Origin of the sequence: Bacteroides sp. AM32-11AC (assembly GCF_003603515.1) — a bacterium.
Taxonomy (GTDB): domain Bacteria; phylum Bacteroidota; class Bacteroidia; order Bacteroidales; family Bacteroidaceae; genus Bacteroides; species Bacteroides uniformis.
This window is the reverse complement of the sequence record NZ_QTNH01000012.1, coordinates 1-57,671: the sequence shown is the minus strand read 5'-3', so window position 1 is coordinate 57,671 and position 57,671 is coordinate 1. Positions and strand designations below refer to the sequence as shown.

General features: G+C 47.0%; 45 protein-coding genes (1 of these 45 running past the window's edge). 9 read left to right on the top strand and 36 right to left on the bottom strand.

All coding sequences use genetic code 11. From position 1 onward, the window contains the following. The 10 genes from DW800_RS13985 to DW800_RS13935 form a co-directional block, all read right to left on the bottom strand. On the bottom strand, window positions 1-608 hold the 5' portion of the coding sequence (locus tag DW800_RS13985) for a carbohydrate kinase family protein (RefSeq protein ID WP_005826288.1). It extends 280 nt beyond the left edge of the window; 608 of the gene's 888 nt are visible here — the first part of the coding sequence; the start codon lies at window positions 606-608; its stop codon lies off the left edge, out of view. 234 nt (window positions 609-842) lie between these two features. After that, window positions 843-2,009 carry an MFS transporter gene (locus DW800_RS13975; RefSeq protein WP_005826285.1) on the bottom strand — a complete coding sequence of 389 codons (1,167 nt, stop codon included), beginning with the start codon at window positions 2,007-2,009 and terminating at the stop codon, window positions 843-845. Window positions 2,010-2,027: 18 nt separating this feature from the next. Then, window positions 2,028-3,842 (bottom strand): GH32 C-terminal domain-containing protein, encoded by a 1,815-nt coding sequence (locus DW800_RS13970; RefSeq protein ID WP_005826284.1) that lies wholly within the window; start codon window positions 3,840-3,842, stop codon window positions 2,028-2,030. 133 nt (window positions 3,843-3,975) lie between these two features. Then, a complete protein-coding gene (locus DW800_RS13965) occupies window positions 3,976-6,156 on the bottom strand; it encodes a glycoside hydrolase family 32 protein (protein ID WP_005826283.1) in 2,181 nt (726 codons plus the stop codon). Between the two features lie 4 nt (window positions 6,157-6,160). After that, window positions 6,161-8,194 (bottom strand): glycoside hydrolase family 172 protein, encoded by a 2,034-nt coding sequence (locus DW800_RS13960; RefSeq protein WP_227212870.1) that lies wholly within the window; start codon window positions 8,192-8,194, stop codon window positions 6,161-6,163. 35 nt (window positions 8,195-8,229) lie between these two features. After that, a complete protein-coding gene (locus DW800_RS13955; protein ID WP_005826280.1) occupies window positions 8,230-9,714 on the bottom strand; it encodes a glycoside hydrolase family 32 protein in 1,485 nt (494 codons plus the stop codon). Further along, entirely contained in the window at window positions 9,714-11,849 is a 2,136-nt protein-coding gene (locus DW800_RS13950; RefSeq protein WP_005826278.1) for a glycoside hydrolase family 32 protein, read from the bottom strand. The genes DW800_RS13955 and DW800_RS13950 overlap by 1 nt, the downstream gene beginning before the upstream one ends. A 73-nt stretch (window positions 11,850-11,922) precedes the next feature. Continuing rightward, complete coding sequence (locus DW800_RS13945) at window positions 11,923-13,707, bottom strand: RagB/SusD family nutrient uptake outer membrane protein (protein WP_008663960.1); 1,785 nt, start codon at window positions 13,705-13,707, stop codon at window positions 11,923-11,925. 19 nt (window positions 13,708-13,726) lie between these two features. Continuing rightward, window positions 13,727-16,798 (bottom strand): SusC/RagA family TonB-linked outer membrane protein, encoded by a 3,072-nt coding sequence (locus tag DW800_RS13940; protein WP_008663961.1) that lies wholly within the window; start codon window positions 16,796-16,798, stop codon window positions 13,727-13,729. A 258-nt stretch (window positions 16,799-17,056) separates the two neighbouring features. After that, window positions 17,057-17,908, bottom strand: coding sequence for a patatin family protein (locus DW800_RS13935; RefSeq protein ID WP_008663962.1), 852 nt, complete (start codon window positions 17,906-17,908; stop codon window positions 17,057-17,059). A gap of 95 nt (window positions 17,909-18,003) precedes the next feature. Here DW800_RS13935 and DW800_RS13930 point away from each other — a divergent pair, with 95 nt between their 5' ends. Further along, on the top strand, window positions 18,004-19,203 hold the full coding sequence (locus tag DW800_RS13930; RefSeq protein WP_034525503.1) for an aminopeptidase C: 1,200 nt from the start codon (window positions 18,004-18,006) through the stop codon (window positions 19,201-19,203). A 44-nt stretch (window positions 19,204-19,247) separates the two neighbouring features. Here the strand turns inward: DW800_RS13930 and DW800_RS13925 are convergent, their stop codons facing one another. Next, a complete protein-coding gene (locus DW800_RS13925; RefSeq protein WP_005826266.1) occupies window positions 19,248-21,008 on the bottom strand; it encodes a 1-deoxy-D-xylulose-5-phosphate synthase in 1,761 nt (586 codons plus the stop codon). 336 nt (window positions 21,009-21,344) lie between these two features. Here DW800_RS13925 and DW800_RS13920 point away from each other — a divergent pair, with 336 nt between their 5' ends. From DW800_RS13920 to DW800_RS13905, 4 genes are read left to right on the top strand one after another with little or no spacing between them, the layout of a single operon-like run. Next, complete coding sequence (locus tag DW800_RS13920) at window positions 21,345-22,238, top strand: electron transfer flavoprotein subunit beta/FixA family protein (RefSeq protein WP_005826262.1); 894 nt, start codon at window positions 21,345-21,347, stop codon at window positions 22,236-22,238. A gap of 4 nt (window positions 22,239-22,242) precedes the next feature. After that, complete coding sequence (locus DW800_RS13915; protein ID WP_005826260.1) at window positions 22,243-23,262, top strand: electron transfer flavoprotein subunit alpha/FixB family protein; 1,020 nt, start codon at window positions 22,243-22,245, stop codon at window positions 23,260-23,262. A 14-nt stretch (window positions 23,263-23,276) separates the two neighbouring features. Continuing rightward, window positions 23,277-24,098, top strand: a complete 822-nt coding sequence (locus DW800_RS13910) for an energy transducer TonB (RefSeq protein WP_005826257.1) — start codon at window positions 23,277-23,279, stop codon at window positions 24,096-24,098. Window positions 24,099-24,108: 10 nt separating this feature from the next. After that, window positions 24,109-25,815: an acyl-CoA dehydrogenase family protein gene (locus tag DW800_RS13905; RefSeq protein WP_117703670.1), complete on the top strand. Its 1,707-nt coding sequence runs from the start codon at window positions 24,109-24,111 to the stop codon at window positions 25,813-25,815. Between the two features lie 137 nt (window positions 25,816-25,952). On the opposite strand, the gene DW800_RS13900 is transcribed toward DW800_RS13905, so the two are convergent. Then, window positions 25,953-26,246, bottom strand: coding sequence for a chaperone modulator CbpM (locus tag DW800_RS13900; protein ID WP_009036538.1), 294 nt, complete (start codon window positions 26,244-26,246; stop codon window positions 25,953-25,955). Window positions 26,247-26,263: 17 nt separating this feature from the next. Further along, window positions 26,264-27,232, bottom strand: a complete 969-nt coding sequence (locus tag DW800_RS13895) for a DnaJ C-terminal domain-containing protein (RefSeq protein ID WP_005826253.1) — start codon at window positions 27,230-27,232, stop codon at window positions 26,264-26,266. 308 nt (window positions 27,233-27,540) lie between these two features. Here DW800_RS13895 and DW800_RS13890 point away from each other — a divergent pair, with 308 nt between their 5' ends. Further along, window positions 27,541-30,051 (top strand): glycoside hydrolase family 9 protein, encoded by a 2,511-nt coding sequence (locus tag DW800_RS13890; RefSeq protein ID WP_119958146.1) that lies wholly within the window; start codon window positions 27,541-27,543, stop codon window positions 30,049-30,051. Between the two features lie 171 nt (window positions 30,052-30,222). Here the strand turns inward: DW800_RS13890 and DW800_RS13885 are convergent, their stop codons facing one another. From DW800_RS13885 to DW800_RS13870, 4 genes are all read right to left on the bottom strand, one after another. Next, entirely contained in the window at window positions 30,223-31,242 is a 1,020-nt protein-coding gene (locus tag DW800_RS13885; protein ID WP_034525502.1) for a threonine aldolase family protein, read from the bottom strand. A 155-nt stretch (window positions 31,243-31,397) separates the two neighbouring features. Next, window positions 31,398-31,616: a winged helix-turn-helix domain-containing protein gene (locus DW800_RS13880; RefSeq protein WP_005826242.1), complete on the bottom strand. Its 219-nt coding sequence runs from the start codon at window positions 31,614-31,616 to the stop codon at window positions 31,398-31,400. 254 nt (window positions 31,617-31,870) lie between these two features. Beyond that, the gene (groL, locus tag DW800_RS13875; protein WP_005826239.1) at window positions 31,871-33,508 is read right to left on the bottom strand and encodes a chaperonin GroEL; all 1,638 of its coding nucleotides are present in this window, start codon (window positions 33,506-33,508) and stop codon (window positions 31,871-31,873) included. A gap of 37 nt (window positions 33,509-33,545) precedes the next feature. Further along, the gene (locus DW800_RS13870) at window positions 33,546-33,818 is read right to left on the bottom strand and encodes a co-chaperone GroES (protein WP_004290132.1); all 273 of its coding nucleotides are present in this window, start codon (window positions 33,816-33,818) and stop codon (window positions 33,546-33,548) included. A 183-nt stretch (window positions 33,819-34,001) separates the two neighbouring features. Between DW800_RS13870 and DW800_RS13865 the strand changes: the two genes are divergently transcribed. Next, window positions 34,002-34,856 (top strand): bile acid:sodium symporter family protein, encoded by an 855-nt coding sequence (locus DW800_RS13865; RefSeq protein ID WP_005826236.1) that lies wholly within the window; start codon window positions 34,002-34,004, stop codon window positions 34,854-34,856. Here the strand turns inward: DW800_RS13865 and DW800_RS13860 are convergent. The 3 genes from DW800_RS13860 to hisS all read right to left on the bottom strand — a co-directional run bounded on the left by DW800_RS13860 (window position 34,826) and on the right by hisS (window position 37,302). Next, window positions 34,826-35,587 (bottom strand): EFR1 family ferrodoxin, encoded by a 762-nt coding sequence (locus tag DW800_RS13860; protein WP_005826233.1) that lies wholly within the window; start codon window positions 35,585-35,587, stop codon window positions 34,826-34,828. The genes DW800_RS13865 and DW800_RS13860 overlap by 31 nt on opposite strands. Before the next feature lie 48 nt (window positions 35,588-35,635). Further along, window positions 35,636-35,794, bottom strand: coding sequence for a hypothetical protein (locus tag DW800_RS19670; protein WP_008663974.1), 159 nt, complete (start codon window positions 35,792-35,794; stop codon window positions 35,636-35,638). A gap of 146 nt (window positions 35,795-35,940) precedes the next feature. Further along, a complete protein-coding gene (gene hisS, locus DW800_RS13850) occupies window positions 35,941-37,302 on the bottom strand; it encodes a histidine--tRNA ligase (protein WP_005826229.1) in 1,362 nt (453 codons plus the stop codon). Window positions 37,303-37,434: 132 nt separating this feature from the next. Here hisS and DW800_RS13845 point away from each other — a divergent pair, with 132 nt between their 5' ends. After that, window positions 37,435-38,598 (top strand): TPR end-of-group domain-containing protein, encoded by a 1,164-nt coding sequence (locus DW800_RS13845; protein WP_034525490.1) that lies wholly within the window; start codon window positions 37,435-37,437, stop codon window positions 38,596-38,598. A 105-nt stretch (window positions 38,599-38,703) separates the two neighbouring features. Here DW800_RS13845 and DW800_RS13840 read toward each other — a convergent pair whose 3' ends face one another. From DW800_RS13840 to DW800_RS13810, 7 genes are all read right to left on the bottom strand, one after another. Next, on the bottom strand, window positions 38,704-39,399 hold the full coding sequence (locus DW800_RS13840) for a zinc metallopeptidase (RefSeq protein ID WP_005826222.1): 696 nt from the start codon (window positions 39,397-39,399) through the stop codon (window positions 38,704-38,706). 141 nt (window positions 39,400-39,540) lie between these two features. Next, a complete protein-coding gene (locus DW800_RS13835) occupies window positions 39,541-40,845 on the bottom strand; it encodes an alpha-L-fucosidase (RefSeq protein WP_005826218.1) in 1,305 nt (434 codons plus the stop codon). A 102-nt stretch (window positions 40,846-40,947) separates the two neighbouring features. Beyond that, the gene (locus DW800_RS13830; RefSeq protein WP_005826216.1) at window positions 40,948-42,219 is read right to left on the bottom strand and encodes an adenylosuccinate synthase; all 1,272 of its coding nucleotides are present in this window, start codon (window positions 42,217-42,219) and stop codon (window positions 40,948-40,950) included. Continuing rightward, complete coding sequence (locus tag DW800_RS13825) at window positions 42,216-42,704, bottom strand: Fur family transcriptional regulator (protein ID WP_005826214.1); 489 nt, start codon at window positions 42,702-42,704, stop codon at window positions 42,216-42,218. Before DW800_RS13825 ends, DW800_RS13830 begins: the two co-directional genes overlap by 4 nt. A 127-nt stretch (window positions 42,705-42,831) precedes the next feature. Beyond that, entirely contained in the window at window positions 42,832-43,506 is a 675-nt protein-coding gene (locus tag DW800_RS13820; protein WP_005826212.1) for a DNA alkylation repair protein, read from the bottom strand. Between the two features lie 6 nt (window positions 43,507-43,512). Continuing rightward, window positions 43,513-45,561, bottom strand: coding sequence for a dipeptidyl-peptidase 3 family protein (locus DW800_RS13815; protein ID WP_005826209.1), 2,049 nt, complete (start codon window positions 45,559-45,561; stop codon window positions 43,513-43,515). Between the two features lie 101 nt (window positions 45,562-45,662). Then, entirely contained in the window at window positions 45,663-46,136 is a 474-nt protein-coding gene (locus DW800_RS13810) for a helix-turn-helix domain-containing protein (protein WP_005826207.1), read from the bottom strand. A 281-nt stretch (window positions 46,137-46,417) separates the two neighbouring features. On the opposite strand from DW800_RS13810, the gene recQ reads away from it, so the two are divergent. Further along, window positions 46,418-48,229, top strand: coding sequence for a DNA helicase RecQ (gene recQ / locus DW800_RS13805; protein ID WP_119958145.1), 1,812 nt, complete (start codon window positions 46,418-46,420; stop codon window positions 48,227-48,229). A 3-nt stretch (window positions 48,230-48,232) separates the two neighbouring features. Here the strand turns inward: recQ and DW800_RS13800 are convergent, their stop codons facing one another. From DW800_RS13800 to DW800_RS13760, 9 genes are all read right to left on the bottom strand, one after another. After that, window positions 48,233-49,084 (bottom strand): tetratricopeptide repeat protein, encoded by an 852-nt coding sequence (locus tag DW800_RS13800; protein ID WP_005826199.1) that lies wholly within the window; start codon window positions 49,082-49,084, stop codon window positions 48,233-48,235. A gap of 15 nt (window positions 49,085-49,099) precedes the next feature. Then, entirely contained in the window at window positions 49,100-50,050 is a 951-nt protein-coding gene (gene cysK / locus DW800_RS13795) for a cysteine synthase A (protein ID WP_008663985.1), read from the bottom strand. A gap of 409 nt (window positions 50,051-50,459) precedes the next feature. Next, window positions 50,460-51,521 (bottom strand): 3-isopropylmalate dehydrogenase, encoded by a 1,062-nt coding sequence (gene leuB, locus DW800_RS13790; RefSeq protein WP_005835570.1) that lies wholly within the window; start codon window positions 51,519-51,521, stop codon window positions 50,460-50,462. Further along, a complete protein-coding gene (locus DW800_RS13785; RefSeq protein WP_005835569.1) occupies window positions 51,511-51,768 on the bottom strand; it encodes a hypothetical protein in 258 nt (85 codons plus the stop codon). The genes leuB and DW800_RS13785 overlap by 11 nt, the downstream gene beginning before the upstream one ends. A 12-nt stretch (window positions 51,769-51,780) precedes the next feature. Beyond that, on the bottom strand, window positions 51,781-53,322 hold the full coding sequence (locus DW800_RS13780) for an alpha-isopropylmalate synthase regulatory domain-containing protein (RefSeq protein WP_119958144.1): 1,542 nt from the start codon (window positions 53,320-53,322) through the stop codon (window positions 51,781-51,783). Further along, window positions 53,312-53,911: a 3-isopropylmalate dehydratase small subunit gene (gene leuD / locus DW800_RS13775; protein WP_119958143.1), complete on the bottom strand. Its 600-nt coding sequence runs from the start codon at window positions 53,909-53,911 to the stop codon at window positions 53,312-53,314. Before leuD ends, DW800_RS13780 begins: the two co-directional genes overlap by 11 nt. Before the next feature lie 109 nt (window positions 53,912-54,020). After that, window positions 54,021-55,415 (bottom strand): 3-isopropylmalate dehydratase large subunit, encoded by a 1,395-nt coding sequence (gene leuC, locus DW800_RS13770; RefSeq protein ID WP_044468490.1) that lies wholly within the window; start codon window positions 55,413-55,415, stop codon window positions 54,021-54,023. Between the two features lie 42 nt (window positions 55,416-55,457). Continuing rightward, a complete protein-coding gene (locus DW800_RS13765) occupies window positions 55,458-56,954 on the bottom strand; it encodes a 2-isopropylmalate synthase (RefSeq protein WP_005835565.1) in 1,497 nt (498 codons plus the stop codon). Between the two features lie 366 nt (window positions 56,955-57,320). Continuing rightward, the gene (locus DW800_RS13760; protein ID WP_034523359.1) at window positions 57,321-57,557 is read right to left on the bottom strand and encodes a hypothetical protein; all 237 of its coding nucleotides are present in this window, start codon (window positions 57,555-57,557) and stop codon (window positions 57,321-57,323) included. Between the last annotated feature and the right edge of the window lie 114 nt (window positions 57,558-57,671).

The following is a 57,671-nucleotide window of genomic DNA, read 5'->3' as shown; positions in this document are numbered from 1 at the left end:
AGCAGAATCCAGCATTTGTCCTGCAAGTCGATGCCCGGGTAGCCGAAAATACGGCTGATGGTCACCAGCTCCTCATCGTTTATCTTGAGGATGTTGCAGCGGCGCATGGATTCGCAGAGTATCTCTTTGGTATAGAACCCTTGGCGGAGATTGATGTCGAATATCTTCAGTTGCCCCTCCGCATCGGGCATCGTGTCGAGAAAACGGTTGATGGTGATGCGGCTTGTTTCACTGCGTTGCGCCAAAGAGCCGAAACATACGGCACGCGTGTTCAGTGCCAGACGCTTCAGTTCGTCGGTAAAGGGAATGTTGTCCCAGGCCACGCCTTCTTTTATCTCATAGCACGGCACGCCCACGGCATCGAGCGTCACCTGCACCGTTCCCGTGGGGTAAGGCACGCGCTCAATCTGCGTGCGCAGCCCCTTCCGGGCGAACACATCCAGAATCTCGTCCCCATCCGCATCGGCACCTACGGCACTGACCACACGGCTGTCGAAACCAAACTGCGATGCATGGTAAGCAAAGTTTGCCGGAGCACCGCCTATCTTCTTTCCTTCGGGGAGGCAGTCCCACAGAGCCTCGCCCATACCTACTATTATCTTATTCATAATATTATATTGTTTAATGAATGATATATTTTATTCACGGCAAACTCAATGTCCTACCCACTGCAAACCTAATAAAAAAGTTCCTAACTATAGAATGAAAAGTTGCCAATTATCTATTAAAAAGTCTCTAAGAACTAAGGATTATCTCTATCCCAAGGCTTGGGATAGACATCCGCAACCTTGGGACAGATATCCGCAGCCTTGGGATATGTGTCCGCAGCCTGCGAACAAAGATTACCGCTTCATACGCAGCATATAGAAGAACAAGTACACTACCCCTACCGTCATCACAGCCACGGCACCGCTTTGTCCTACAGCATCACTTGCCAAGCCCATTGCTATCGGAAATACCGTACCGCCGAAGAGCCCCATAATCATCAAACCGGAAACCTCGTTCTTCTTTTGTGGCATAGCAAGCAACGCCTGAGAGAAGATAACCGGAAAGATGTTCGAATTGCCGAAACCGATAAGGGCAATGCAAATGTATATCATTGTCTTTTCATGGAAAACGAACAACCCTACCATCGCAGCCAACATACATAACACGCTGATGCCGAAGAAGGTTCGGGGAGCCATCTTCTGAAGAATGAAGGCGCCGAGAAAGCAACCCGCCGTGCGGAAAATGAAGTAAAGGCTGGTGGCAAAGCCGGCATCGGCCAGCGTCATGCCCAGACGCTCCATCAGGATTTTGGGCGCTGTGGTATTCGTACCTACATCAATGCCCACATGGCACATGATGCCCAGGAAGCAGAGAAAGATAAACGGCTTGCCCAGCAGGGCGAGGCACTCCCCGAAGGTGGAAGGGCGTCCCTCTTCCTTTTCCTCGCGGATGGAAGTACCGCTCAGCCAGAGAATGGCAATCACCGCAATAACCATATAGACCGGGAACAGCACCCTCCAGCCCATGCCCAGAGACGGAATGGCCTGCGTAGCTCCCCACATGGCGATGTATGGAGCCAGAAACGAAGCAATGGCTTTTACAAACTGTCCGAAGGTGAGCGTACTTGCCAGCCGCTCGCCGCTTACGATATTGGAAAGCAGCGGGTTGAGCGACGTTTGCATCAGCGCATTGCCGATGCCCAGCAATGAGAACGAGAGCAGCATCAGCACGTAGCCGTCTCCGAAAACCGGGAGAAGCAAAGAGGCAAACGTGATGACAAGGCTGAGAAGCACCGTCTTCTTGCGTCCGATGCGGTTCATCAGCATACCCGTAGGTACGGAGAAGATGAGGAACCAGAAGAACACCAGAGACGGGAATATGTTGGCTTGCGAGTCGGTCAGGTTCAAGTCGGCCTTCACGTAGTTGGAGGCGATGCCCACCAAATCCACAAAGCCCATGGCGAAGAAGCAAAGCATGACCGGAAAGAGCTTTGCCAAGGAAGAATTCTTAGTATTTTCCATGCTGAAGATTATTATCTGTTATTTTAATCCGAGTTTGTACACAGTAAACGAGGTGACATTGCAGCTTCCACCTTTAGCATAGAAACTGATGCGGTTGTAAGGTTCCGACGGGAATACAAGATTTGTCATGGCAAAACGTCCGTCGTTGCCAAACGCTTCAATGCTCGACTTGTCTACGAACAAGCGGAGTTTCATTTCATTGCCACCCTCGACAGGAGCCACGGTCACTGCAGGGAAGTCCTTGCTGAACGACACCTCACCACTCTCGGTACGGTCCATGGTGAACGTCTTTTCCGCCAGGTTATAGTACATCTCCACCTCCTCGCCTTTCGAGTTAAAGAGCTGGAATCCTATCACATCCGCATCCTTGTTCTTGATGGTCATTTCGATTTCATACGTTCCGGAATTGTCATTCAGCAGTTTGTCCAGATTATACGTGCGGTCTACCTTGAAAGCACGCTTCTTGCTGCCTTTATCCCTCAGTTTCAGCAATTCGGGAGACGGGGTTACCTTTACATAGGTTTCACCCTCCGAGGTATAGAGCGAAAGGTCGCGCGGCACGGAGTTGGCACTACGGTATTGGCGGGTGGGCACATCGTTGGCATATTGCCAGTTGCTCATCCATGCCAATGCAATGGCACGTCCTGCAGGAGCATTGCTCCAAGTGACAGTTGCATAATGGTCTTTTCCCCAGTCCATCCATTTCGTCACTGCGGGAGACTCGTTCACGAATCTCTTTCCGTCAAATGTCCCCACGAAATATTGTGTGGCAGAGCCACCGAACGGTCCACCCGGATTGAGGTTACAGACGAGTACCCACTTCTTCAGTTCCGTACCTTCAACCGGCAGTTCAAGCAGGTCGGGACACTCCCAGACTCCGCCGTGAGCACCTTGTCCTTCACCGAATTTGCTCTCCAGCGTCCAGCTCTTCAGGTCGGCAGAAGAGTATATCTCCATTTCCTGCCCTACGGCAAGAACCATGATCCATTTCTTGGTATCTTCGTGCCAGATGACTTTAGGGTCACGGAAGTCGCGCTGCGTGGAAGTCAGGATGGGATTTCGCGCATACTTCTTGAAGGTCTTTCCGTTGTCAAGGCTATAGGCCATGCTCTGCACTTGGCGGTCGCTTGCCGATGTATAGAAAGCAATGACGGCACCGGCACCGAACCCGGCCGTATTATCCTTGTCGACAACACAAGAGCCACTGAAAATTGTTCCCAGCGCATCGGGCGAAATAGCATCTCCGTGATGTTCCCAAGTGACGAGGTCCGTACTGGTGGCATGTCCCCAATGCATGTTCCCCCACATGGAGCCGTAGGGATTATGCTGGTAGAACAAATGGTAGACCCCGTCTTTGTAGAACATTCCGTTAGGATCATTCATCCAACCGTAAGCCGGGCTGAAATGATACACCGGACGGTACTTCTCCCGGTTCGAAACATCGAATTCATCCGACAGTTTCATTTCTTCCCAGCATAAGGCCGAATCCGGAATAAGCTGGAAGTTGAAAGAGAGATGTTTATTATCGAAGCCGGTCAAATCGACCGGAACAAAATAGTCAACCTTATTGACTGCCAATCGCACGTTCATACTGCGTACAACATCATTGTCCGCTATCATATACAATTTTGCCTCCGGAGAAGCCTCTTCCACCGGCAGCAGCAAAAACTTCTTCTGCTCGTCAATTTGGACGATACTCTGTCCGTCACCCAGATGTTTAATCACGAAAGGAGGATTTATGGCCTGGCATGTGAAGACAGCCACGGTAGTTCCTAATATAAATACGGTAAGCGTCCTTCTGATTGTCCGCCAAAAGTCTTTTAAATGAATCATGTTTCTGTTGGTATTAAATTAATTATGTTTTTCTAGCATGCAAAGATACGCCACCAAGCAGCAGGAGACTATCTTTTTTGTTTCAAAGCATACTACAAATGTTACATTCCATCCTTAAAAAGGTATCTGTATGTCACTGGGGAACATACATAGAATTCAATTCATGAATTGTCAACTGTTTCAACTTTGTTTGTCCGCCTTCAACTGATATGGTGACAGAAGGAGTGTTTTTTTCAATCAGATGATAGAAAGCAGCAGACAGTGCTCCTTGATTGACGAAGATTTCTACAGAAGCAATATCCGACAATATATCCAATTCAATTCTTCCTTCATTGGGCTTTAGCACCATCTGCTTCAAGGTTTCCCCATTCTCTTTCTCAACAGTGAGTATCTGTTTGACAGAATCGTAAATCAAATTCAAACCATTAATATCAAAAGCCAATATCTGCGCATCAACACTATCTACAGCAAAACCCGTTTTCAGATAGAAGGCAGGAGTATTCAACTTTGTCGTGAAACAATTCTTTTCTTCAACTACCAGACTCTTCCAGATGTACTTTCTCCCATATAATAAAGCGAGTTCATTTACCGGCATACTTTTTAAGACATATCCTTTATCAACCCGATGTAATGTTAATTCACGCGGAAAGGACATTTGTTGATTGAAAGGCATATCCGGGAAATTACTTCCGTTCATCCATGCTATTTGTATTCTTCGGTCATCTGGTGCATTACTATATGTTTGAACCGCATAATAGTTTGTACCACTATCCATTTTTACAGGTTTCGTCTCAGTCCGAAAACGATATCCATCAAAACTCCCAACCAAATAGGTACTGTTCGCCCCGGTAAAGACCCATTTCCGGACAGTAGGTTCATTGGTTACGGACATTTCAAAAAAGTCGGGACACTCATCCGCCCCCTCTAATTTAAAACGGTCCGTTTCAGTCCAATCCATCAAATTGGGAGATGAAAAGATAGCATACTCCTGCTTATCCAAGTACAATACCATAATCCATCTGCCAGTCGGCGTATGCCACGTCACCTTAGGATCACGATTGTACCTGACCAACGTGGGAAGTACCGGATTACCGGAAAAAGTAACCCAATTACGCCCCTTATCCAAACTATATCCTATACTTTGTGAATGTTGCAAATGCCGGGTGTGATACCCGAATCCACCTGCCGAAGTATAAACAGCAACCAATACTGTATCTCCATTTTGTTGACACCCCAGCGTATTCTTTTTATCAACAACTACCGAACCGGAAAAAATAGGTCCCAACGAGTCCGGATGTAATACATCCCCCAACTCAGTCCAATGTGCCAAATCCCGGCTCACAGCATGCCCCCATGTCATATTACCCCAAATACAGCCATAGGGATTATGCTGATAAAACAGATGCCACTCCCCTTCATGCCAAACCAGACCATTCGGATCATTCAGCCATCCCCGGCGAGAAGTAAAATGTACTTTAGGACGTAACGGTTCTTTATAAAACAAGTTCTCTTCCTTAGGAGTTTCAGAACAAAAGCATTGATTCAAAGCTTGCTCTACATTAGGACTCTTACTCGCCTCTATCCGTAATTCTTGCCCAATCCAATCCTTGACCTCCAATGTAACCCAATAATCAGGTTCATCGCCGCCAAGCTCCACTTCCATATTACGTACCATTTTATCACCAATCCATATATCCATCTGTTCTATAACCGCTCCCATCTTTACCGGAATATTCAAATAACGGTGAGTTACCAACATTCTTTTCGCAAAAATTTCTTTTTCCAATTTGGTATCAGACTGGTAGAAACAGTCGGCATTGATAAATCCCCAGCCCTCTTTTGATTGGTCCACTAAAACAATCCGGGCATTTTTTCCCATATATTCAGCAACATCCCAAGACTCATATTCCATGACACGTCTATTATACCCCGTACTTCTTTTCACCTCCTTTCCATCAATCCAAAGGGCTACATACTCCCGCTGATAATCAACACCCCCACCTATCAGAAAATTAACATATCTGCGTTCTATCCTGAAAAGAGGTGACTTCAATACACCGGTACCGGCATCTCCATTGACAAAGCTAGAAGCCATCCGATTTCCTTCAAACCTATTATCCCCCCATATTGACAAACGTTCCATAGAAACTGGTGAATTGCCAAAAGCATTTCCTTCCAATATCCAGTTTCCAAAAGTATCTCCTTCAAAATTATCTATCAGTAAATCATCCGGACGTAGTGCCATGTGAATATTTTGTGCCTGCATACTACAAACAGTAGCCAGTAGTAAAAGTATCAGTATCCTCTCTTTCATAATATCATTGTTTTTTCATAAGTTGTATAGCATCTAATCCAAACAAATTCTTCTCCTCAACAGCTTTTGGGTTAGCTCCTGACAAAGATATTTTCAAAGTCAATGCTCCACGCACCGGACTATAGCATCCTAAAGAAATAGGGTCAGAAAGAGTAACTTTTGTATCATATCCATCCCACTTTATATGTGTATCTTGTCCATTTACGGAAAAAGAAACTATGCCATAATCAGGAGCTTTCGTGGCATACACCACCAGTTGATAAGGACAGTCTTCCAATTGATTGAACTCAAACTCTACAGAATCACCCGGTTTTCCACCAATACACAAGAGTTGGGTTCCTCCACTCCATTGCCCGTCAACGAAACCAAGCATACTCTGCTTGTCAAAATGAATGGATGGAGAAGAGGCTATTGGAGTTGTTTCCTCAAATTCTATGCTATTTTCTCTTCGATATTTAGATAAATCGCCGGGAACGGGTAGCAAGTCTTGGGCTGCTTCCTCAAGTCCTGAAGTATCAACAGCTTTCGCTCCCATATCTCCATACCAGTAAACGGTAGTTGCATAATCTACAGTTCCCCTTACCCAACTCAACAATTCAATGTCGAAACGCAATAATGAAGAAAACGGTATACCGTCCAAATTCCTTGTACGGAAGAATGTATTATAACCGTGAGAACTCGCCTGGTCGGCACGGGGTGCGCCACCAAAAGGCGTTTGGAATATTACGACCGGAGCCCACGAACTATTGTAGTAATCTTCTGTTCCGGTACCGAAATGCGATGGAAAAACATCATCATCTACCCATATCTTTTCATCCCCTTCTCCGTACCAGGCACGCGAATGGTTATACAGAGTCAGGACATCCCCTTTGTATATGCCTCGTCCGGTCAATGTGGCAAAGTTCCACTCCCGGCAATTTGCATCATCATCCGGACGCTCATAAACCGGAAGTCCGGTCTGCTGGCGCCAGGAAGCATGGAAATAGAGGGAACGCCCTCCCCATGGCAAAGGTGCCGTTCCCACTTCCATACTCACGTCTGCAGTGTGTGCGGAGATATTTTGTAACAATAGTCTGCCTTCTGTCTTGTAGGGCATCAGCCAGCGGCTCACCACCTTGCCTTGTCCGTCTGCAGACAAGAACCAGCTATCAACAGCCGGAGCACCCATACCCCCTCCCGAATAATCCGAAAGAGGAACCCAAACCGTAGACCGGCCGTCAAAATCAGCCTTAAATATAAGATTGCGCATCAGTTGGGCATAAGCCGTAGAATCTGCATTCGCGAGCTGGAAACTGATTTCATAAACCGCATTTTCCCCTTGCGGCAGGTCAATCCACAAAGAATCGCCCGGCTGGAGCACCTGCCGCTTCTTGTCCACCTGCAAACCGGAACGGGATGCAGGATGCAGCAAGGCATCATCTACCTCTGAAATCTTTTTACCGACGCGGGCTACGGATGCCGCAGAGAAGGTTTCCACAGAAGTTCCTTCGGGATACTTGCGATAATTGATGTGATAGTATTTGGGAGTAGGCGCAATGCCCGGTTCGTCTTCAAATGTAATTTTACAACTCCGGGCAAAAGGGATGGGCAGGAAAAGAGTATTGCCGCCTTTCCCGTCCGGAGTATAGCTGGTGTGGGGTTGAAGCAGTCCCCTACCCAACCTGGGTATTCCGAAACGCATCAAATCATAGGCAGGAACTATCCATCCGGGAGTACTTTCGCCATCAAAATAAAATCTCCAAGTCCCACGCTTGTCAACTGTGGTTATCCAGATACGGGTAATAGCTCCAGGGCCCTTTTCATCGAACATCACACGTTCCACTCTCCCATCAACCGTATCCGTACAGACAATGCCATAGCCATCATTGTTGGCAAACCATCCCGGCGAATCGGGAGACACGGAGGAGCGGTCATAACTGCTGACTTGCAGGCAACGATATGGCACCAGCGGATAACGTGCGGATTCTTCTACAGATATCATTTCATCCAGCAAAGAGTCCAAAGTCACTTGTGCCGTATCCTTCACACAAGAGGCCATCAAAGGCAAAAGCAGCAATGCAAACAATAAATTCCTCATCTCCATATTGATTTAAGCATCCAGGCATCCAACTCCATCTTCGTCCCCTTCTTCTGCGCAAAAAGTTCGATACCGGTTTGAGCCTCGCCCGGATAGGTTAATAATGTGAATACATCCTTCCCGTCATTGGCAAAGATTTCAATACTCGATTTGTCTACAAATATATGCAAACGTATCTTATTATCTACCGGTTCCACCCTGGCATATGCCATACGGCTGAATTTAGGAATCTGCACATCGGAGCAATGGGTGCGGTCAATCACCAGATTATGTGAATCCGTATCATAGCTGACCACCACTTTGCGCCCTTCACCCACACACAAATTCAAGCCAAAGGTGTTGGATACGTCAGTAGAAAACGAAGCATCGAGTTCGTAGACATTCTCATCGGGAACAAAGCCGGGTAACCTCTGTGTTCCCACCGATAAAGCACGTTTCACCGATGCAGGCTTATGGCGAAGTGTTTGCAACTGTTCCACCGGTTTCTGCACCAGCCTCACGCCTTCCTTGTATGTCTTCAGTTCCAGATTACGGGGAATGGACCAGAAGCCCTTCCCATACTTCGATGGAGCTACCGGTGCATAGTCCCAGGTTGCAACCCAGCCCATCGAAATTTTGGAATCCAACGTTCCGTCAAAATCCTGAAATGTGCGGGATGCATAAAAGTCCAGCCCTTTGTCCACATATAGAGGCTCTGCAGGATGGTTCTCCATCAGCTTAAAAGAAGTGCCGTCGAAGTCTCCTATAAAATATTGTTCTTGCGCCCAGTTTACAGATACGACCATCACCCACCTTTTCTTGTCAGAATCCCCGTCAACCGGCAACTGGAATAAATCCGGGCACTCCCAAGACTTTTCACTGTCACCGGCAGGGCCAAAATCACTGGTCCAAGTCCAGCTCTTCAAATCAGGAGAGGTATAAAACTTTATTTTCTTCTCCAGGGCCTTGGCTACAACCATCACCCATTTTTGGGTCGGCTCGTGCCAGAAGACGGTAGGGTCCCTGAATTCCGTACTCCAAAGGTCCAGAACCGGGTTACCTTCATAATAATGAAATGTCTTTCCGTCATGACTGAAAGAGATGCCCTGCGCCTGTTTCTTGGAGTCCTTCTCAAAAACGGTGTAAGCCGCCACATAAGCCCCCTTGCCGAAGCCGGCCGTGTTGTTCTTGTCTATGACCGCAGAACCGGTGAAGTAACTGATATTGTCATCCGTTCCGGTCATGGCATAAGGGGTTATCTGTTGGTAATGTACCAAATCTGTAGATTCGACTTTGCCCCACCAGTACATATGATATTTACCCTGATAGTACATGAATCCCGAGGGATCACCAATCCATCCCTTCTCCGGACTGAAATGATACTGAGGACGATACGGCTCTTTGTATAAACTGTCTGAATTCATTTGTGCACCGGCAGACAATGTTCCTGCCAATAAAAGTGCACCCAATATAGCTGGTATCTTCATTTTCTGTATTTTCATTAAAAGTTCATCTTTACCTTTACATCTTTCAGTTTCCAAACTTCGGCAGCAACTTCCGTTGTTTTTCCATCAGAGAATAGCTCCAATAGCGTACTATTTTCTTTCAAAGGGAAGATTCTTGTAGTGAACGCATCTTCGTTATTAATAAATCCTTCCACTACAGAACCGTCAATAAACAAACGAATCTCCACCGGTTTAGCAGTATCCAACCGATAATGATCCTTACGAATCTTCAAAGGAATGTGTGCACGCAAGGAAGAATGCGTCTGGTCCACAATAAGTTCCTCCTTCTCCACATCATAATAAATCAGGCTATATTCGCTATTATCCGGATTCTTACACAATGTAAATCCAAACCGTTTTGCGTCACCGGGATAAAAAGTCGCCTTGACTTCAAGCTGATGTTCCCTTCTGCTCACAATGCACGGTTTCGCAGCAGTCAATGCCTGTCTGGAATAAACCGTCGGTTGTTCACGCAATTGTTTCATCACGGGATGGGGTGTTTGGCATAGTTTCCCATCTTTCAGCTGCCATCTTCTGGGCATACTGTAGAGATGTGCCCATCCTTGTTCATAAGTGGCCTCCCCTCCTATTTCATCGGGTATAATGGCAATGGCAGCAACATCCCCTTCCGGAGTCTCAACAACAGAGGGGGACAGCAAGCGATTGATGACCTCCAGATTTTGAGGGACTGGGTTGTCCGGTATAAACTTTTCATTCTTGAAATCTCCTATCCAATACTGGCAACGCGCAGGTATGCCTTTATGAGGAACCCTATTCACCAAAAGAACATATTTGCCGCCCATCTTCTTAAAGACCGGCATTTCCCAGAAAATACCGGAGTCATCCACTTCCGGATTGCCCTCAAACAGCAAATGTACAAAATCCCATCTCTTCAAGTCCGCCGATTTATAAAGCAGCAAAGCCCCGTGGGGTGTATCGGTCTGCTCAATGCCGAAACCGATAATCATATACCAGACATCACCCTCTTTCCAAACATACTGGTCACGCATGTCCGTACGGGTATATCCGGCAGGCTTCTCGGCAATAACCGGATTACCCGCATATTTCTCCCATTCTATCAACGCAGTATCTTTTGGAAAAGCAATACCCACTCCCATCTTGTCTCCACCGGCTGTGTATATCAGCTGGGGGATACCGTCATCATTGATAACAGCATGCCCGGACCATATTCCATTCTTGTCATAAGCAGCATCAGGAGTCAAAGCCGGCTTTTCCTCCGTCCAATGAAGCATATCGGGACTGCTGAAATGTCCCCAATTTATCTGTCCCAGGAAGATTGCAGAAGCATTCTTCTGATTGAATATATGATATTTACCTTTATAAAGAAGTAAACCATGCGTCTCATTCGTCCAGTTGGCAGCCGGCAACAGATGATAGCGAGGACGGTTGAAGTCCTTCGCAAAACGGGTTTCCGGAATAGCCAAAACCGGAGTCTTCTTCAATCCTAAGGCAATCTCGTCTCTCCATGCAGACGAATCATCGGAAAAGGGAGTGAGGCTTATCCCGTCAATCAACCCGTTTATAGCCGTAACATCGTACATCCAAACCTTCTTTTCCCTGAAATCCTTACCTACCCGAAACATCATTTCACCATCCTGCAAGTTCCGGGGCCATACCTCTGCACTCATCCTCTGTCCATTCAAGCAAACCGATTCATTACTCAAATCAAGGACCACATGCAGCCACTTGAAACGGTCGACTTTTGTCTTTAATGAACAGTAAGAGTATGAGCCATTCTGCCCCATTCCCAACAGCAGCTCACCATAACGGTCTACACATACCGCTACAGATGTTCCTGCCATGTCTCTGATTCCCATAAAGGCAGCAGTATCCGTCGGATAAGATTCCAGAGCAAACCATCCGGACAACGACGAAACATCTCCTTCCGTGGTTGTATCCATCCAAGTGGAATACCCGTCTGTACGAAGGGCTTTACCTTCGACTCCGGTAACAAATTCTGGTATTTCCTTTATAGTGTACAAATTCAACAATGACTTACCGTCACAGGAAAGTAAGGGGTCCTGCCCGTCAAACGACCATGTTTTTTGAGCAAAAGCTGCATTCAAAGAAAGCAATAGACAGCCTAATATAGAATAGGCAAAGTTTTTCATAATAAAAGATTGTTTAAAGGAAAAGAGGGAAACAAACGTTTCCCCTCCCTTACGTTTTTATTTCAAAATATAATTAGTTGAACGGAGCATAACCGGGATTCTGTACATACTTGCCTCCAGAAAATCCGTATTGATTGTTCGGAACCGGATAATACTCATCCTTTCCACCCGTAAAGTGCGCATTGGCATAATAAATGCGATTGTCCGACTCCGCGGTAATGTACTTGTTCATGGTTGTTTCCACTATGCCCCAACGGACTAGGTCGAAGAAACGTTCACCTTCCAAAGCCTTCTCCAGACGTGTTTCCCAACGGAGGGCCTGACGGGCATAATCCTGATTCCAGACATCAGCAGGATAAGGATTGACAAGGTAGTTGGCCGCATATTTGGAATGGTCGTTGAAATCCTTTACATAGGCGCTGTTCCGGGCACGATTGCGTATCTGATTAATCAAATCACGGGCAGTTTCGAGTCCATTGCCTTCATTGAGTTCAATAAGAGCCTCAGCTTTCCAAAGAAGAATATCCGCGTAACGTATAATCTGCCAGTTCAACTGTGAAGCCCCCCAAGGCCAGCCATTAAACATATCACTACTTTCCGGAGAAACCCAGAAGCGCTTCGCGCAATTATAGCCATAAGTATCCTTATCACGCACCCATCCCTCACACGGCTTGTCCGGATAAGTTTTCCAAGTTATAGTAGGACGGCCCACAACAAAATCGAGACGCGGGTCTACATTGGGAGTCGTGTTTTGTAAAGTATAAACCCCATTGTTCAATACCGCCCAACTATAATCAGACTTTGACTGATAATTAAAATCGGGCAGACCGTTTGCATCTGTCTGGTAAGCATTTATCAGATCTTGACTGGGCAGGAAGAAACCGTCACCTCCGTAAGGGCTGCCTCCACCCGGAGAATTCAACAGATTGCTCCAGTTGATGCGGCCGGCACTTTCGGTACCGTCATTCATGGAATATTGAATGGCAAAAACAGATTCTTTACCGTTTTCATTAGTTACTAAATCCAATCCCTGGAAATCGTCAAGCAAACCGTAACGGTTGCTGGCAGTCACTTGGTCGCAAAGCGAAACGACTTCCCTCAGCAGCTCTTTATTGATGGAAGTTACGGCATGCGTAATCTCATCTTGCTGATACGCCTGGTACAGCTTGATTTTAGCCGCATAGGCCAGTGCTATGTATTTATGAATACGCCCTACCTCCGGCTGTGATGCAGGAAGCTGTTCGGCGGCATCAAGCATCTCCTTGGCCAGCATACTCAGAATCTCGTCACGGGTAAACTCATTGTTCGGAATATCCGGATATTGGGAAATCTCAACGTTCTCATCAAAATAAGGTATCTTGTTGAAAAGGCGGCTTAATTCAAAATAATAATGGGCACGAAGCACTTTCATCTCCGCAATGCGGGATACACGTCCGTTTACCTGCTCATCTGTTGCAGCATTCAGTACGCGCAATGCAGAGTTACAACGCTGTACACTGCAATATAGATGATACCACTTGCTGTCCAAGAATCCATTGGTTGCATCCATATCAAATGTCTCCATACGGTGCACTTCATTAAGGTCACCGACACCACCACCGCCTTTATAGGCATTATCCGAACGCACCTCACCATAAGTCCAATTGGAAGTAGGATGACACCATACACTCCAACTCTGTCCCTCGGGACCACCCAAAGCTGCATACGCGGCATTCACTAAAAGGTCGGCACCTTCTGTAGAAGTCATAATATCTTCGTTCAAGCTACCCTGGGGCTTCAAATCCAGGAAACGGTCTTCATTACAGCTTGCAGTCATCAGCGCTACTGCGCCAAGCATATATAAATGTTTCAATTTCATAATAGTATAGTTTTAAAGTTTAGAAACCAAATGATAATCCCAAAGAGAACGTACGGGGCAACGGATAAGGATAGCCCAGACCTTCAGGGTCGGCACCCGTATAACCGGTAATCGTAAACAAATTCTGAGCCTGGAAATAAATGCGCGCATGACGCATCTTCATCTTGTCGAGAGCTGCTTTAGGAAGCGTATAACCCAATGTCAGGCTTTTCAGCTTGATATACGAACCATTTTCAATATAGAACTCAGAAACTTCGTGCTCATTGTTGCTGTTAAGGGTGGTTAAAGCAGGTACACTGCTATTGTAAACACCCGTCTTTTCAAAGTTCTCGTAGGCATGCATGGCATCGAGCAGGCGGGTAGAATGATTACCGGTCCAGCATTGGAACAAATCCGTATAATATTTGGAGTTGTTATAGGCATCACGAATCATACCGTTGAAGAACATGCTGAGGTCAAAGCCTTTCCAAGATGCCCCAAGATTCAGACCTGCAATCACTTTCGGATTGTCAGACCCCAACCATACACGGTCGTTCGTATCAATCGTACCGTTACCATCAGCATCCACGTATTTAATACGTCCTACTCCGGGAGCGCCAAACTGTACATTATATTTGGATTTATACTCATCCACCTCCTGCTGGGTACGGAACACTCCATCTGTCTTGAAGCCCATCCATGAACCGAACGGTTGACCAACCAAGGTCTTGTCAACACCATTACCGCCACCATAAGTATAGTAAATTTCTTCCGACAGCTCTGTCACTTCATTCTTGTAATATGAAAGGTTAAATGCTACATTATACTGGAAATCCTTCACCTTATCATTCCAGGTCAATGCCATCTCGAAACCTTTATTGTTCATCGTACCACCATTATACCAGCAGTAACCACCCTCGCCAATGACAGCAATATACGGTTTCTCTACAAGCATATCACTTGTCTTCTTATCAAAATAATCGAGAGAAGCACTCAGACGTCCATTCAGGAAAGCGGCGTCCACACCAATATTGAGTTGTCTTGTACTCTCCCACTTCAAATCGGGATTGGTAGACCTCACTTTGTAACCACCGGGAGCCAAAGTCGTTCCATCACCGTTCATGTTGTAGCTTGCATCCTTCAGACTAATCAAGTATTTAGTATAGGGGGCCTCATTATCAATAATATCGTTACCATTGATACCCCATGAAGCACGTAGTTTCAAATCTGCCAACCAATTCTTGGTCGCTTCCATAAACTTCTCACTTGAAATGCGCCAGCCTGCCGACACTGAAGGGAAGTAATCCACATTATTACCCTTTGCCAAGCGGGAAGAAGCATCACGGCGTACCGTAACAGAAGCCAGATACCGTCCTTCATAATCATAATTCACTTTACCAAAGTAAGACACCATGCCATAATTGGAAGCACCGGCACCTACATTCTTACCGGCAGTCACACCGTCGAGATAAATATAATCTTCATCTTCTACAGCCAGTCCCGTACCATAACCGAACATGGATTCCGAATGGTTCTTCTTGGCTTCTGTACCAAGAAGTGCAGTCAGATTGTTCTTTCCAAAAGCTTTGCTATAAGTCACGGTATTGGTCCATACCCAATCCAGTCTTTTGTTGGATGATTGAGTCAGCTTATTGACCTCATCGCGTGCCCATGCCGGCTCAAAAGTTTTGTTGGTTTCATCATAATAATTCATACCGAAATTGGTTTTCAGCACCAGGTTCTTAATCGGTTCAATTTCAAGGAATGCATTACCAAAGATACGCCAGTAATCATGTTTGTTCTGTTTTTCATTCTCCAACAAACGTGCCATATTGGGGGCATCACCCAAAACATCATTGATGGCATCGTTATAATTGCCATTCTCATCATAAACCGTCTTGGCAGGATGCTGTTTGATGGCATTCTCATCTACACCGGCCGGACTGAGGGTCTGTGTCCAACGATTGATAGCAACGTTCTCGCCGATGCGCAAGCGATTGTCAAGATAATGATAGTTAGAACTGATGCGGGTATTGATACGCTGGAAATTCGTATTCTCTACCAGACCGTCATGGTCGAGATAGTTCAACGCTAACGAGAAGGCACCATTGTCAGAGCCCTTTGAAAGTGTCGCACTGTAATTCTGCATCAAGGCAGTGCGATAAACCACATCGCGCCAATCCGTATCAACGGCATGTACTTTAGCTCCATTCAGGCCGATATAGTCTTGAAGTTGGGGAGTTGCACCATTACCATATATTTCGCTGCTTGGCGTAGCTCCATTATTGGCATACTTATAAGCCGACCAATAAACCTGGCCCCACTCATCTGCATTCAACATATCAAAGCCACATTGATAGGTCTGCAAAGTCAACGACATATCAAAATCCACACGGGTCTCCCCTTTCTTGGCACGTTTGGTAGTAATGATAATCACACCATTGGCAGCCTGTGCACCATAAATAGAAGCGGAAGCGGCATCCTTCAATACCTGAATGGATTCTACATCATTGGAAGAAAGGATAGACGAGATGTTCTCACGGGTCATCACACCGTCAATGACATAAAGCGGGGAATTGGCATCATTTCGGAAAGATGACTTACCACGGACCAATGTAGAAGTATTTCCACCGCCCGGTGTGCCGTCAGTCGTAATGTTCATACCGGCAACACGTCCCTGCAAGCTCGACAACACATTTCCCGTAGGAATATCTGCTACATCCTTCATCTTGACCACAGCCACCGAACCGGTCAAACTGGCCTTCTTCTCGGACATATAGCCGGTCACCACTACTTCATCAATCAACTGGGAATCTTCCGTCAACTCAATGCGTAAAGTGGGCTGTGCCTTTACTGTAACGGTTTTATATCCTATATAGGATACGGACAATGTGGCACCGGAAGTTACAGACAGCGTGAAATTTCCATCAATATCCGTAATTGTTCCATTGCTGTTGGAACCTACTTCCATGACAGAAGCACCGATAATGGATTCACCACTCGATTTTTCAACGACAGTACCTTTTACCTGAACTTGCTGGGCAAAGGAAAGAATGCCCACAAAAAGAAGCACAATTAGTGTGCAAAGCCTGAGACTAATGCTTTTCAACATATCTATTAATTTAAAGTTAATAATAAACCAATTCTGCAATTGAGTTTTGTGTCAGCAAAATTAAGCGAAACCAGGATTTGCACCTATAACAAATGTTACGAAAGGTGGTATTTTTGATACATCCCCTTTCTAAAGGTATTCTACGCGTGTTTTTTGCTAAATAAACTTTAGCTTTAGCAGCAAATTAATAGAAAAGAATGAAAACAATATGGGAGCAGATGCTAATTGCACCAGCTCTCATAGTATACTCTCTCAGAATCAAAAACGAAAAGCAAACTGTTCCGCACACCGGTATCCTTCTTCATAAAGCTCCGTCAGCTTCTTGATGTCACGCTCGATGCGGTCTACCACTACCGGCTTTTGTGGACGGATCACAACGATTTCCCCGGCGGCTTCCATCCGTTCCACCTGCTCCAACTGTTGATTATAGACAATGCTGCGGCGGTTGATGGCTTCACGCAATAGCGGATATTTCTTATATATAAAAGGTGGAACCTTCGTTCCCTGAATTTCCTTACGGTACCCATGATTGCGCGTCAACACCACCACATTATTGGTAAATCCATCCTGACGGGCACGCATCAAAGGGATACTGTCCACAATACCTCCATCCAGCATCGGGATGTTGTCCACGTAGGTAATGGGACAGACAAACGGCAGACTGCTCGAAGCACGCACAATATCAATGACGCGCTCTTTACTCCGCTTCTCCTCAAAATAGTTCGCTTCGCCCGTCTCGCAGTTGGTAGTTACCATCACATAGCGTTCGGGACAATGAAAGTATGCCTCGTAGTCGTAGGGAAGTATGTGTTCCGGAAACTCCTGGAACAACAAGTCGAAATCCATGATATTCCGCTTCTTCAACAGATACTTCAATCCGATGTAATTGTATTTTTCCAGCAAGTCGATATTGCTGTACTTGGCACGCCCGCGCTGACCGGACATATAAGAAAGTCCGTTGCAGGCTCCGGCACTGACGCCGATGGTATAGGGAAAGCGAATGCCACGATCCATAAAGCTGTCGAGCACACCGCAAGTGAAGACGCCGCGCATACCGCCGCCCTCCAAAACAAGACCGCTATGGTCGTCGATACGTATTATTTTCTCCATAAGTGTCAGAATTAACGCTCCAAAGATAGCTTTTGTTTACGATATTCTATCTATATTTGCAGTTGCAACTATAAATCTATAACATTTTAATTATGATGAAGAAATCAATACTGATGGCTGCATTGGGTTTATTAAGTTTAAACACAATAGCACAAGACACTCCGAAAGAGGAAGGTTTCATTTTTACAACCGTAAAAGAAAATCCTATCACTTCTGTTAAGAACCAAAACCGTGCCGGTACATGCTGGTGCTATTCCGGACTGGCATTCATCGAATCCGAACTGCTCCGCATGGGCAAAGGCGAATACGACTTTTCTGAAATGTTTATCGTACACAACACCTATCTGGACCGTGCCGACAAGGCAGTGCGTACACATGGTGACGTTTCGTTCTCACAAGGCGGTTCGTTCTACGATGTAATTTATGGTATGAAAACTTTCGGTCTGGTGCCCGAAGAGGAAATGCGTCCGGGCGTTATGTATGGCGACACGCTGAGCAACCACACCGAATTGACAGCCGTATCTGATGCCGTAGTGGCAGCCATTGCCAAGGGAAGACACCGTAGCCTGCAAGCAGACAAGGAAAATAACCCGCTTTGGAAGAAGGCCATCACTGCCATCCACGACATCTATCTGGGCGAACGTCCCGAGAAGTTCACCTACAAAGGCAAGGAATATACTCCGAAGTCTTTCTATGAATCTACCGGACTGAATGCAGATGACTATATCTCACTGACTTCCTATACCCACCATCCCTTCTACCAGCCGTTCGTCCTGGAAATACAAGACAACTGGCGTTGGGCTTCTTCCTACAACTTGCCTATCGACGAGTTGATGGAAGTGTTTGACAACGCTATCAATAAGGGTTACACCATTGCATGGGGTAGTGACGTAAGCGAACAAGGCTTCACACGCGACGGTATAGCCGTAATGCCCGATGCAGAAAAGGTGCAAGAACTGAGCGGTTCGGACATGGCACACTGGCTGAAAATGAAACCCGAAGAAAAGAAACTGAACAGCAAGCCTCAACCGCAGAAGTGGTGCACACAAGAAGAGCGCCAGCTGGCATACGACAACTGGGAAACTACTGACGACCACGGTATGCTGATTTACGGTATAGCCAAAGACCAGGAAGGCAACGAATACTATATGGTAAAGAACTCTTGGGGTGAAGCCGGAAAGTACAAAGGACTGTGGTATGCTTCCAAAGCTTTCGTGCGCTATAAAACAATGAACATCATTGTGCACAAGGATGCACTGCCTAAGGATATTGCCAAGAAACTGGGTATTAAATAAATAAAAGAAGGAGATGCAGTTTGATGCATCTCCTTTTTCAATTCTTACCAAATCCTACAGATATCTTCCACAATCTGCGGAACCGTCAACCGGTTCTTCTTCAACTGCTCCTCCACATCGTAACGGTCGATAAACTCTTTCTTCACACCATAGTTCAGTACCTTCATATCCGACGGACCGTAATAACGGGCAATCTTCTCGCCAAAGCCACCGTCCAGCACTCCGTCCTCAAGAGTAATGACCAGTGTATGGTCGCGCTTCAGGTCATCGAGCAAAGCCTCGTCCACACCCGTGATGTAGCGAGGATTGACAAGCGTGGCATCCACTCCTTTCTCTTCCTTCAACCGGGCAGCCACGGCTTCGCCCAACTGATAGAAAGAGCCCAGTCCCAATATGGCGACCTTCTCTCCACGATGGGACACCTCATAACGGTTCAGCGTCTTGCCGTAATCCTTCTCCGGTTCTACATTCCTGCGGACAACCCCATTGGCCGGCACGCGAATGGCAACCGGATGTTCCGTTTGACGGATGCCCCACTCCAGCATTGCCATATACTCCTCACGACAAGTAGGTGCCAGATAAACCATATTCGGAATATTACCGATGACCGGAATATCAAAAAGACAAAGATGGGTAACATCATTCATACTCGATAAGCTTCCCCAGAAGACAAGAATCAGTGCAGGATTATTGTTGATGCAAAGATCCTGGGACAACTGGTCGTAGGCGCGCTGGATAAAGGTGCTGTAGACCCCGAATACCGGTTTTCCACCTCCGGCAGCAATGGCAGAAGCCATGGCAACAGCCTGCTCTTCGGCAATGCCCATATCGATGAACTGCCGCCCTGCCTCCTTGCGGCGCTCCGGTGTAAAGCCAAATACCGTAGGTGTACCTGCGGTGATGCCCACCACAGTCGGGTCTTTCTTCATCTCCTGCAACAAATAACCGGCGGTAAGGTCGGCATAGTCTTCACCCTCTCCAGACTCACCGGTCAGATTGCCGGTTTCAAGGTCGAACGGAACACTGTAATGGAAACGTTCTTTTTGCTCTTCTGCCAATTTGTATCCCTTACCTTTCAAGGTATTGATATGTACCACAACCGGATGCTTCTTGTCCTTCACTTCACGGAAAGCCTCTATCAATTGCTCCACGTCATTGCCATCCTTCACATAGAGATAATCATATCCCATTGCCTTAAAATAGTTGCAGGGAGCCTGCCCCTCCGTTTCGCGTAACTGTTGCAGATTGCGGTATAGCCCGCCATGATTCTCGGCAATGGACATCTGGTTATCGTTGACAATGACGATGAAGTTCGTGCCCAGTTCGGCACCTACATTCAATCCTTCGAAGGCTTCACCTCCACTCAACGAGCCATCGCCGATGACGGCAATCACATTACCCGCCTCCCCCTTCAGGTCACGCGCCTTGGCAAGTCCGCTTGCCAGACTGACGGAGGTAGAGGTATGCCCAATGACGAAGAAGTCGTGCTCGCTTTCCGACGGTTCGGAATATCCGGAGACTTCGTCATACTCGTCCGCATTCATAAACGCTGCCCGGCGGCCTGTCAATATCTTATGGGTATAACTTTGGTGAGACACGTCATAGACTATCTTGTCCGTTGGTGAATCGAACACGTAATGCAGGGCTATGGTGGCTTCTACCATTCCCAGGTTGGGACCTACGTGTCCTCCGTGGGAGCTTAACTTGTTTAACAACACCTGGCGGATTTCTCCACCCAATCCGTTCATTTCGCTGACTGATAACTTTTTCACGTCAGCAGGGGAATTTACTTTTTCAATATACATATTCTATAATAACATTTAAGTAGCAATGCTTGTTTATCCGATGCTGCCCGTTATGCAGACCTCATCCAGACGCTGCAAAAGTACAGAGGAAACGGGAACGGAAAGGTAGATAAATTACCGGTTTTATTACCTTTTTTACAGATATAGAGCCAACTGATATTTGCGCAAAATCCCTCAACTTGTGCATTTTTCACCCCATTTTCTTGTCAAACCCAACTCTTTCCGTAAATTTGCAGGCTAATAATGAGTTAACCGGCCAATTTCAGTAGCAGGATTCTACTACTCCTATTCCCGGTACTGACATACAAAGAAATACTAATACTAATAATTAATAGCATGAGTTTGAAAATTGTTGTATTGGCAAAACAAGTTCCCGACACGCGCAACGTTGGGAAAGATGCCATGAAAGCCGACGGAACCATCAACCGCGCGGCACTCCCTGCCATCTTCAACCCCGAGGACCTGAACGCTCTTGAACAGGCTCTCCGACTGAAAGATGAACATCCGGGCTCCACCGTTACCATCCTGACCATGGGACCGGGACGTGCAGCCGAAGTTATTCGTGAAGGACTTTACCGTGGTGCCGACAACGGCTATCTGCTGACCGACCGCGCCTTTGCAGGTGCCGATACGCTTGCCACTTCGTATGCCCTTGCCACAGCCATCAAGAAGATAGGCGACTATGACGTCATCATTGGCGGACGCCAGGCCATCGACGGTGATACCGCCCAAGTAGGCCCGCAGGTTGCCGAAAAGCTGGGGCTGACGCAAGTGACCTACGCAGAAGAGATTCTGAACGTGGATAAAGCCGCCAAGAAGATTACCGTGAAACGTCATATTGACGGTGGTGTGGAAACCGTTGAGGCTCCCCTGCCCATAGTCATCACCGTAAACGGAAGTGCCGCTCCCTGCCGCCCGCGCAATGCCAAACTGGTGCAGAAGTACAAACGCGCCCTCGGTGCCCAGGAAAAAGCTGCCATCACCAAGGAAGGCGCTGAGCTTGCCTACGCCGGCCTCTACGAGAAATATCCCTATCTGAACATCACGGAATGGAGTGTTGCCGACGTGAACGGCGACCTTGCACAATGCGGTCTGAGCGGTTCGCCTACCAAGGTGAAGACCATTCAGAACATCTCATTCCAGGCCAAAGAAAGCAAAACGCTGACGGGCAGCGACAAGGATGTGGAAGATTTGATTGTTGAACTGTTAGCTAACCATACGATAGGATAAGATTATGAATAATGTATTTGTATATTTAGAGATAGAAGGCACAACAGTTGCCGACGTCAGTCTCGAACTCTTGACCAAAGGTCGTAAATTAGCCAATCAGTTGGGCTGTCAACTGGAGGCAGTTGCTGCCGGCAACAATCTGGCAGGCATTGAAAAACAAGTATTGCCCTTCGGAGTAGACAAACTCCACGTATTCGACGCTCCGGGCTTGTTCCCCTATACTTCCCTTCCCCACTCCTCTGTCCTCATCAATTTGTTCAAAGAAGAAAAGCCGCAAATCTGCCTGATGGGCGCCACCGTTATCGGTCGCGACCTCGGCCCGCGCGTTTCTTCCGCTTTGACCAGCGGACTGACTGCCGACTGTACCTCACTGGAAATCGGCAACCACGAAGACAAGAAGGAAGGCAAGGTTTACGAGAACCTGCTGTATCAAATCCGTCCCGCATTCGGCGGTAACATCGTTGCCACGATTGTGAATCCCGAGCACCGTCCGCAGATGGCAACCGTTCGCGAAGGCGTGATGAAGAAAGAGATACTGGACGCTGACTATAAGGGCGAAGTCATCAACCACGACGTTGCCAAGTACGTGCCCGAGACGGATTATGTGGTAAAAGTCATCGACCGCCACGTAGAAAAGGCAAAACACAACCTGAAAGGCGCTCCCATCGTGATTGCCGGCGGCTACGGCATGGGAAGCAAGGAAGGTTTTGACATGTTGTTCGAGCTTGCCAAAGAACTCCATGCAGAGGTAGGCGCCAGCCGTGCTGCCGTCGATGCCGGTTATGCCGACCATGACCGCCAGATTGGCCAGACCGGTGTCACTGTCCGCCCCAAACTGTATATTGCTTGCGGCATCAGCGGACAAATCCAGCACATTGCCGGTATGCAGGAAAGTGGTATTATCATCTCCATCAACAATGACGAGAACGCTCCCATCAATACGATTGCCGACTATGTCATCAACGGTACGGTGGAAGAGGTTATCCCGAAGATGATAAAATATTATAAATCACACAGTAAATAACAATAAAGGTAATCATGAAAGGGCTGATTCTTATATTTGTTCTTCTTTCAGGTATATCTTCCGCTATCGCTCAAGAAAAGCTCTGGTTGGACAAGAATTACCAATGGACGGACGACTCCATCCAGGCAGTCAAGTATGCTCTTGTTTCCAAGATAAACAAGAAATGCATCAAGGTGGAAGAGTATGCTTTGGAAGGACAAAAGAAGGATGTCTGGCATTTCTCCGAATACAAAAGCAATCCCCGCAAAAGGATAAGGGAAGGCCTGCATACATCATTCTATGCAAATGGCAAGGACAGCCTGACAGAAGTATATAGAGACAACCGCCTGGAGGGGCAGACCATGGTGTATTATCCCGACGGTGCCATACATCTGGCCCGGAGCTACAGCGATGGTAAACTTGACGGAACACTCCTGCAGTACTATCCCGACGGGAAACTCCGTAGAGAGGAACACTATTCAGAGAATCAGTGTACCGGTGGAAAGATGTTCGACGAGTACGGAACTGAAATGGAACATCAGCCGTATTTCGTGTTTCCATCCTTCCCCGGCGGAATAGAGAACCTTATGAAACTGGTGGCCAATGTTACCAAATATCCGGAAGACGCCTGGAAACAAAAGGCGGAAGGAAGGGTAATCCTGCGATTCGTTGTAGACGAAGAAGGCAAGATGACCCATCCCAAAATTCTCCAGTCCGTGCGCTATGACATCGACAAAGAAGCCATACGCGCTTTCGAGGCCATTGCCGACGTCTACCGCTGGTCGCCCGGCTATCAGGACGGAGAGGCCAAGCGAGTGAAATTCACCATACCCCTATACTTCAGAATACCTAAATAACCAAGAAATTATGGCAAATTTTTATACCGAAGTTCCCGAATTGAAGTATCATCTGAACAACTCGATGATGGAACGTATCTGCGAACTGAAAGAACGCGGTTACCAAGACAAAGACAAGTATGACTATGCCCCGCAGGACTATGCGGATGCTATGGACTCTTTTGACAAGGTACTTGAAATCACCGGAGAGATTACCGGAGAGATTATCGCTCCCAATGCCGAGGGCGTGGACGAAGAAGGTCCCCACTGTGCCAACGGCCGTGTGGAATATGCCAGCGGCACCAAGCAGAACCTCGACGCCATGGTAAAAGCCGGATTGAACGGTATGACCATGCCGCGCCGTTTCGGTGGCTTGAACTTCCCGATTACTCCGTACACCATGTGTGCGGAAATCGTTGCCGCCGCCGATGCCGGTTTCGGTAACATCTGGTCACTGCAAGACTGTATCGAAACGCTCTACGAATTCGGTAACGAAGACCAGCACAGCCGTTTTATACCGCGTGTCTGCGCCGGAGAGACCATGTCTATGGACCTGACAGAACCGGATGCCGGTTCCGACTTGCAGAGCGTAATGCTGAAAGCGACCTATGACGAGGCCAACAACTGCTGGCGCCTGAACGGCGTGAAGCGTTTTATTACTAACGGTGACGCCAATCTCCACCTCGTACTGGCACGTTCAGAAGAGGGTACCAAAGACGGACGTGGCTTGTCCATGTTCATCTACGATAAGAATGAAGGCGGTGTAGACGTGCGCCGCATTGAGAACAAGCTGGGTATCCACGGCTCTCCCACCTGCGAGCTGGTTTACAAGAATGCAAAGGCAGAACTTTGCGGCGACCGCAAGCTTGGTTTGATTAAATACGTTATGGCTTTGATGAACGGTGCCCGTCTGGGTATTGCCGCACAGTCGGTAGGCCTTTCACAAGCTACCTACAACGAAGGTCTGGCTTATGCCAAAGACCGCAAGCAGTTCGGCAAGGCTATCATCGAATTCCCGGCTGTATATGACATGCTGGCTATTATGAAAGCCAAGTTGGATGCAGGACGCTCCTTGCTGTACCAGACTTCCCGCTACGTTGACATCTACAAAGCGCTGGACGACATTGCTCGCGAACGCAAACTGACTCCGGAAGAACGCCAGGAACAAAAGAAGTATGCCAAACTTGCCGACGCCTTCACTCCGCTGGCAAAAGGTATGAACTCTGAATATGCCAATCAGAATGCTTACGACAGCATCCAGATTCACGGCGGTTCGGGCTTCATGCTGGAGTATGCTTGCCAACGTATCTATCGTGATGCACGTATCACTTCTATCTACGAAGGTACTACTCAGTTGCAGACCGTAGCTGCTATCCGCTATGTAACAAACGGCTCATACTCTGCCACCTTGCGCGACTACGAGCAAGTGCCGTGCAGCGAAGAAATGCAACCGTTGATGGACCGCATCAAAGAGATGACCAACAAGTTCGAAGCCTGCACCAATGCGGTGAAAGAGGCACAGAATCAGGAATTGCTGGACTTCGTGGCACGTCGCCTCTATGAGATGGCTGCGGTATGTATCATGTCGCACCTCATCATTCAGGACGCGACAAAGGCTCCCGAACTGTTCGGCAAGTCGGCTCTGGTGTATGTGAACTACGCAGAAGCTGAAGTGGAAAAACACTTTAACTTCATCCGTAAGTTCAAGGCAGAAGAGCTGGAAAGCTACCGCAAATAAACGCATTGCTTGGACAAGGCAAATATAGCGGGCACCGGAGTTTAGCTACTCCGGTGCCCGCTTGTTTTTTCTGAAATACTTCCTCCTGCTTGCCCCTTCTTAAAAGGACAAAAGTTCTCAAAGAGACGAAAGGAAAATTAATACTCTCCGTGCAGCCTCAGCCTGCCGCGCAGCGAGTGTATCTCCCGCTGCATCTCTTCCATCCTTGCCAGCAGATGGTGGATGGCATCAATCCCTTCCATATTGATGGAAAGGTCGTAGTACATACGGCTGTACCGTTCCACATCCGGCAACTCGGAGAAAGGCAGATAACGCTCTCCACCTTCCTGCTCCACATCTATCAGTCCACTTTCGCACAGCATATCAATAAAAGTGGGCTCTATATGACACTTGTCACAATATTCGCTGATGACAATCCATTCGTTCTGCATAATCCGTTCTCCTTTCATTAGTTCATACTCTGAATTTTACGGAACATCTCTTTCTGCTGTTCCGTCAGGTTTGTCGGCAACTTCACGGAATAAGTCACGATGAGATCGCCAAACTGTCCCTCCTTCTTATATACGGGGAAGCCCTTACCCTTCAGACGTACCTTAGTCCCGTTCTGAGTTTCGGGTTTCACCTTCAGCTTCACCTGACCATCCAAAGTATCCACCAACTGGTCGCCACCCAGCAGGGCTGTATAAAGGTCGACGGTCACATCCACATACAAATCATCTCCCAAACGCTTGAATACCGAGTCGTCCGGAATCACAAACGTGATGTATAAGTCACCTGCAGGACCTCCGTTGATGCCCTCGCCACCATAGCCTTTCAGTTTGATGACCTGTCCGTTGGCCACACCGGCCGGAATGGTAATACGCACTTGCTTGCCATTCACCGTCAATATCTGTTTATGGGTCTTCGCAGCCTCACGAAGCGAGAGGTTCAAATCCGCATGATAATCCTGCCCGCGGAAACCGGCATTGGCACCGCCTCCTCCGCGCGTACGATGACCGAACATCTGTTCGAAGAAGTCTGAGAAACCACCGGCATTACTGCCCGAAAATTCCTGGCCGTCGGAAGAATACCAATACGTACCGCCTCCGTCCGTACCAAATCCCGCACCGGAACCTCCAAAACCGGCACCGCCAAATCCTCCGAAGCCCCCGGCTTGCTGCTGTGCCCGCTTCTGCGCTTCAAACTCGTCGGCATGTTTCCAGTGTTCACCATATTCATCATATTTCTTTCTTTTTTCAGGATCACTCAGCACCTCATTCGCCTCGTTGATAGCCTGAAACTTATCCTTGGCCGTAGCATCGTTCGGATTCAAGTCAGGATGGTACTTGCGCGCCAGCTTGCGGAACGCTCTCTTGATGTCATCCTGAGATGCCTTTTTGTCCACTCCAAGGACCTGATAGTAATCAATATAAGCCATAGTCTATTAGTTTTATTGTCTAAATACCATAAAACAAATAACACGCCAATTTGTTTTACGCATTATTAAAATAGGTAAACGAAAATTAAAAAGCATCATCAAGCATAATAATTACGTGATAAACAAACATTTAGTTTCAACCAAACACTTATTTCACGTCTATAAAATACCAAAATAGTGTAAACGACACCTAATATCGTCTAATTATTCATCCTAAATCTTCCTAAAATTGACAGAAAATGCTTTATTTGTAATAAGGAAAATTTGTTTTATATATAATCCCCAACCTTAGATTAAAAACCCCCATTATGAAAAGTAATTATTGGCTCCTAACGGTAATATTCGCTCTCGTAGCCCTGCCGGGCAAAGCAGGCGAATGGATCAGAATCAACCAACTCGGCTATTTGCCGCAATCCGTCAAAGTCGCTGTATTCATGAGCGAGGAAGGAACAAACGTAGAAAATTATTCATTGATTGACGCTTTCACCGGAAAGGTGGTGCGTACCTTCAACACAACCAAGGCCACCGGCAAGATGGGAGGCATAAAGAGTACCTACCGGTTGAACTTCAGTGATTTCACAGAACCGGGCACGTATTATCTGAAAGCAGGCAAAGCGGTCTCCCCCCGTTTCCCCATCAATGCACAAGTCTACAACGGTACCGCAGACTACCTGCTGCACTACATGCGGCAGCAACGCTGCGGCTATAATCCGTTCCTGAAAGACAGCTGCCACGTGCACGACGGCTACATCGTCTATCATCCCACCAAAACCGGACAACATATAGACGTCCGCGGAGGCTGGCACGATGCTACGGACTATCTGCAATACACCACCACCTCCGCCAATGCCATCTACCAGATGATGTTTGCCTATCAGGAAAATCCGGAATCATTCGGTGACGCCTATGATGCAGCCGGACATCCGGGAGCCAACGGCATTCCCGACATCGTGGACGAAATCAAGTGGGGACTGGACTGGCTGAACCGGATGAATCCTGCTCCAGGCGAGCTGTACAACCAGATAGCCGACGACCGTGACCATGCCGGAATGCGCCTACCTAACAAAGACCTGGTGGATTACGGCTACGGACCGGGTAAAGGACGCCCCGTTTACTTTTGCAGTGGCGAACCGCAAGTACGTGGAGAGTTCAAGAATGCAACGACCGGAGTGGCAAGCACTGCCGGCAAGTTTGCCTCCTGCTTCGCTTTAGGCGCCAAGATACTGAAAGACTACTATCCTGAATTTGCAGCAGAAATCGAAGCCAAGGCCGATGCCGCCTATCAGGAAGGCGTAAAGAAACCGGGAGCATGCCAGACAGCCTCTGTCTTGTCTCCCTACATTTACGAAGAGGACAACTGGGTGGACGATATGGAACTGGGAGCCATGGAACTGTACAAAGCCACCGGCGACAACAAATACCTGGCCCAAGCCCTTGAATACGGACGTCGCGAACCGGTGACTCCTTGGATGGGCGCCGACAGTGCACGCCACTACCAATGGTATCCGTTCATGAACATGGGGCACTACCATCTTGCCAAAGTGGACAACAGCCGCATCAGCAAGGAATTCATCCGCAACATGCGTACGGGCATTGAACGCACGTACGAGAAAGCGGTAGAAAGCCCCTTCCTGCACGGTATACCCTACATCTGGTGTTCCAACAATCTGACTACCGCCATGCTGACCCAATGCCGGCTGTACCGTGAAACCACCGGCGATGACACATACGCCGAAATGGAAGCCTCCCTGCGCGACTGGCTGTTCGGCTGTAACCCTTGGGGAACCAGCATGATTGTGGAACTTCCCCTTTACGGAGACTATCCCTCGCAACCCCACTCCTCACTGCTGAATGCAGGCGTGGGCAATACTACCGGCGGACTGGTGGACGGTCCTGTCTATCGTACCATCTTCGAAAGCCTGCGCGGTGTCAATATGACGGGAATTCCCGGAACTCCCGGACAAGACTACGAACGCTTCCAGCCAGACCTGATGGTATATCACGACGCCATCCACGACTATTCCACCAATGAGCCTACCATGGACGGAACCGCCTGCCTCACGTACTACCTCTCTGCCATGCAGAAGGATGGAATGAAGCAAGCCGGTATCCCAAATGACAAGAATGTATATGTGGACGGAGGCATTATCCGCACCGATCCCTCAAAAAAGCAAATCACCCTCGTATTCACTGCCGCCGACAAAGCAGACGGTGCCGATGCCATCATCAGCACCTTGAAGAAGCATGGCATCAAAGGTGGCTTCTTCTTTACCGGAGAGTTCTATGAACTCTATCCCGATGTAGTGAAACGCCTGCTCGACGAAGGGCATTTTGTAGGCAGCCACAGTTACGGACATCTGTTGTACATGCCTTGGGAAGACCGTGATTCTCTGCTGGTCACCCGCGAAGAGTTTGAGAACGATATGATGAAAAGCTACGAGACCCTCCGCAAGGCAGGTATCGAATACAAGGACGCTCCCGTCTATATTCCCCCTTACGAATACTATAACAAGGAAATATCCGCCTGGGCAAAGAATATGGGTATTCAAGTCATCAACTATACCCCTGGTACCATGAGCAATGCCGACTACACCACTCCGGACATGGGACAGAAGTACCGGAGCAGCAAATTCATCTACGACAAGATTATGGAGGTGGAAAAGAAAGAAGGTCTGAACGGACACCTAATGCTGATGCACTTCGGAACGGACGACCGCCGCACAGACAAGTTCTATAATGGCTATCTGGACAAGATGATTAAGACACTGAAACGAAAAGGCTACACTTTTGTACCGGTCCGCGAGGCTGTCGGTATATAAGCATACTCTAACAAAGATTTATTGAAAAGGTTAGTTAAAAAGGTTATCGTGCAAAGGTATTTAAGGTAAATATTCAATCGGTTTGTTTTCAGTAAACCTTCCCCTACCCCCAAGAGGGGAAAGTTTCGAAGTAAGCTCCCAGCCTGTGAAGGTTAGGAGCTTTTATATATTTCAGAGAAGCCTTTTTACCGATTGCAGCAATTGCTCGATATCTTCTTCCGTAGTATCAAAAGAGGTTACAAAACGGATTTCGTGGATGGCCTCATCCCAGAAGTAGAAGAAATAGTCCTTCAACAGCTCGTCAATCACCGGACGGGGCATCGTAAGGAAAAGTTGGTTACTTTCCACCTTCTGCGTAAAATGCACACCTGGCAATTCCTTCAATCCGTCGTAAAGAATCTTTGCCATACGATTGGCATGCGCGGCATTTTTCAACCAAAGGCTGTCCGTCAGGTAGGCAGTGAACTGGCAGGACAGATAGCGGAGCTTGGATGCGAGCTGTGCCGACTGCTTGCGCACAAAATAAGCTTCCTTCTTCAAAGCTGGGTTAAAGACAACCACGCTTTCTCCCAACATCAGTCCATTTTTCGTACCACCGAAGCTGAGGATATCTATCCCGCAATCCACTGTCAGTTCCCTAAAGCCAAGATTCAAGGCTGCACAAGCATTTGCCAGACGGGCTCCGTCCATATGGACATACATGCCATGCCGATGGGCCAAATCCGTCAAAGCCCGCAACTCGTCCGGCTTATAGACAGTGCCCAGCTCCGAACATTGCGAAATATAGATGGCTCCGGGCTGCGAATGATGCTGTTCGCCGAAATGGCACAAATAAGGACGGACTAAATCGGGCGTCAGCTTGCCGTCAGGGGTAGCTATAGGACGAATCTGACAACCTGTCATACGGGCAGGCGCACCGCACTCATCGACATAGATATGTGCAGTCTCTGCACAAATAATGGAATTATAAGGGCGGGTACACAGCTGCAAAACCACCGCATTACTGCCCGTACCGTTGAATACGAACAACGGTTCGCAATCCGGCGTAAACGCTTCCCTTATTTTACGGACAGCCTCCTCTGTCCAAGGATCATCCCCATAACCAATAGCATGGTCACGGTTGGCCCGGTTCAGCGCCTCCATTACCAACGGATGTACGCCTGAATTATTGTCTGAAGCAAAACTTCTCATAGTCTTTCTGTTTTTGTTCATTGAAAAGAATGTGCAAAGAAAAGAATATTCTGCAACATGAAGAAACCAAGGAGCACAGATTTCATCCCCCGGTGGAAAATGCTTCCGCACTGAGAAATCTGTGCTCCTCAATCAATCCATTCAATCGGTTTCCTTTATCCGATATAAACATTTACCCCTAGTGAAACATAAAGTTCATCTTCTTCCTGATGAATTTCAATCTTGTCCTCACGGGCAAGCCACCCCAATGCGGCTCCCAACTCCTTGTCCTTCAGTCCGGACTTCCTCTTTAAAGAACCGTAGCTCCATCTGGTATAATCGCTAAGCAACTGCCAAACTTTCCCAGCATTTAGTCCAATTTCGCTTTTGTTCATTTTCTCTTCAATTAAAAAGGTTAATAGTTCTTGTTGATTAGGTTATCTTTACGAAGGGTAAAGATATGATTTTTTATTTTGCTAACAACAAAAACGAACAAAAGACATGAAAACTAATCATTTTTGTAACACTTTTGTAATATTACACGCTTTTTATTAATAATCAAGAAGGTAAATAGAACAAAAAAACCGCAGTATCTATCAAAAAGACACTGCGGTTCTCCTATTTGATTAAGCAATCAGGGAAAACGATCTTACATCATTCCGCCCATGCCTCCCATTCCGGGAGCACCCATCGGCATCTCAGGCTTATCTTCTTTCTTCTCTACGATTACACATTCTGTAGTCAGGAACATACCGGCAATAGAAGCGGCATTTTCAAGAGCCACACGAGTAACCTTGGCAGGATCTACCACACCGGCTGCATGCAGGTTCTCATAAACATCGGTACGGGCATTGTAACCGAAGTCTGCCTTGCCTTCGCGTACTTTCTGTACAACAACAGCACCTTCTTTACCAGCGTTGGCAACAATCTGGCGCAACGGTTCTTCAATAGCACGTTTGATGATGTCAATACCGGTTGTTTCATCTACATTGTCACCCTTAAAGCCTTCCAGAGCATCCAATGCACGGATATAGGCTACACCACCACCTGGAACAATACCTTCTTCGATAGCGGCACGGGTAGCACGAAGCGCATCGTCTACACGGTCTTTCTTTTCCTTCATTTCAACCTCAGAAGCAGCACCTACATAAAGAACAGCTACACCGCCAGACAACTTGGCCAAACGTTCCTGCAGTTTTTCCTTGTCATAATCAGATTTCGTAGATACAATCTGAGCCTTGATTTGCTCGCAACGTTCCTTGATGTTTTCTTTATCACCGGCACCGTTTACAATAGTTGTATTATCCTTGGAAACAGTTACCTTGTCGGCAGTACCCAACATTTCGATAGTAGCTTGTTCCAGCTTCAGACCTTTTTCCTCGCTGATGACAACACCACCGGTCAGCACTGCAATATCTTCCAACATTTCCTTGCGACGGTCACCGAAGCCCGGAGCCTTCACTGCACAAATCTTCAACTGAGAACGCAGACGGTTTACAACCAAAGTTGTCAGCGCTTCGCTATCCACATCTTCTGCAATAACCAGCAAAGGACGACCGGTCTGTACTGCCGGTTCGAGGATAGGCAGGAAATCTTTCAGGTTGGAAATCTTCTTATCATAAATCAGGATGTACGGTTTTTCCATTTCGCACTCCATCTTCTCCGTATTGGTAACGAAGTAAGCAGAGAGGTAACCACGGTCGAACTGCATACCTTCAACCACACCGATAGTAGTATCAGTACCCTTTGCCTCTTCGATAGTGATAACACCGTCTTTGGAAACTTTGCGCATAGCGTCTGCAATCAGCTTGCCGATAACGGGGTCGTTATTGGCAGAAACGGAAGCAACTTGCTCAATCTTGTCATAATTGTCACCCACTGTTTCCGCCTGGCCTTTGATAGAATCAACCACTTTGGCAACAGCCTTGTCGATACCGCGTTTGATATCCATCGGGCTAGCACCGGCAGTCACGTTCTTCAGACCTTCGGCTACGATAGCCTGAGCCAAAACAGTAGCAGTTGTAGTACCGTCACCTGCATCGTCGCCGGTCTTGGAAGCAACTTCCTTTACCAGCTGTGCGCCAGTATTCTGATATGCGTCTGCCAACTCTACTTCTTTAGCTACCGTTACACCATCTTTCGTGATGTGGGGAGCACCGAATTTCTTTTCGATGATAACGTTACGACCTTTAGGGCCGAGGGTTACTTTTACTGCATTTGCCAGTGTGTCGATACCTTTCTTCAATTGGTCGCGGGCATCGATATTGAATAATATTTCTTTTGCCATAACTATATTTACATTTTAACGATTTACAATTTACAAATTAACCTAAAACAGCGAGCACATCGCTTTGACGCATGATGAGGTACTTGGTTCCTTCAACTTCCAGTTCAGTACCGGCATACTTGCCATACAGCACTGTGTCACCAACCTTCAACACCATTTCTTCGTCTTTTGTTCCGTTGCCTACTGCAATAACTTCACCTTTCAAAGGTTTCTCTTTCGCTGTATCAGGAATAATGATACCGCCAATTGTCTTTTCTTCTGCAGGTGCAGGGAGTATCAGCACTCTGTCTGCTAATGGTTTAATGTTCATAATCTTTTTGTTTTATATGTTATACATTTGTTATAATGGTAATTTTGCTTTAAACAAGCGATAAACAACTTACGAAAACCGTGCCAAACGAACAAGCTGATTGTTTGGCAGACAAAGGCTGACAAAATGGCAAAGTATACAACAATATTTGCTATCTTTGCAGCCTCAAAAATGATTTGACTTATGAACGCAATATGGATAGTCCTCCCCATTCTTACCTTATTGATGTTTGAACTGGGACTGACATTACAAACCGAAGACTTTAAACTGTTCCGCAAACGCCCCCGCCCCATTATTGCCGGGCTGGCAGGCCAAATCATCCTACTGCCGATGCTGGCATTTGCTTTAGGACATGTCTTCCAGCTCGAACCTCTGTTCTTTATCGGCATCATACTCATAGCCTGCTCGCCAGGCGGCAGCTCATCCAACATCTTCTCCATGATAGCCAAAGGAGACGTAGCATTGTCCGTGTCACTGACGGCATGTAGCAGCATTATTACGCTGTTCACTATCCCCGTGATTATGGAATTCGCCACACACTTTGTAGACAGCAATCTGGACATAGATATCCATCTCCCCGTAGGCAGCCTTATCATGCAGAACCTGGTTCTGATGTTTCTTCCCATTGTAGCCGGCATATTCACGAAGCGCTACCGTCCGCAAATGGCAGAAAGGATTCATAAGATATTGTCCAAGACAGCCTTTCCCGCACTTATCCTGCTGGCAACCATCTTCTTCATACAGCACCATGCTACCATCACCGGCCAATTCGGCAAACTGGGCCTCTGCATCTCCATTCTTATCCTGCTGGCTATGGGAGGCGGCGTAGTGCTATCGAAGTCCATGCGCCTCAACCGGAAAGAACAACGTACACTCATTATAGAAATCGGTATGCAGAATGCCGCACAAGCAATTGCTGTTGCCAGTAGTCCGTTTGTATTCAACAATGACATTATTGCAATACCTGCCATTATCTACGCACTGGTAATGAATGTTATTCTGCTGATTTATGTGGGAGTGGTGAAGCGGCAAAGATAATCTTCCAACCGGTATCTCCCCTTCTTCTGTGTCGCTTTTCCATACTGTATCACTTTCCGGGGGCAAAAATGCAAACAAGCCATACAATGAATGCACTGCTTTCCCCACACCGGATGCCCATCCACCAACCGGATATTACCTACCGGACAAGATTTGCCGCATATTCCGCAAGAGATACAGCCTTCATCTACATGGAAACTCCTTGTACCAATGACAAAACGGACAAACAAAGGATTCACGACATACGTTTTCAGCCAGGCAGCACTGCCCTCATGCACATTCCAGACCCTCTTCCGTGCAATGACATCTTCGGCAATCGAAGCGACAGCATGCCGTGCGTTCTCTATCTTCTTACGGCAAAGCGCCCCATCGTCCAAATTGAACATCGGTACGTAGGTATTGGGCATTGCAACAGACCAGGCAGCATCCAACGGAAAATGTTCCGCCAGGCGGTTCATTCCCTTTCCCATATCGTCCCCGCATGTACACACGGCATAACGGTAACAGCAGTCCGGCAACCGGAGCTGCGACAAAAAATCAATCAAGACACGGGGTGCATACCATGAGTGTACCGGAAAAACAATACCCAGTCTGTCAGCTGTCGACAGCCCTGCGGGTATCGAGCCTTGCTTAAGGCAATCAACAATGCTGACGGCAGTATCATGCATAGCCTCTGCAAGCAATTCTGCAATCCAGCGTGAGTTTCCGGTTGCGGTAAAATAAAGTATCATCGGCAATATGTTTTGCCGACAAAGGTAGTGATTTGACTTGAATTCCTTCTATTCCAGCAGCTCTTCTATGGAATAATTTTCCCAGAACGCTTTTGTAGAATGTACCAATGAACTGCCCATATAGAGCAGGAACAATGCCGCTATGACAATCATCAGGAAACTGACGAGGGCATTGTGTTTTTCTTGCTTAAGCTCAACAGAAACCATAAGAACCTCCTTTTTTGTCAGTACAAAGATAAATGCAGGATGTTTCATTTTTCCTACGCCACTATTACAAATACCTATATTTGTGCCATAAATATACAAAAAAAGGAGCAATTTTGTGCTCCTTTTTAAATGTATTTCAGTTTTTATTATTTCAGTTCGCTAACCAGCTCTTGGGGAGTGACCATTTTCTGCTCTCCGGTCTCCATGTTTTTCAATGTCACCTTACCTTCATTCATTTCATTCTCACCCACCAGGGCCACAAACGGGATGGCTTTGGAGTTCGCATACCCCATCTGTTTCTTCATCTTGCTTGCATCGGGGAAAATCTCGGCACGGATGCCTGCCGCACGCACTTCAGTCAATACATTCATTGAGAATGCGGCCTCTTTCTCACCAAAGTTGATAAACAGTAACTGAGTACCGTTCACCGCTTCTTTCGGATAAAGGTCAAGCTGGTTCAGCACATCAAAGATACGGTCTGCACCGAACGAGATACCGACACCACTGACACCGGACATACCGAATACACCCGTCAAGTTGTCATAGCGTCCTCCACCAGTAATACTGCCGATTTGCACATCCAGCGCCTTTACTTCGAAGATGGCACCGGTATAGTAATTCAAGCCACGGGCCAATGTCAAATCCAGCTCGATTTCGTTCTTCAAGCCAAGGTTCTTTAAGGTGGAAAGGATAAATTCACTTTCCTCCACGCCCTTCAGTCCGGTCTCGCTGACAGCAAGAACTTCCTTCAGAGTCGCAAGTTTCTCTTCATTACTTCCGCTCAACAAAATGATAGGTTGCAGTTTGGCGATAGCCTCGTCACTGATGCCTTTCTCTTTCAACTCGGCATTGACATTGTCCAGACCTATCTTATCCAACTTATCAATGGCCACAGTAATATCAACAATCTTGTCAGACTCACCGATGATTTCGGCAATGCCACTCAATACCTTACGGTTGTTAATCTTGATACAAACACGGATGCCGAAGCGGGTAAATACCGTATCGACAATTTGCATCAGCTCCACCTCATTCAGCAAGGAATCACTGCCTACCACATCGGCATCGCACTGATAGAACTCACGATAGCGTCCTTTTTGCGGACGGTCGGCGCGCCACACGGGCTGTATCTGATAACGTTTGAAAGGAAAAGTTATTTCATCGCGGTGCATCACCACGTAGCGGGCAAAAGGTACTGTGAGGTCATAGCGCAAACCTTTCTCGCAAAACTTGCAGGCAAGTCTCGGAGCATTACGGCTCAACAGTTCTTCATCTGTCAGTCCGGAAAAGTAATCACCGGAGTTCTGTATCTTGAACAAAAGCTTGTCGCCTTCCTCACCATACTTCCCCATCAAGGTAGAAAGCATTTCCATCGAGGGCGTTTCTATCTGCTGAAAACCATAGAGATGATACACCTCACGAATCGTATTGAATATATAGTTACGCTTCGCCATTTCTACGGGCGAGAAGTCACGGGTTCCTTTCGGAATACTTGGTTTTGCTGCCATAATCAGTTCAATTATTTTAAAAATCGGACGACAAAGTTACAGTATTTTATTGATTAAGAAAAGAGAATGTTTACCTTTGTATCATTACCGTCGCATAAAAACGACCAAAACAAACTTCAAACTTACACATTTATGAAAGAGAGACTGATTTTATTCTGCATGTTGTTGCTATGCGGCATCGGTGTTAGCCGGGCACAATCCGGCAACGCCAAAGACTTCGACCAAAAAGAAGAAGCCATCGTACAAAAGCTGCAACAAGCCGTCAATGAGAAAAACTATAAAGAAGCCGAAAAGAACGGTAAGGCTTTGATAACTCTGTTCAAAGAACAAGACGAGAACACTCAGAAAAAGTACAGCTGGCTCATACAGTCCTATTACTACAATTTAGCCTGCTTCCAATCCTTGTTAAAGAAAAAAGGTGAAGCCATCAAAAATTTAGAACTGGCCTACGACAATGGATTTCAAGATTACAACCACATGATGAATGATACCGACTTAGACAACCTGCGCAGCGATAAACGGTTCAAGGCAGTGCTTGCCAAAGTGAAGAAAGTGGGTGACTACCTCGACATACTTCAAAAAACACCGGGATACACCCACAATGAGCGCCCTGATACACTCCCCCGCTTCGAACACATCAATCCCAACAACAAGTATTTAGTAGAGGTACGCCAATACTTCAAGTTAGACAGTGTGGCAGGCGCAGGCGACGAATTATCGAAAATAAAGAACATACTTACTTATATACACAATACCATAAAACATGACGGAAACCATGAAAGTCCGGCAGGCAGCAACATCATAAAATGGGCAGAAGCTTGCAAAGGCGGTGCGCGAGGTCTGCATTGCGGAGGTCTTGCCCATGTACTGAAGGATTGTTATCTGTCCATGGGATTTAAGGCACGCCACATCAGCGGATTACCCAAAAAATACATTGGTGAATGCCATTCCATTAACGTAGTTTATTCCAATACCTTGGATAAATGGATATGGGTAGACCCCACCAACAATGCCTGGGTGATGGATGAAAACGGCATCATGCTAAGCGTGCAAGAAGTGCGCGAACGTCTGCGAGACGGTCGTCCGGTAATCCTAAATGAAGAAGCCAACTGGAATAACCAGCAGAAGATTACCAAAGAATATTATTTAGACAGCTATATGGCCAAGAATCTCTATAGCATAAAAGCAGACGATGTACTGCTTTGCCCCTCAGACCCTAATGCAGAAAACTTCTTCCAAGCCAAGTACGTGGTCAATGACGATGCCTGGTTCTGGCAGTCGCCCTATCAAGAATAAAAAAACAGATGATGCATCCGGCAGAGACACATCATCTATTTAATGTAAACAGACCATCTGTTTCGGGTGAACAGATGGTCTGTTTTTTATGTCTGCATCATGTGTTTAATCTCTGCGTCCCATGAATATCATGATATAATAAATCAGGGTAGCAAGCGAACCGAGAGCAGCCACTACATACGTATAGGCAGCCGAGCGGAGTGCATCTTCCGCTTGCGCATGATTATATGAATTCGTAATGCCGGAATTGCTAAGCCATACCAGCGCACGCTTACTTGCATTGATTTCCACCGGCAAGGTGATGAAGCTGAATAAAGTTGTCAATGCAAACAGTATAATGCCCGCCAGCAACAGTTGCGGAAAGGAGTTCAGCATCAAGATACCTGCCAGCAGCAACCACGTCATCCACTGTGAGGCAAAAGAGACTACCGGCACCAGTTTGCTGCGCATTGTCAACGGAGCGTATGCGCGTGCATGCTGCACGGCGTGACCACATTCGTGGGCTGCAACGGCAGCAGCCATGATGCTGTTACTGCTATAAACACTCTCACTCAGGTTTACTGTCTTATTGGCAGGATTATAATGGTCGGTCAGATGTCCGGGAGTATGCGTCACGGTCACATCGTAGATGCCATTGTCGTGCAGCATCTTCAAAGCAACGTCCGCTCCCGTCATTCCGTTGCCGGTAGGGATTTTAGAGTACTTCTTGAACTTGTTCTGAAGATTCATCTGTACCAGCCAACTGACGACGGCAATACCGATAAAAATAATCCATTGCATTCCTATCATTCCTGTTCCCATAATTTTCTTTCTTTAAATTGTGAATAAATCAGTCGTTTCTTATTGTATAACAAATAGTCTGCCAAAAATAAAAGGAAACGGTGAGCAATGCCAGCGTTTCCTTTATCTTTTAGGAAGAATTAAAGATTTCTGATTTATAATTTATTTTTCAATCTCCACCTCTATCACTTTATCAATATCCGTCGGAACCTCCGGCAAGTAGAGCATCACCCCTCCTTCACACTTACGGAACTTCACTGGAAGACGGTCGGCATACCCCACTGCCTTCCTCACTTTCTTGCCTTCCAACGGCAGGAAGAGAGCCTTATCCTGCAATTCGAGAATATGCACGTATAATTTATTTTCTCTTTGTGTAGTGACTCCCCAAGGATGCGGAGCAATGCAGCCGCCACGGGTTCCGTAGATGGTTTCACCGTATACCTTCATCCATTCCCCTACTTCTGCCAGACGCTCCAATGCAACAGCAGGCAGCTCACCGTCCGGCTGAGGACCGATATTCATCAGCAGATTGGCATCTTTACCCGCAGCCTTCACCAGGTAATGTATCAGCGTTTTGGTAGATTTATAATCCTGGTCCGTAATCTTATATCCCCACATTCCATTCATCGTCTCACAGGTTTCAAGGGGCAAGGCGCTGATATCCTGCCCGGAAAGGCCGGCACGGTTCTCTCCCGGCAGGTCGCGCTCGAATATCTGGATGTCCTCGCCGGCAAACGGTGCTTGATGATGGTTGTTCCCAACCAAGCAAGCCGGTTGCAGGCGGTGTATCATGGCATATTGCCCGGGCAGTTGCCAGTCAAAATCCGGATTCTGGTCCTGGTCCCACCAGCCATCAAACCAAATGGCACCTATTTTTCCATAATTGGTGAGCAACTCGGTCAGCTGGTTGTTCATGAATTTATAGTAGCTGTTCCAGTCGCCCTTCGGATTCGGTCGTCCCGTTCCACGTCCGGTGCGTCCCCACGGAGCATCTTCGCGATACCAGTCGATGTGCGAATAGTAGAGATGCAGACGAATACCTTGCTTGTGGCACTCGTCTGCCAATTCTTTCAGAATATCCCGCTTAAAAGGGGTAGCATCCACAATATTGTAATCGGAAAAGCGTGTGTGGAACATAGAAAAGCCATCGTGATGCCGGGATGTAAAGCAGATATACTTTGCCCCGGACGCCTTAATGGCTGACACCCATCTGGCAGCATCGAATTTGGCAGGATAGAAACCTCCCGCCAGTTTGGCATACTCCTTATAATTAAGGTTCTTGTTCGTCATGGTCCATTCTCCGGTAGCCAGCATACTGTATATCCCCCAATGCAGGAAGATACCGAAGCGATTGTCCCGAAACTCCTGACGGGATTTCAGGTTCTCCTCCGTCGGCTGGTAAGTCTGCGACTGTGCGGAGCACACAAGAAGAAACAACAGTAAAAAAGACAAAAGACGTGTTTTCATGGCAATAAATAAAAAAGGCACGGATTATCCGGACACCCACGGTTCTTCAGATGAAGCCGCGAAATCCGTGTAATCCGTGTCTAAGGTTATCTGTTTGTTTTATTATTCCTCTGTATACCGTTCGATGGTCTGCTCACGGTCCGGTCCCAGAGAAACAATCTTGATGGGCACACCAAGCTGTTCTTCCAGGAATGACAAATATGCATTGAATTCTTCCGGGAACTCATCTTCACTCTGCATCTTGGTCATATCCGTCTGCCAACCGGGTAGCTCTACATAAACCGGTTCAACAGTCTCATTGATATCGAACGGGAAGTAATCAATCTCTTCCTCATCCATCTTGTAAGCTACACAAGCCTTAATGGTTTCAAAAGAATCGAGCACATCGCTCTTCATCATAATCAGTTTGGTAACCCCGTCTACCATAATGGCATATTTCAATGCCACCAGGTCAATCCAGCCACAACGGCGCTTACGTCCTGTCACAGAACCGAACTCATGACCCAGCGTGCAAATCTGGTCACCGGTCTTGTCGAATAATTCCGTCGGGAACGGACCGGCACCTACACGCGTACAATAGGCCTTGAAAATACCATATACCTCACCAATCTTGTTGGGAGCAATACCCAGACCGGTACAAGCACCTGCACAGACCGTATTAGAAGAAGTGACAAACGGATAAGAACCGAAATCAATGTCCAGCATTGTCCCCTGCGCACCTTCGCACAATACAGACTTGCCGGCAGCCAGCAGATTGTTCATCTCGTGTTCGCTATCCACCAACTGGAATTGTTTCAAGTATTCGATACCTTCGAACCATGCCTTCTCCATTTCGGTAATGTCATACTCATAGTTCAAGCCTTTCAAGATTTGCTCATGACGGGCCTTGGCCGCTGCATACTTCTTGTCAAAGTCATGCAGAATGTCGCCTACACGCACACCGTTACGGCTGATTTTATCCGTGTAAGTCGGTCCGATGCCTTTTCCGGTCGTTCCTACCTTTGCATCGCCTTTGGCTGCTTCGTATGCAGCATCCAGTATGCGGTGAGTCGGCAGAATGAGGTGTGCTTTCTTGGAAATGTGCAAGCGTTCCTTCAAGTTATGGCCGGACGCTTCCAATGATTCGGCTTCCGCTTTGAAGAGAGCCGGGTCAAGCACCACTCCGTTACCGATGATATTCACCTTGTCTCCCTGGAATATTCCAGACGGAATGGAACGGAGCACATACTTCTGCCCTTCAAACTCGAGTGTATGTCCGGCATTCGGTCCGCCCTGGAAACGAGCTACGACATCGTATCTCGGAGTTAACACATCAACGACTTTGCCTTTGCCTTCGTCGCCCCATTGTAATCCTAATAATACGTCTACTTTCATTTTTCTTTTTTATGGTTATTATTCTTTTTCTTCCGTTTATTGGCCCGGTCACACTTGCTGCACAACCCATACATATATAAGGAATAGTGCGTAAGATTAAAACGGCTCAGTTTGGTATTCTCAATGGCATGTTGCAACTCCTCGTTCTGAAACTCGGTCACCTTTCCGCACTGGGTGCATATCTGGTGATGGTGCGTATCGCGATTATAACATTTTTCGTATTGGGAAGAGTTGCCGAACTGATGCTTGATGACCAGACGAGCATTTATAAGCAAAATGATGGTATTGTAAAGCGTTGCACGGCTGACGCGGAAGTTCTCCTGGTCGGCCATCAGTGAATAGAGCGTGTCGATATCAAAATGACCGTCTATGGAGTAAATGGTGTCAAGTATAGCATAACGTTCGGGAGTCTTCCGATGCCCGTTCGCATTCAGATATTCAGTGAATATCTGCCTAACTGTATCTTTCACATTCTGACTTTCCATTTGACGGCGCAGTTTTACAGCCAACAAAGTTAATCCTTTTTTGTGGAAAGCAAACGAGAAAGAGATAAAAATTGCGATAAGGGAAATATTCCCTTACCGCATCAGTCTCTATAACCATAGAACTAATCTAACAAACCTCCTCTTTTACAAGATTGTATAGTAATTGTTCTACATCAGAAGAAGAATTGTCCATACCCTCCACTCTGCGGCAAACTTGAAAAGAATTTTCCTCATTTTGCTGCATAAAGCGGCGGATAGCAGTCATGGCTGCATTGCGTACATGATAGGAGCCCGACAAAAAAGCCGTTATTGCCTGGTCGAGGAACTCATTTTCAACCCGTTCGTTCATATCCCCTTTCTTCATCAATAGACGGGCTATGGTGAGGAAGCCGCAAACCTGCGTGTATTCGTCCTCGCTTGCAATCCAATGGAAGGACTTGGCAGGCGCATAAGGAAGATGTTGGAATAAATTCATGCAGGTAAGTTCTGCAATCTCGATATTACGGATATCTTCCACCCAGATATCGGCTATCTCGGGCAGGAAACTCTCTACCGGCTGTAAAAGTCCCGCCAATATTTTGCACTCTCTGATATCTTCTTTCCACAAAGACTGAGCCAGAGAGTGGTCCTTCTCGTAACCGGCAGCAATACCCTTGATACGGGGCAACTCCACGCCAAAGTTCAGCTTATATACCAGCCCTTTCTCACGCATACTTTGGGACACAGCCCCGTTCATTGAGAGACGGAGCTGTGTCTTTATATCTTTCAGCCGCTGATGCAGCTGCTCTTTAGTATCTATCATAGTTCATCATTTATTGACAGAAGGCAATGTAGAATAGTCTTTGCTATAACGCAACATCTGTTCCGCATAACCTTCATCATAAGTCACTGTCACATCTGTTATAGTACCGTCGGCATCCGTCACCACTTCATACTTGGGATTGACGAACCCCTTATACGGCGCAAGATTCAGCTTCTTGTAGCGTTCCAGCACTTCGGCATGCAAAGCGGGATCGACTTTCACGGCATAGGCTTCCACCAAATCATGGGCGCCGGCATAGTCACCGGTGGACTTGATACGCTGTATCTCGGCAAGCAACCGGCCAAACAAGTCACGCACTTTCTCATAATCGTTTATCACGACGTACGTCTTCCCATCCTTCTTTACCAATTCCACAACCTTCTCCGCCGCACCTTTCTCGTACACCCAGCGGGCTATGAGCTGACGGTTGCGCATATGGGCTTCTTCTACATTGTTACCCGGCTCGATACGTACAAGCTGTGTCATCAAACCATTCATCAGATAGGTGTAGTATTGAGCCTTATAAGCATCCGCACTTGGAGTAAGCCCCAGTTCCACCAGCTTCGGGTCGGCCACGTAGTAGAGTCCGAACAAGTCGGCGCGCGCTTCTTCGATAGTAGAACCATATGCCTTCAACGCATCCGGGTCCACACCCGGGAGCAATTTACCGGAACCATGTCCCAAACATTCATGCAGGTCAGTATGCAGTTCATCTGTCACATCTGCGTACTTATCAATCAGTTGAAGCTCTGCATCACTGTACACAAACTCCTCATTGAACCCGTTGCCATGAGCTGCCTTATTATAAGCATCTGTAATGTTACCGATTGTAACGGATTTCGAACCATGATGGCTACGTATCCAGTTGGCATTGGGCAGGTTGATGCCGATAGCAGTTGCAGGATACAAGTCACCGGCCAGAATAGCCGCCGTGATTACCTTGGCAGACACCCCTTTCACTTTCTCCTTCTTGAATTGTCCGTCTACCGGCGAATGGTCCTCAAACCACTGTGCATTGCCGCTTATCAACTCTGTACGCTGGGTAGCTTCCAAATCTTTAAAATTCACCAGAGATTCCCAGCTTGCCTTCATGCCGAGCGGGTCACCATAACTTTCGGTAAAACCGTTCACAAAGTCAATGCGTGAGTTCAAATCCTTCACCCACAAAATGGCATATTCATCGAATGTCTTCAAATCGCCGGTTTCATAGAATTCCATCAGTTTGGCTATCACCGCCTTCTGCTCGGGAGTCTCGGCAACTCCTTCTGCCTTCTTCAGCCAGTAGACAATCTTTTCAAGTGCCTGTCCATACAAGCCCCCCACTTTCCATACTTTCTCCTGAATCTTGCCATCCTCTTTCACCAAACGGCTATTCAAACCATAGGAAACGGGAGTTTCATCCTGCGGATTCTTCAAGGCATTATAGAAATCTTCGGCCTCCTGCTGCGTCACGCCATCGTAATAATTGCATGCGGAAGTCAAAACCAAATCTTCACCGGCAGCTTGGTTCACCCGTTTGGGCATCACCGTGGGGTCGAAAATAACGGGGAACACTTCCTCGCACAGTTGTTCCACAGTCTGTCCTTCGGCAAGCGGCAACGTAGCTGCATCCACACTCTGTACAGCCTGCCTGAAGAATTCGGGAGTAAATCCCGGAACGAACTTTTCGCTGCCATAGTGATGATGAATGCCGTTAGAGAACCATACCCGCTTGAGGTACACTTCCATAGCCTTGAAATCAGGAGTATTCTTATCTCCCTTATAGCCGGTATAGACAGCTTCCAGCATCCGGCGAATCGTCAGGTTATACTTGCCATTCTGGTCGAAAAGAATGTCTCTGCCCTGCAAAGCCGCTTCCGTCAAATAATAAACCAATTCTTTTTGTTTGAGGGACAAATCCTCAAAACCTGGTACGCGGTAACGTAAAATCTGTAAATCTGCAAATTGTTCCACTGTATAGTCAATTTTTTCTGCCTCAGCAGTTGTTTTCGGATTTCCGCCACAAGCCGTCAATAGAGAAAGGGCAGTCACCATAGAAATTAGTTGTTTCTTCATGTGTCGGGAGTATATAGATTGGTATTAAAAAAGAAGAAAAGGAAGTATCCCGAAACAACTGTTCCGGAATATTTCCTTTTTATTCATTCAGTCATACAGAATTATTTCTTCTTAGCTTCTTTTTCTGCGTGTCTTTTACGATATCCATTAGGAGTCTCACCTACATTTTTATAGAAAGCAGCATAAAAAGACTGACGGTTTGCAAAGCCGACCATCGTACTGATCTCCTCTACATTCTTGTCAGCATATCTTTTGTCTGTCAACAAATGCTGCGCTTCTTTTACTCTATATTCATTCAGCAGGCAAGAATAGTTCATGCCGAAGCGTGAATTCACCACTGCAGACAAATAGCGAGTATTGGTCTGCAATTCTTTCGCCAAATCCTTAGCGGAATAATCAGCATCTCTGTACTTCTTTTGTACAACAACGATATTCAATATCTTGTCATACAACTCATCTGCCAATTCCGGCCTTATCAAAGAACGGTAGGCAGCATCCTTTTCTTTCTTTTCGCGCAGGTTGTAAGGACGTTTCTTCGTTCCTTTTTCCTGGGCATTGTTTTCTAAATCACTCATTGAATTAACTGGTTAGGGTTGTTTAAAATCGGAAAAGCCAAAGGGTTAGCCCCTTAGACTTTACAAAAGTCAGACATTTTTTTTTAATACACAACTTTTCCCGTATATATTTTTGATAAATAAACAACGAAAAAGGTTGAAAAGTAGGTCAATTCAGCCATTAATAAGAAACTTTAACCTTTTGCAGAAACTCATATGATACAAAATCTTGATGACTTTCCATTTGTAGTATATGCAATAATTAGTGTACCTTTGCCGGAAGAAATCCATACTGCCAGATTATGCTACAAACGCTCAAGACATATTTCGGTTACGACAGTTTCCGCCCCTTACAAGAAGACATCATACGCCATCTGATGGACCGTAAAGACGCATTGGTACTGATGCCTACGGGAGGTGGAAAGTCCATCTGCTACCAACTTCCCGCCCTATTGAGTGAAGGCACGGCGGTAGTGGTTTCTCCGCTCATTTCCTTGATGAAGGACCAAGTGGAAACGCTCTGTGCAAACGGTATCGCGGCCGGTGCACTGAACAGCAATAATGATGAAACAGAGAATGCTTCCCTACGACGTGCATGCATGGAAGGCAAGCTGAAACTGCTATATATTTCTCCTGAAAAATTATTGGTGGAAGCCAACTATCTGTTAAGGGATATGCATATTTCCCTTTTCGCCATTGATGAAGCTCACTGCATCTCACAATGGGGACACGATTTCCGTCCGGAATATACACAGATGGGCATCCTTCACCAACTGTTTCCCCAGGTTCCCATCATTGCACTTACTGCCACAGCCGATAAAATAACCCGTGAAGATATTATTAAACAGCTACACCTCAACCAACCGAGAATTTTCATTTCATCTTTCGACCGTCCCAACCTGAGTCTCACCGTAAAAAGAGGTTACCAGCAGAAGGAAAAAAGCAAAGCCATCCTCGACTTCATCGCCCGCCATCCGGGAGAGAGCGGCATCATTTATTGCATGAGCCGCAGCAAGGCTGAAACAGTGGCACAAATGCTTCAAAAACAAGGGATAAAGTCGGCGGTCTATCATGCAGGACTGTCGCCGGCACGAAGAGATGAAGCACAAGACGACTTCATCAATGACCGCGTGCAAGTGGTATGCGCCACCATTGCCTTTGGAATGGGAATTGACAAAAGCAATGTGCGCTGGGTAATTCATTACAATTTGCCCAAAAGCATTGAAAGTTTCTATCAGGAAATAGGACGTGCCGGACGAGACGGAATGCCCAGTGACACCCTTTTGTTCTATTCACTGGCCGACCTCATTCTGCTCACTAAATTCGCAACAGACAGCGGGCAACAAAGCATCAACCTGGAAAAGCTGCAACGTATGCAGCAATATGCGGAAGCAGATATCTGCCGCCGTCGCATTCTGTTAAGTTATTTCGGTGAAAATACGACCTGCGACTGTGGAAACTGTGATGTATGCAAAAATCCCCCCGAACGTTTCGATGGTACAATAATCGTACAAAAGGCACTTAGTGCAATCGCGCGTTCCGAGCAACAGATAGGAACCGGTATTTTAGTGGACATCCTCCGAGGAAACATGAGTTCTGAAGTTACAGAAAGAGGATACCATCGACTCAAGACCTTTGGAGCCGGGCGCGAAGTCCCCCCCAGAGATTGGCATGACTACCTGCTGCAAATGTTACAGCTCGGTTATTTCGAAATAGCCTACAATGAAAACAACCACCTGAAAATCACTCAAAGCGGAACAGATGTCTTGTTTGGCAGAGCACGCGCCCTGCTTGTCACCATCCGCCGCGAGGAAGCTGTACAAGCTACAAGAGGCCGTAAACGCAAGGCTACAGTTCCAACCAAAGAATTGCCATTGGGATTGCCCAATAAAGAAAGTGGGGAACTTTTCGAGGCTCTCCGCACTCTCCGCAAACGCCTTGCCGACCAGGAAGCACTTCCTGCCTATATCGTACTGTCCGACAAAGTGCTCCACCTACTCAGCGCCTCCCGCCCCACTACCATAGAAGAATTTGGTAATATCAGCGGTATCGGTGAATATAAAAAGAAGAAATACGGAAAAGAGTTTGTGGAACTGATACGGAAATACAGTTGAATATTATTTACACTGTAACAGTAAATCCCTGAGGTCACCTTGCGGCACGCCAAGTGAAATGGCCTTTTCGAAGTCACGTTTTGCCAACTCCTTTTTCTTTTGAGAAAGGTAAATTTGCCCCCGTATCAAGTAGGCTTCTGTCTGCGAAGCATCCAGCTTGATGGCTTCTTCCAAGTCCATCATGGCCAGGTCCACATGTTTCATATCCTGCTCTACACCCGCACGTGCTACGTAAAGTACGGCATATTGCTGGGTAGTCAGCCGGGTAGCTTCTCCTCCTTTTTCTGCAATCATGGCATTCAATATCGAAAGCGCCGCTTCATATTTGCCCTCCTTCTGCTCCAGTGTAGCCAACCCCAGACGGCCATTGTAACTCTGGGGGGCAAGTTTCAGCAGACGTTCATAATCAGACTTTGCAAAATTATAGTTGCGCTGCCGCATATAGATATAGGCACGCATCAGCAAGGCTTCCTGATTATCGCTTTCTATATCCAGCACCAAAGAATAGTCTATCCGGGCCAAATCATCCTTCCCCAACTCAAGGTAAAGAGCGGCACGATTCATCAGGGCAGGTATGGCACGCGGAGCAATGTTCAATGCCAGAGTATACGAGTCAAGGGCCTGCTCATACCGGTGCTGCCGACGTTGTATCGTACCCAAGTTGGAGAACAGCAAAGCGTTATGAGGATTGGCGGGCTCCATTTTCAAAGCTTGTTCAATGTATTTTTCGGCCAATGACAAGCTGTCTTGCTCCGTGGCTGCAACCGCACGTTCGCTCAGTTCCTGATAGGTTTGTGAAAAGGCAGGGAACATCGTGGCTCCACACAAGAAGAAAGAAAAAATAAGTTTCTTCATATAATAGTTCAGTATTTATTCCAAAGGATAGGTATCGAAAGCGAACAGTTCTGTTGACAAATAGCGTTCCCCCGTATCGGGCAGTAGGGCAACAATCATTTTATCCGCAAATTCAGGGCGTTCGGCCAGCAACCGTGCCGCATATACCGCCGCACCGGATGAGATGCCAGCCAGCAAGCCTTCCGTAGAAGCCAGCTCTCGTCCTCCACGAATGGCCTCGTCATCGGGCACCGGAATAATCTCGTCTACTACAGAAGCATCATAAATGGAAGGAATAAAATTGGCCCCAATCCCCTGGATGCGGTGCGGTGCATCTTCCCCTCCTTCCAGAACCGGAGAGGAGGCCGGTTCTACAGCCACAACATAGACATCCGGATTATGTTTCTTCAAGGCACGCGCCACTCCACAGACCGTACCGCCCGTGCCCACACCGGCAACAAAAACAGTCACTTTACCATCCGTGTCCGTCCAGATTTCTTCCCCCGTAGTATGTTCATGAGCCTTGGCATTGGAGGGATTCTCAAACTGCTGCAGAATAACCGCACCAGGTATCGCATCCCGCAATTCTTTCGCTTTGGCAATGGAGCCGGCCATACCTGCCAGTCCGTCGGTCAGTACAATCTCCGCACCCAAGGCTTTCAACAGATTACGGCGTTCCACACTCATGGTCTCCGGCATGGTCAATATCAAATGATATCCCTTGATGGTTGCCACCATCGCCAGTCCCACGCCGGTATTGCCACTGGTAGGTTCAATAATCGTGGCTCCGGGTTTCAAAGCCCCACGTGCCTCGGCATCCTCAATCATGGCAAATGCCACACGGTCCTTCACGCTTCCCACCGGATTAAAAGATTCCAGCTTAGCCACAATATTTCTTTTCAATCCGTATTTACGGCTGTATTCAGCCAATTCCATCAAAGGAGTATGCCCAATCAACTCCGTCAGGTTCTTTGCAATTTTCGCCATAATCTCACTGTCTAATACATTCTTCCCGTACACACTTATGTAACATGGATATGCTGACAAAGATATGGAAATTCCAAGAAATAAACCGTGCGGGAAAGGAAAGATTATACTGCCATCTATCAAAGCTTAACACGAATAAAGAGGATGAAAGGATATGAAACGATTGAAGAAGGCAGGATGAGGAGGAAGAACCATATCTGACAATCAGCGACTTCCCACTGCAAAGATGGTGCATGCTTTTTGCAGTAGTACTGCAAACGAGCTGCAGCGTTACTGCAAATAGGTTTGCAGTGGTACTGCAACTGCTTTGCAGTGCAACTGTAACAGCTTTGCAGTGACACTGCAAAAGGTTTGCAGAACTTTGCAGTGAGAAGTTACTGATGAACAGAACGGTAATGAGACACTGTTATCAAGACTTCTTAAGATAGTCTACAATCCACGCGCCCACTTCCTTGGTACCGTATTTGTCGCCACCTTCTACTTGAATCTCCGGTGTACGTACATTCGCATCGAGTGAAGCATCAACTGCCTTACGAATCAACGCCCCCTCCTCTTTCAGGTCGAAGTATTCGAAAAGCATGGCTACAGACAAAATTTGCGCCAGCGGATTGGCTATATTCAAGCCTTTCGCCTGCGGCCAGGAACCATGGATAGGTTCGAATACCGGCGTGCTCTCTCCCGTAGAAGCAGAAGGCAGCAATCCCATAGAGCCACTGATGCAGGAACCCTCGTCCGTCAAAATATCACCAAACGTATTTTCCGTAACCATTACGTCAAAGAATTTCGGCTCTTGAATCATCTTCATGGCGGCGTTGTCCACAAACATATAGTCGGTTGTCACCTCGGGGTACTGCGGTGCCATCTCCTGGGCAATCTGTCTCCAAAGACGGGAAGAGGCAAGCACATTGGCTTTATCCACCACCGTAAGATGTTTGCTGCGTTTCATGGCATATTCAAATCCGACTTTCAGGATACGCTCAATCTCAGGACGGGTATACATGTTCGTATCATACGCCTTGTCATTGTCCTGGTATTTCTCACCGAAGTACATGCCACCGGTCAGTTCGCGGATACAAAGGAAATCGGCACCATCCACCAGTTCCGCACGAAGGGGAGACTTATGGAGCAGACATTTGAAGGTCTGCACGGGACGGATGTTGGCAAACAGTCCCAGTTTCTTGCGCATAGCCAGCAAGCCCTGCTCGGGACGCACTTTGGCAGTAGGGTCATTGTCGAATTTCGGGTCACCTACGGCAGAGAACAATACAGCATCCGCATTTTTACAAGCCTCATAAGTGGCTTCAGGAAACGGGTCACCCACCTTGTCTATCGCGTCTGCACCGCAGATGGCATATTCATAGTTCACTTTATGTCCGAACTTCTCACACACGGCAGTCATCACATCCACGCCTACGGTAGAGATTTCGGGGCCGATACCGTCACCGGCCAACACTGCAATTTTAAAATCCATTGTTTTCTTTATTATTTAAAAGTTCATCTATCTTCTTTTTGTTTGCAAGATTCTTGCGGCGATACCGGTCACCCCACACAAAACCAGCTGTCAATATAAGGGTATTGATGGCTGACATAAGATACTCGTCCGCATCCAACTCGCCGCTCCACCAACGCAGAAAGAGGTTGAAAGCAAAAAGCAAGCCTGCATACAACGCATAGCATACATAAGGACGCCTCTCAAAAAACGATTTCTTTTTCTCCATGAGATCCATTTTTTATGATTCGTATTCGTCTTCTATGATATTCAGCATCTTCACCGTCGCCTTGATGGCTGCTTCCGTCTGGTCTGCGTCCAATCCGCGTGTACGGAATATCGTATCTTCAAAACTCCAGGTAATAACCGTCTGCACAAAGGCATCGGTACGCCCACCGGGAGGAATAGTCACGGCATAGTTCGTCAGCATCGGGAACTTACGACCCAGTGTCACTTTATATATCTTGCGCAAGGCGCGCACAAAAGCATCATACTGGCCATCTCCACTGGAACTTTCCTCATATTCCTTTCCGTTAATTTCTATCTTCAACGTAGCCATCGGCTTCAATCCATACGCCAGATTCACAATATAGCTCTTAAGGCTGACGCGTTCTTCTGCCATTCCGTGCTTCAGTACGTCCGAAACGATATAGGGCAGGTCTTCTTGCGTCACCAGCTCTTTCTTGTCGCCCAACTCAATGATGCGTTCGGTCACTTTGCGCATGGCATCTTCATCCAGTTGTAACCCCAAGTCCTCCAGATTCTTCCGGATATTGGCTTTACCGCTGTTCTTGCCCAGGGCATACTCTCGCTTGCGACCGAAGCGTTCGGGCAGGAGGTCGTTGCAGTAGAGGTTACTTTTATTGTCACCGTCGGCATGGACGCCTGCCACTTGGGTAAATACATTCTCGCCCACAATCGGTTTGTTGGCGGGAATGACGATGCCCGAGTAGGATTCCACCACACGGCTCACGTCGTTCAGGCGGCTTTCGTCAATGTTGGTAATGGCATTGAAGTGGTCTTTCAGGATAGCCTGCACACTGGCGAGCGGAGCATTGCCGGCACGTTCGCCCAGGCCGTTAATTGTAGTATGCAGTCCCTTGCAACCGCTAAGTACGGCGGCAAGCACATTGCTCACGGCAAGGTCATAGTCATTATGGGCATGGAAGTCGAAATGGGCATGCGAATAGCGTTTCACCATCTTGCGCATGAATTCAATGACCTGTAGCGGATTCAATACGCCCAACGTATCAGGCAACATATAGCGGCGGATATTGGTCTGCTCCAAGGCGTCCATCAGACGGAACACATATTCCGGAGAATCTTTCATGCCGTTGCTCCAGTCTTCCAGATAGACATTCACTACCATATCCTGCTCGTTGGCGTAATCCACTACGGACAGAATATCCTCGATATGCTCTTCGGGAGTCTTCTTCAACTGGTAGGTGCAATGCTTCAGCGAGCCTTTGCACAGCAGATTGATGACACGGCAACCGGTCGCATGTATCCAGTCCACCGACGTGTGGCCATCTACAAAGCCAAGCACTTCTACTCTTGGCAACAGATTACGGCGTGCCGCCCAGTCACAAATCATTTTTACGGCATCAAACTCTCCTTCGGATACCCGCGCAGAAGCCACCTCCACCCGGTCTACCTTCAATTCCTCCAGCAACAAACGGGCAATCATCAGCTTCTCATGGGGCACAAAGGAGACTCCGCTGGTCTGTTCACCGTCGCGGAGCGTAGTGTCCATGATTTCTATCTTCGGATGATTATGCTTCATTTTTATTCTCCCAAGCTTCTATCTTATCTTTATTCTCCACCAAGAAATCGATGTCGTCCAAGCCATTCATCAGGCAATGTTTCTTGTAGGCATTGATTTCAAAATGTTCGCTCTTGCCCGTAGCCTTGTTGGTGATGGTCTGTTCGGGCAGATTCACTTCCACTTCCATCTTCGGATTGGCAGAGATGGAGTCGAATAACTCTTTCAGGAACGGCTCGCTTACCACCACCGGAAGCACAAAGTTGTTCAGTTCGTTGTTCTTGTGAATATCGGCAAAGAAGCTCGATACCACCACGCGGAAACCGTAACCGGCAATGGCCCATGCAGCATGCTCACGGCTGGAACCGGAACCGAAGTTCTTTCCCGCCACCAGAATCTGTCCACCGTAAGTGGGATTGTTCAAAACAAAGTCCTTGTTCAGAGAACCGTCCGGATGATAGCGCCAATCGCGGAATAAATTATCTCCGAAGAACTTTTCCTCACGGGTAGTAACTTTCAGAAAACGTGCAGGGATTATCTGGTCTGTATCCACATTCTCTAATGGAAGAGGCACACAAGTACTGGTTATTATATCAAATTTTGTCTTCATCTTTGTATTTACGATTTACAATTTACGATTGAAAATACTCTTGATTTACCTTTGTTGAACGATGTTTGATTTACGAAGTAATTTTAATCGTAAATCGTCCAATCGTACATCAAATCAGCGTTCTCGGGTCAGTAATTACTCCAGTCACTGCCGCTGCTGCAGCTACAAGCGGGCTGGCAAGCAGTGTTCGGGAACCCGGTCCTTGGCGTCCTTCAAAATTACGGTTACTGGTAGACACTGCATACTTTCCGGCAGGCACCTTATCGTCGTTCATTGCCAGGCAAGCAGAACAACCCGGTTGGCGAATGGCAAAACCGGCCTCTTCCAAAATCTTGTCCAGTCCCTCTTCGCGAATCTGTGCATCTACCATCCAGGAGCCCGGAACCAGCCATGCCACTACATTCTCGGCTTTCCGACGGCCTTTCACAATGGAGGCAAATGCACGGAAATCCTCAATGCGTCCATTGGTGCAGGCACCCAAAAACACATAGTCAACCTTCTTACCCAGCAAAGGTTCTCCCGGTTGGAAACCCATATAGCTCATAGACTTCATGAAAGAGGTCCGGGCAGCTTCTCCCATGCCTTCGGTAGTAGGAATATGTTGTGTGATACCCATACCCATGCCCGGGTTGGTACCGTATGTAATCATCGGTTCAATATCTTCGGCAGCAAAACGGACTTCCTTGTCGAACACAGCATCCTCATCACTCTTCAATGTTTTCCAATAGGCCAATGCCTTGTCCCATGCCTCACCCTTCGGAGCATATTCGCGTCCTTTAATATACTCGAAAGTGGTCTCATCCGGAGCAACCATACCGCCGCGGGCACCCATCTCTATACTCAGATTGCACAAGGTCAGACGGCCTTCCATAGTCAGACTACGCACAGCTTCTCCGGCATATTCCACGAAATATCCCGTAGCGCCGCTGGTCGTCATCTTCGACATCATGTACAATGCCACATCTTTTGCCGTCACTCCTTTGCCAAGTTTACCGTCGACAGTGATACGCATTGTCTTAGGACGGGTCTGAAGGATACATTGCGAGGCCATTACCATTTCCACTTCACTCGTACCGATACCGAAAGCCACTGCTCCCATCGCCCCGTGGGTGGAAGTATGCGAGTCACCGCAGACAATGGTCATGCCAGGCAGGGTCAGCCCGCGTTCCGGACCTACTACATGGATAATTCCGTTCTTCTTGTCCATCATGCCGAAATGGACCAATCCAAACTCTTCCGCATTCTTGGCCAGTGTATCTACCTGAGTCTTTGAAACCGGGTCTTCAATCGGCTTGTCCTGGTCATGCGTCGGCGTGTTATGGTCGGGCATACAGAAAATCTTTTCCGGACGGAAACACTTGATTCCACGTTCGCGCAATCCCGAAAAGGCTTGCGGGCTGGTTACTTCATGACAATAAAGCCGGTCAATATAAAGCTGTGTGGGACCGTCTTCCACTTTCTGTACCACATGGGCATCCCAGATTTTATCAAATAATGTATTCATCTCTTTATGTACAATTTAGCTATTTACAATTTACGATTAAAATCACATCTTGAACTTATTGATACAGTCGATGTACGCTTCCACCGATGCCGCGATAATATCCGTATTGGCACCGAACCCATAATAAATATGATTATCGTATTCCACCTGCATATGTACCTTACCCATATCGTCGCTACCCTTGCTGATAGCCTGGATGGTGAATTCCTTCAATGTCATATGGCGGTCGATAATCTTCTTCAAAGCCTTGATAGCGGCATCTACCGGACCGTTTCCACTGGCAGCGGCTTCAAACTTCTCACCGGAGATGTTCAATCCCAAACTGGCAACCGAACGAACCCCCACCCCACTGGTCACCTGGAGATATTCCAGTTTGATACGGTGGTTCTGCGTACGATTTGCCCCTGCCAATACCAGAATGTCGTCATCATTGATATCTTTCTTCTTATCGGCAAGTTTCAAGAACTCTTCATACACTTTGTCCAGCTTCTCCTGATCCAGCTGTACTCCCAATATCGACAAACGATTCTTCAAGGCTGCACGTCCGCTACGGGCTGTCAATACGATGGAATTATCATCAATACCCACATCATGCGGGTCAATGATTTCGTACGTCTGCACATTCTTCAATACACCGTCCTGGTGAATACCCGACGAATGGGCAAAAGCATTGCGACCTACAATAGCCTTGTTGGGCTGCACCGGCATGTTCATCAGACTGGACACCATACGGCTGGTTGGATAAATCTTCTGTGTATTGATGTTGGTCTCGATTTCTATGTCCTTATGACATTTGATAATCATCGCCACTTCCTCAAGAGAAGTATTGCCGGCACGTTCACCAATACCATTGATGGTTACCTCCACCTGGCGGGCACCATTCAGTACGCCAGCCATTGTATTGGCAGTAGCCATGCCCAAGTCATTGTGGCAATGAGTAGAAATAATGGCATTATGAATACCGTTGACATGTTCCATCAGATATCTTATCTTCGCGCCATACTCATCAGGCAAGCAATACCCCGTTGTATCGGGAATATTCACCACAGTCGCACCTGCCTTGATAACAGCTTCTACCACCCGTGCCAAATATTCATTATCCGTTCGGCCTGCATCTTCGGCATAGAACTCTACATCATCCACATACTTACGTGCATACTTTACGGCAGCCACTGCACGCTCTATTATTTCCTCGCGATTGGAATTGAATTTATATTTAATGTGCGAGTCAGATGTACCGATGCCAGTATGGATACGTTTATGCTTGGCAAATTGCAAAGCCTCTGCTGCCACATCAATATCTTTCTGCACGGCACGTGTCAAGGCGCAGATGGTGGGCCATGTCACAGCTTTTGATATCTCAATGACCGAATTGAAATCTCCCGGACTTGAAATCGGAAATCCGGCTTCAATCACGTCCACCCCCAGGGCTTCCAGTTGTCTGGCTACCTGAATCTTTTCCACTGTATTCAATTGGCATCCCGGAACCTGCTCGCCATCGCGGAGCGTTGTGTCGAAAATAAATAATTTGTCACTCATTGCTTTATTGTATTTAATTTATGTTCCATAAAAAAAGCCTTTCACACTTGGAAGTGAGAAAGGCTTCATATATCATTGCATCTTACATATATATTCACGCACAGCACTCACTTCCACTAAACTTTGCCAGTAGAATAATAATACCACACAGTAGAATATATGTAAAGTTCTGAATCATCTTCTTTTTTGTTTTGACGTTGCAAAGGTAGATATTATTTCGTACCATACAAATAAATTCGTTACTTTTTTCCGATAAAAAATATCATTTTATAAGTTTGTTTTCATTTATCGCTGAAATATATCACAAAAAAGGCGTACCTTGAGGTACGCCTTTTCCTTATTCATCAGTTCAATACAAGTTCTGAATTACTTCTTCTCACAAGGTTTGTCACACTTGGCACCATCACATGCAGCCTTAGGACACGCTGCTGAATCAGCAGCCTGGCAACATGCCTTTGCAGAGTCACATACTTGTTCTGTTTTTGCAGCACAGCAAGAATCTGCCTCAGTTGCATTAGAATCTGCAGCCTTTTTGTTGCCACAAGATGTCACTGCGAAAGAAAACGCTACCGCAACGGCAGCCAATAAAACTTTAGTCTTCATACTTTCAATTTGCTTTAAACGTTGATATAAAATTAGTTCGGCGCAAATATAAGAAAAGTTTATGAGACCGCCAAAAACGAACAAAGCCTCCGTATCCTTATCAGACACGGAGGC

What these genes read in the sequence shown, in the direction of transcription:
- leuC (WP_044468490.1), bottom strand. Translation starts at nt 55,415, where the DNA reads ATGAATACATTATTTGATAAAATCTGGGATGCCCATGTGGTACAGAAA.
- hisS (WP_005826229.1), bottom strand. Translation starts at nt 37,302, where the DNA reads ATGGCAGCAAAACCAAGTATTCCGAAAGGAACCCGTGACTTCTCGCCC.
- DW800_RS13915 (WP_005826260.1), top strand. Translation starts at nt 22,243, where the DNA reads ATGAATAATGTATTTGTATATTTAGAGATAGAAGGCACAACAGTTGCC.
- DW800_RS13825 (WP_005826214.1), bottom strand. Translation starts at nt 42,704, where the DNA reads ATGGAAAGTCAGAATGTGAAAGATACAGTTAGGCAGATATTCACTGAA.
- groL (WP_005826239.1), bottom strand. Translation starts at nt 33,508, where the DNA reads ATGGCAAAAGAAATATTATTCAATATCGATGCCCGCGACCAATTGAAG.
- DW800_RS13945 (WP_008663960.1), bottom strand. Translation starts at nt 13,707, where the DNA reads ATGAAATTGAAACATTTATATATGCTTGGCGCAGTAGCGCTGATGACT.
- DW800_RS13765 (WP_005835565.1), bottom strand. Translation starts at nt 56,954, where the DNA reads ATGAGTGACAAATTATTTATTTTCGACACAACGCTCCGCGATGGCGAG.
- DW800_RS13895 (WP_005826253.1), bottom strand. Translation starts at nt 27,232, where the DNA reads ATGGCTTATATTGATTACTATCAGGTCCTTGGAGTGGACAAAAAGGCA.
- DW800_RS13760 (WP_034523359.1), bottom strand. Translation starts at nt 57,557, where the DNA reads ATGAAGACTAAAGTTTTATTGGCTGCCGTTGCGGTAGCGTTTTCTTTC.
- DW800_RS13785 (WP_005835569.1), bottom strand. Translation starts at nt 51,768, where the DNA reads ATGGAGAAAAAGAAATCGTTTTTTGAGAGGCGTCCTTATGTATGCTAT.
- DW800_RS13920 (WP_005826262.1), top strand. Translation starts at nt 21,345, where the DNA reads ATGAGTTTGAAAATTGTTGTATTGGCAAAACAAGTTCCCGACACGCGC.
- DW800_RS13885 (WP_034525502.1), bottom strand. Translation starts at nt 31,242, where the DNA reads ATGAGAAGTTTTGCTTCAGACAATAATTCAGGCGTACATCCGTTGGTA.
- DW800_RS13930 (WP_034525503.1), top strand. Translation starts at nt 18,004, where the DNA reads ATGAAGAAATCAATACTGATGGCTGCATTGGGTTTATTAAGTTTAAAC.
- DW800_RS13960 (WP_227212870.1), bottom strand. Translation starts at nt 8,194, where the DNA reads ATGGCCTCTTGTGTGAAGGATACGGCACAAGTGACTTTGGACTCTTTG.
- DW800_RS13865 (WP_005826236.1), top strand. Translation starts at nt 34,002, where the DNA reads ATGAACGCAATATGGATAGTCCTCCCCATTCTTACCTTATTGATGTTT.
- DW800_RS13810 (WP_005826207.1), bottom strand. Translation starts at nt 46,136, where the DNA reads ATGAGTGATTTAGAAAACAATGCCCAGGAAAAAGGAACGAAGAAACGT.
- DW800_RS13890 (WP_119958146.1), top strand. Translation starts at nt 27,541, where the DNA reads ATGAAAAGTAATTATTGGCTCCTAACGGTAATATTCGCTCTCGTAGCC.
- DW800_RS13845 (WP_034525490.1), top strand. Translation starts at nt 37,435, where the DNA reads ATGAAAGAGAGACTGATTTTATTCTGCATGTTGTTGCTATGCGGCATC.
- DW800_RS13950 (WP_005826278.1), bottom strand. Translation starts at nt 11,849, where the DNA reads ATGAAAAACTTTGCCTATTCTATATTAGGCTGTCTATTGCTTTCTTTG.
- DW800_RS13900 (WP_009036538.1), bottom strand. Translation starts at nt 26,246, where the DNA reads ATGCAGAACGAATGGATTGTCATCAGCGAATATTGTGACAAGTGTCAT.
- DW800_RS13925 (WP_005826266.1), bottom strand. Translation starts at nt 21,008, where the DNA reads ATGTATATTGAAAAAGTAAATTCCCCTGCTGACGTGAAAAAGTTATCA.
- DW800_RS13970 (WP_005826284.1), bottom strand. Translation starts at nt 3,842, where the DNA reads ATGATTCATTTAAAAGACTTTTGGCGGACAATCAGAAGGACGCTTACC.
- leuB (WP_005835570.1), bottom strand. Translation starts at nt 51,521, where the DNA reads ATGGATTTTAAAATTGCAGTGTTGGCCGGTGACGGTATCGGCCCCGAA.
- DW800_RS13935 (WP_008663962.1), bottom strand. Translation starts at nt 17,908, where the DNA reads ATGGAGAAAATAATACGTATCGACGACCATAGCGGTCTTGTTTTGGAG.
- DW800_RS13940 (WP_008663961.1), bottom strand. Translation starts at nt 16,798, where the DNA reads ATGTTGAAAAGCATTAGTCTCAGGCTTTGCACACTAATTGTGCTTCTT.
- DW800_RS13830 (WP_005826216.1), bottom strand. Translation starts at nt 42,219, where the DNA reads ATGAAAGTAGACGTATTATTAGGATTACAATGGGGCGACGAAGGCAAA.
- DW800_RS13820 (WP_005826212.1), bottom strand. Translation starts at nt 43,506, where the DNA reads ATGATAGATACTAAAGAGCAGCTGCATCAGCGGCTGAAAGATATAAAG.
- DW800_RS13860 (WP_005826233.1), bottom strand. Translation starts at nt 35,587, where the DNA reads ATGATACTTTATTTTACCGCAACCGGAAACTCACGCTGGATTGCAGAA.
- recQ (WP_119958145.1), top strand. Translation starts at nt 46,418, where the DNA reads ATGCTACAAACGCTCAAGACATATTTCGGTTACGACAGTTTCCGCCCC.
- DW800_RS13880 (WP_005826242.1), bottom strand. Translation starts at nt 31,616, where the DNA reads ATGAACAAAAGCGAAATTGGACTAAATGCTGGGAAAGTTTGGCAGTTG.
- DW800_RS13955 (WP_005826280.1), bottom strand. Translation starts at nt 9,714, where the DNA reads ATGAAAATACAGAAAATGAAGATACCAGCTATATTGGGTGCACTTTTA.
- DW800_RS13910 (WP_005826257.1), top strand. Translation starts at nt 23,277, where the DNA reads ATGAAAGGGCTGATTCTTATATTTGTTCTTCTTTCAGGTATATCTTCC.
- DW800_RS13800 (WP_005826199.1), bottom strand. Translation starts at nt 49,084, where the DNA reads ATGAAGAAACTTATTTTTTCTTTCTTCTTGTGTGGAGCCACGATGTTC.
- cysK (WP_008663985.1), bottom strand. Translation starts at nt 50,050, where the DNA reads ATGGCGAAAATTGCAAAGAACCTGACGGAGTTGATTGGGCATACTCCT.
- DW800_RS13965 (WP_005826283.1), bottom strand. Translation starts at nt 6,156, where the DNA reads ATGAAAGAGAGGATACTGATACTTTTACTACTGGCTACTGTTTGTAGT.
- DW800_RS13905 (WP_117703670.1), top strand. Translation starts at nt 24,109, where the DNA reads ATGGCAAATTTTTATACCGAAGTTCCCGAATTGAAGTATCATCTGAAC.
- leuD (WP_119958143.1), bottom strand. Translation starts at nt 53,911, where the DNA reads ATGAAGACAAAATTTGATATAATAACCAGTACTTGTGTGCCTCTTCCA.
- DW800_RS13840 (WP_005826222.1), bottom strand. Translation starts at nt 39,399, where the DNA reads ATGGGAACAGGAATGATAGGAATGCAATGGATTATTTTTATCGGTATT.
- DW800_RS13870 (WP_004290132.1), bottom strand. Translation starts at nt 33,818, where the DNA reads ATGAACATTAAACCATTAGCAGACAGAGTGCTGATACTCCCTGCACCT.
- DW800_RS19670 (WP_008663974.1), bottom strand. Translation starts at nt 35,794, where the DNA reads ATGGTTTCTGTTGAGCTTAAGCAAGAAAAACACAATGCCCTCGTCAGT.
- DW800_RS13835 (WP_005826218.1), bottom strand. Translation starts at nt 40,845, where the DNA reads ATGAAAACACGTCTTTTGTCTTTTTTACTGTTGTTTCTTCTTGTGTGC.
- DW800_RS13975 (WP_005826285.1), bottom strand. Translation starts at nt 2,009, where the DNA reads ATGGAAAATACTAAGAATTCTTCCTTGGCAAAGCTCTTTCCGGTCATG.
- DW800_RS13780 (WP_119958144.1), bottom strand. Translation starts at nt 53,322, where the DNA reads ATGAAGCATAATCATCCGAAGATAGAAATCATGGACACTACGCTCCGC.
- DW800_RS13815 (WP_005826209.1), bottom strand. Translation starts at nt 45,561, where the DNA reads ATGAAGAAACAACTAATTTCTATGGTGACTGCCCTTTCTCTATTGACG.